The following is a 55,154-nucleotide window of genomic DNA, read 5'->3' as shown; positions in this document are numbered from 1 at the left end:
GCCAATCTGGCCAAGGCCGAAGGCGCCGTGGCCGCTGAAGAAGCGTTGCTGGCCAACCTCGACGCCACCGAACAGCTGCAACAAGCGGTGATCGGCCAGGCCCGCGCCGGCATCGATGCGGCCGGCGCGGAAACCGCGCGTTCGCGGGATGACAACGCGCGCTACAAACGGCTGGTGACCACCAATGCGGTGTCGGTGGAAAGCGCGCAGCGCGCCGACGCCACCTTCAAAACCGCACAGGCCCTGAGTGCCCGCGCCCAGGCCGAACTGCTTGCCGCGCAACGCCAACTCGCCGTCATCGAAACGCAAAAACAGCAAGCCCGCGCCGCCCTCCAGCAAGCCCGCGCCGAACGCGATCTGGCGCAATTGAACCTCGGTTACACCGAGCTTCGCGCGCCGATGGATGGGGTCATCGGCAATCGCCGTGCGCGGGTCGGCGCTTATGCGCAGGCCGGTTCGCAGCAACTGTCGGTGGTGCCGGCGAGCGGCTTGTGGGTCGACGCCAACTTCAAGGAAGACCAACTGGCGCGGATGAAGCCGGGCCAGCGTGTGAGCATTCGCGCCGATGTGCTTTCGGGTCAGGAATTCCACGGTCGTCTCGACAGCCTCGCACCGGCCACCGGTTCGCAGTTCAGTGTCTTGCCGCCGGAAAACGCCACCGGCAACTTCACCAAAATCGTCCAGCGTGTGCCGGTGCGCATCCTCCTCGATCCGGCCGACGGAGTGCTCGGTCATCTGCGTCCGGGGTTATCGGTGACCGCCGAAGTCGACACCCGCGCCCAACCTGAAACCAGCGCCGTGGCTGTTGCGCCATGAGCGCCACCCTCGCCGCCCCCGCGCAACCGTTCAACGCGGCGGACATGGCCACGGCGACCAAGGTGTTCGCCTTCGCAACCATGTGCATCGGCATGTTCATTGCGCTGCTCGACATCCAGATCGTCTCGGCATCGTTGCGTGATATCGGCGGTGGCTTGTCCGCTGGCACCGACGAAACCGCGTGGGTGCAGACCAGCTACCTGATTGCCGAAATCATCGTGATTCCGCTGTCGGGCTGGCTGTCGCGGGTGTTCTCGACGCGTTGGTTGTTCTGCGCGTCGGCGGTCGGTTTCACTCTCGCCAGCCTGCTCTGCGGCATCGCCTGGAATATCCAGAGCATGATCGCCTTTCGTGCACTGCAAGGTTTTCTTGGCGGCTCGATGATTCCGCTGGTATTCACCACGGCGTTCTTTTTCTTCACCGGTAAACAACGAGTGATTGCCGCGGCGACCATTGGTGCAGTGGCTTCACTGGCGCCGACCATGGGCCCGGTGATTGGTGGCTGGATCACCGATGTTTCCTCGTGGCACTGGCTGTTCTACATCAACTTGATCCCGGGGATTTTCGTCGCGGTGGCGGTGCCGATGCTGGTGAAGATCGACCAGCCGGAACTGTCGCTGCTCAAGGGCGCGGACTACCTGAGCATGGTCTTTCTCGCGCTGTTTCTCGGTTGTCTTGAGTACACCCTCGAAGAAGGGCCGCGCTGGAACTGGTTCAGCGACCAGACCATTCTGACCACCGCGTGGATCAGCGGCCTCGCTGGATTGGCGTTCATTGGCCGGACATTGCATGTGGCCAATCCGATCGTCGATCTGCGCGCATTGAAGGATCGCAATTTCGCCCTCGGCTGCTTCTTTTCGTTCGTGACCGGCATTGGTCTGTTCGCGACGATTTACCTGACGCCGCTGTTTCTCGGGCGGGTGCGCGGCTACAGCGCACTGGACATTGGTCTGGCGGTTTTCTCCACGGGCGTGTTCCAGATCATGGCGATTCCGCTGTATGCCTTTCTGGCCAATCGCGTGGATCTGCGCTGGATCATGATGGTCGGGTTGGGCTTGTTCGCGGTATCGATGTGGGAGTTCAGCCCGATCACCCACGACTGGGGCGCGGGGCAACTGATGCTGCCGCAGGCGCTGCGCGGGATTGCCCAGCAATTGGCGGTGCCACCGGCCGTAACGCTGACCTTGGGCGGGTTGGCGCCTGCGCGGTTGAAGCATGCGTCGGGGCTGTTCAACCTGATGCGTAATCTGGGCGGGGCGATTGGCATTGCCGCGTGCGCAACCATTCTCAATGACCGCACCAACCTGCACTTCACGCGGCTGGCCGAACATCTGAACAGCAGCAACGAAGCGATGAATCAGTGGCTGTCGCAGGTCGGCGGCAACCTCGCCACCCTGGGCCAGAACGGCGACATCGGCGTCACCGCCAGCCTGCGGCAGTTATGGCTGCTGACTTACCGTGAGGCGCAGACGCAAACCTACGGCGACACCTTCCTGATGATCGGCGTGTGCTTCGTCATCGCCACGGCGATGGTGCCCTTGATGCGCAAGGTCCAACCCCCCGCCGCGCCGAGTGCCGACGCCCATTGATAAACCCCTGCGATCTTTTGATCTGGCCTTGAACATCAAAATCAAAAGATCGCCCGGGGGCGCCTGGGTTCTGTAGGAGCTGACGAGTGCAACGAGGCTGCGATCTTTTGATCTGGCGTTGAAAGTCAAAATCAAAAGATCGCAGCCTGCGGCAGCTCCTACAGCTTGGGATTCAGGCTTGTGGGGTTTTGCGGAAGCCGACGGCCAGGCGGTTCCAGCTGTTGATGGTGCTGATGGCCACGGTCAGGTCGACCATTTCCTTGGGCGTGAATTGCGCGGCGACGACGTCGTAATCTTCGTCCGGGGCGTGAGTCAGGCTCAACTGGGTCAGCGACTCAGTCCACAGCAGCGCGGCGCGTTCGCGGTCGCTGAAGAACGGAGCTTCACGCCAGGCCGTCACGGCGAACAGGCGGCGCGGGGTTTCGCCGCCCTTGATCGCGTCAGCGGTGTGCATGTCGATGCAGAACGCGCAGCCGTTGATTTGCGAAGCGCGCAGTTTGACCAGTTCGATCAGGGTCTTTTCCAGCGGCAGTTTGGAGACTGCGGTTTCCAGCGCGATCATGGCTTTCAGGGCGTCAGGCGAAGCGGTGTAGAAATCGGTACGAGGTTTCATGCTGGCTTTCCGGGGCGAGTGAATGTGTGCCTACGGTAGTCCTGGGGGGCGGTTCGGCAAATAGCCAATATTCCAGAAGATCAGGAGGCCACTTGCTCACACCGTTGACCGCTCGTCAGCCAATCGGCACCAAGGCTTCAGCGTGCCAGACCAATATCAGGTAAATCCCCTTTTTGGAGACGTACCATGATAACGCGCAAACTCACCTCATTATTGCTTGCCGGTCTGCTGGCCACGGCCTCGGCTGCCAGCTTCGCCGCCAACGACGGCGCTGATGCGACCGGCACCAAATCCGGCGCCACCAGCGGCTCGACCATGCCACCGGACAACACCCCGGGCGCGCCATCAGGCGGTAACAGCTCCGGCGGTGCAGGTTCCGGCACCGGCACCAATGGCGGCGCCAGCGGCTCAGGTTCAGGGGCTGGCGGCGGCACTGGTTCGGCCGGCGGCGGGACGGGCGGTGCAGGCGGTGGCACTGGCGGCTGAACGAACAAGAGCCACCCGTGGTAAACGCAAAACCCCCTGTAGGAGCGAGCCTGCTCGCGATGGCGCAGTGTCAGTCACTGAGAATTTGGACGTGCTGACGCCATCGCGAGCAGGCTCGCTCCTACAGGAGTTGTGTTGGATGAGGGGTTAGCGGTCGGAGCGCATCAGCTCGGCGATGCCGCCATCCAGCGACAACACCGCCGCGCGGTTACGCCCGGCATTCTTCGCCTGATACAACGCCGCATCCGCACGCTGGATAAACACTTCCAGACTGTCGTTGCCATTCGGAATAAACGAATAACAGCCAAGGCTCACCGTCAAATAGCCGGTCGGCGAACCGCTATGAGTGATGTGTTTGTCGATCACGCTGCGCCGAATCTGCCCGGCAATCGCCAGCGCGCCGTTGATGTCGGTGTCCGGCAAGAGCACCGCAAATTCTTCACCACCATAACGCACCGCCAGATCAGCCTTGCGCTGGCAGCACGTCTTGACCACCTGCGCCACCTGCGTCAGGCAGTGATCGCCGGCGACATGCCCGTAGGCATCGTTGTAGCGCTTGAAGAAATCAATATCGAGCATGATCAGGCTGACCGGGCTGACCTGCCGCGCACCACGGGCAAATTCGATCTCCAGCGAACGTTCGAACAAACGCCGATTGGCCAGCCCGGTGAGGCTGTCATGCGTCGCAATCTGCTCCAGCGTCAATTGCGCCTTGCGCAGGTTCTTCTCGATCCGCTCACCGTCACGCACCTGATGAATGAACACCCAGCCGAACAGGCCGACACCGAGGATCAGCAGCGCGACGATCACGCTCGATTGAACCGCCCGCTCGTACCACCCCTTGAGAATCGTGTCACGCGAGGTCGCGGCGGCCACCACCAGCGGATACGCAGCCAGTTGCCGATAGCCATACAAGCGCGTGACGCCATCGACCACCGAATTGATCATCGCTGTGCCGGCGGGCGCGTCGGGCAGCAACTTGCGATAAATCCTGCCTTGGGCCAACGAGCTGCCGACCAGGCTTTCATCGAACGGCCGACGCGCCAGCAGCGTGCCGTCGGTCAAGCCGAGGAACATGATGCCGTTGTTATCGAGGCTGAAACTTTCGAAGAACCGGTCGAAATACGACATCTTGATCCCGGCCATCAGTACGCCCTGAAAGTTGCCCGCGCGGTCGTTGATGCGTTTGGAGATCGGGATGATCCACTCGCCGTTTTCGCGGCTGCGAATCGCCGGGCCGATGTGCGCCACGGTCGATACGTTCTGCTGATGGAATTTGAAGTACTCGCGATCGGCCACGCCGCTGCCATGGGGCAAGTCCGGGTAGGAGGTAATCACCCACTGGCCCTTGTTGTCGAACAGGAACATGCCGTGCAATTGCTCAAGTTGCTGCACACGCCGGGCGAAGGTTTTCTGCAATCGGGTCTTCTGCGCCGCGCCGTAACCATCGTCCTCGACCCAATCGACCAGGCTGGTCAACACCAGATCCGCCGCCAGGAACGTGTCCTCGGCCTGCTGCGCCATGGCCCGGGTCAGGTTGGCCGAGGCCATTTGCGCCACCGCCAGGTCCTGGCGCCGTGACTGCTCCAGTTGCAGATACAACAACCCGAACAGGCACAGACACACCGCCACGGTAAACAACACAGCCGCTTTGCGCAGCGGCAGCCGTTTAAGGGAGCCTCCGGGGGCCTGGTGCGGATCGTGAATGGGGATTGGCAAACGCATGTCCTGAGCAGGTACGACAAGGGCAAAGGCCCGAAACCCTTATGTTTTGTGAGCGTAGCCCACCAAGATGCACCGGGCAAACGCCAGCCGCCCGCGCCGTTGTATCGGCGCGCAGTGAATTAGGATGATTGTTTGACGAAAATATTTTCCAGCGCCGTATCAGCAGTCATAAACCGTATGAACGCAGACGCGAAGAAAAGCAGGCTTGTGGAGGAACATCTGCCCCGGCAACATTCTTGAAGAACGCAGGAAACCCTCCGAATCAAAAAGGCCGCCCTCTGCATGAAGTCACTGCTGTTGTTTGCCGCCATCGCGCTGTCGGGGGCGATGTTCGTGGGTTACTACGAAAAGATGGAAGACGCTGATCCCGAGAAGGTGTTCTTCATCAAAAAGCACCCGACCTTGCAGATAAAGTTCGTCAATATCTTCGCCAACGAAGCGGACGATAAAAAGCTCACCCGGCTCAGTGACGTGGAAAGACAGTACGTTATTGATTACTGCAACTATCGGCTGGGCATTTCGACCGAACTCAAGACTCAGCAAGATCTGGAACACTGCAAGCAACGCTAGCCTCATCGGGGCCGAAAAATCCTGTGGCGAGGGAGCTTGCTCCCGCTTGAGTGCGCAGCGCTCACAAAATCCTTGGGGCCGCTGCGCAGCCCAGCGGGAGCAAGCTCCCTCGCCTCAGGTTCAGTCCTCAGTCTTCAGCCGATCGACTATGGATCATCAGCGCGACGGCGGCACACGGATGTCGCCTGCCCGGCACTGGGTTTTCACGCCCTTGCCGCACGCGCCCAATTGCAGATCCTTGCCCATGCACACGCGCACTTCCGACAACTCGGGGCCGCTGCAGATCACCGCGATGCCATCTGCCGGAATCCCCGGGTTGGCTTTGCGGAACAGGTCGGCGATCTCCTGCGCTTCGAAGTAATACGAGCTGTTCAACGGTTGTAGCTCATCAGGGATTTTCACCGCTGCGACCGCTTTGTCCGCCTCATCCAGATAGCCCATCACGCCGAGGCCGCTGCACGTGCCGTGCTTGGACCATTCGTGATCGAGCAGTTTTTTGGTCGGGAACAGCGTCAGGCCCTTCGCGGTTTCCGCCGCCGACAGCGTGGTCAGCGGTGGGCATGATTCCGGCCAGCCGCCCTTGGCGTATTGCGGCCACAAGCCATGCAGCACGAAGCCGTAACCCTTGCCGGTGCACTGCGAATCGTCCTTGTGGGTCAAACAGAAGGTCGGCGACCAGGACAGCGCCAGCAGGTAGTAATCGAACACCCCCGCCACTGCTTCCGCCTGCACCTGGCTGGATTGCGACTGACGCGCCGAACTCATGCCGATGCTACCGGCCGTCAGCGCAATCACTGCCAAAATTGTAAACAGCTTTTTCATCTACCCGCTCCTTGGGACGCCTGCGTCCGTGGTTTTCCATCCTGGCCGGACTGGCCAGCGTTGATTTCGACACGCTTGTGTTGCAAGCGCATGACGCAAGGCAACGCCGTACGTCGTTGAAGGGTCTACGATTAACAGGCAGACATCAAACCAAGGGATCCGAAATGAGTAAAGCAGACGAACTCGCCGCCAAACTCAAACAAACCCGGCACATCCACGCGGATGCGGCGCTGGAGATCGATTGCTGGCCGGCGCAGGTCTACGACCTGTATCACCGCATCGAGGCGTGGCTGCAACCGGTGACTGAAGTCGGCCTGAAGATTCGGCGCAACCCGACCCACGTTTGCGAAACCTCGCCCGATGGCGAAAGCCACGATTACGCCATCGACCAACTGGTGATTGAAGCCAATCACCAAAGCCTGACATTTGATCCCATTGCCCGGTTTACCGAGGACGGCGCTGGACGTGTGCAAATCAGCCCGTCAGCCACAGACACCTACTTGCTGCGCACCGTGGATGAACACGGCGAAAGCCACTGGTGGATGCAGTCGATTGAAACCGGACAACAACTGGATGCGATCGCACTGACCGAGAACAACCTGTTGCTTGCTGTGCAGGAAGGTCTCGGGCTGTAAGCGCAATTACTGCCGTCGTGTGGAGCAAAAATCAACGATCACCGGCGATAGCAGGTCGATCATCTGCGGGTCGGCATGCTGGGCGGTAAACAGGCGAAATTGCGCATCCGGCAGCGCCGGTAAACCGTGTTCTGCGCCGAGTGCTGTCAAGCCTTGGCCAAGCTGACTCAACGGCATCGGTGCCACGGCGAATCCGGAAAATGCCGCCGCGCGCAATCCGCCAGTGCTTGAGCACAGCATGGCGGTACGCTGTGTGATACCGGCCTGGGCCAACCGGGTCAGCGCGGCTTCGCGATACGGACACGGCTCTGGAAACAGCGCCAACGGCAACGGTGTCGGCAGTTGCGTGAGCGGTTGTGCTGCCCACGCCCACACCAACGGCTCTTGCCAGAGCAAGCGTCCCGATTCGCCGGTTTCACATTGCGAACCAATGACCATTTCCAGATTCCCCAGGCTCATCTGGTTGAGCAGTGTCCCGGGAATGTTCACCTGCACATCGATCTCCATGCCGGGGTGCTGCGCCACGCAATCCTGCAACGCCCGCAACAATCGCGCCTCGATAAAATCCTCGGAAACGCCAATCCGCACCTTGGCCTGCAACGGCACGCGTGTGAGCTGCGCCCAGGCATCGCGATTCAGCGCCAGAATCGTCCGCGCGTAGGCCATCAGACGCTCGCCATCCGGTGTCAGCTGTTGCGATCGCGTGGTGCGCTTGAGCAGCGGCTTGCCCACCTGATCCTCCAGCCGACGCAAATGCCCGCTGACTGCCGATTGCGTCAGATGCAATTTTTCGGCGGCACGGCTGAAACCGTCTTCGTCGACGACGGTGACAAAAGTCTTGAGTAGCACAGCGTCAAACATAGTGAGATACGTGATCAATAGCTGATTTATTTATGATTTATAGTTAGAAGCGCTCTATGTTGCAATGCCTCGCATTCATCCCGCACATGCCGAGGCTCACGTGACCACCCTCCTTCACATCGAATGCTCACCGCGCAAACAACGTTCCGCTTCGCTGGAAGTGGCCCACAGCTTTATCGAGCGCCATCAGCAACATCACCCGCAAACGCACATCGAAACGCTGGACCTGTGGAGCGTGCCACTACCGGAGTTTGGCGAAGAAGCCATGAGCGCCAAATACGCCGGCCTCGCCGGCATACCCCGGACGCCGACCCAGCAATCAGCCTGGGAGGAACTCGAAGCGCTCGCCGCCTGCCTACACCGCGCCGACATTCTGGTGTTGTCGGTGCCGCTGTGGAATTACAGCATTCCGTACAAGCTCAAGCACTTCATCGACCTGGTGTCGCAGAAAGACATCCTCTTCAGCTTCGATCCCGAGCGGGGTCCGCAAGGTTTGCTGCAAGGCAAAACAGCCGTGGTCGCCTATGCCCGCGGCCTGGATTTTTCCGCGCAATCGACGACGCCGGCCGAACGTTTCGACTTTCAGAAACCTTACGTGGAAGCCTGGCTGGACTTTATCGGCATCACCGACATCCACGAAGTGATCGTCGAGAAGACCATTCTCGGCGACGACATGGACCGCGACTCGCGGCTTGTCGCCTCACAACAGGCGCGGGATCTGGCAGATCGCCTTGTGCGGGCTGGATGACACTGACGAAAGCCTTTCACTACACTGGGCCACCGTCCTTCCCGGAAGCCCGATCTCAATGACAACTCGAAAAAACACGATGATCTTCTGCGCGGCGCTGACATTGGCCACCGGCGCTCACGCCGAGCCGAGCCCTTCGCACCTCGACAGCATCCAGCAACAAGGCCAGCTGCGCGTCTGCACCACCGGCGACTACAAGCCCTACACCTTCAAACGCGACGACGGCGATTTCGAAGGTATCGACATCGCCATGGCGCGCTCACTGGCCGACAGCCTCGGCGTCAAGGTGCAATGGGTGCAAACCACCTGGAAATCCCTGATGCCGGACATGCAGGCCGGTCAATGCGACATCGGCATGGGTGGTATTTCGGTGACCCTGGAACGGCAGAAAAAAGCCTACTTCAGCAACACCCTCGACACCGACGGCAAGATCCCGCTGGTGCGCTGCGCCGATCAATCCAAGTACCAGACGGTCGAGCAGATCAACCAGCCAAACGTGCGCCTGGTCGAACCCGCCGGCGGCACCAACGAAGCCTTCGTCCACGCCTTCCTGCCCAAGGCGCAACTGGCCCTGCACGACAACGTGACGATCTTCCAGCAACTGCTCGACAACAAGGCCGACGTGATGATCACCGACGCCTCGGAAGCGCTGTATCAGCAGAAATTGAAACCGGGGTTGTGCGCGGTGAATCCGCATCAGTACATGCAGTATGGGGAGAAGGCTTACCTGCTGCCGCGCGATGACATTAGCTGGAAACTATACGTCGACCAGTGGCTGCACTTGAGCAAAGCCACCGGCAAATACCAGCAAACCCTGGGCGAATGGATTGCCGTACCTGCCGCCCAATAACCCTGTAGCTCCCCACGAAACCTGTGGTGAGGGGATTCATCCCCGATGGACTGCGCAGCAGTCCCGACTTTTTGACATTAGAAGCGGGGGCCGCTGCGCGACCCATCGGGGATAAATCCCCTCACCACAAGTTACGCGTCGCTAATCAATCGTCATGCAACATCCCGGAACTGTATTGGTTGAGGCTACTGCCAATACTGTTCCCGCCAAACTTCAACGTCGTCGCATTACTGCGCCCCTCTGGCGACTGACAATCCGCCGAAATACAACTCGTGGTCGTCAACCCGCCCGTCCCCGAACATGCACTCAATACCGACACAGCAGCAGCAATCAACAGCACTTTGACGACATTGGCGCTCATGGCACGGCTCCCCTCGGGATGAAAAAGCAAGACAACTCGACGTGATGCCAGCATCCTAGGCCCCCGCCACAAACGGCAACATGAAACTTCACCGATCGACAGCGCGGGTTCAGCTGCAAACGCTCGCGAGACAAGGACAGCCCCATGCATTTCCTTCCGCTCACCGACGCCAGCCCCACTGTCCAGGCACACGTCCGTACCTTGCGCAATCAGCCGGACGTGCGCAAATACATGTACACGTCGCATGAAATCAGTGAGCAGGAACATGCCAAATGGCTGACCTCTTTGCAGGGCAACCCACGTCAGCAAGTGTTTGTGGTGGTCAAGGATGAGCAAGCGCTTGGCGTGGTTTCTCTAAACGCGATCAACGCTTTGCAGAAGACGGCGGACTGGGCGTTTTATCTGGATATTGCGTTGCAGGGTAAGGGGCTGGGCAGTCTGGTCGAGTTCTGGATGCTCGATTACGCGTTCAATGTCGCCGGGCTGGACAAGCTGAACTGCGAAGTGCTGGCGATGAACTCGGCGGTGGTAAAGATGCACCAGAAGTTCGGGTTTGAGATTGAAGGCGTTCGTCGGCAGAACGTTGTGAAGGATGGGGTGCGGGTTGATGTGGTTTTGTTGGGCATCACTAAAGAAGAATGGCAGAACAAGCGCCCTGCCCTGGCGCCTGTAATCGAAAGGTTAAATGCCGTTTGAAGCCGGGAGGCCTGCACTATTGAAACGTGAACTGAGTCCTGCCGAACTTTACGAACTCAGAGCAACCTTGTCCTGGATCTTTGTCCACACCGGCGTGGACTTCCCCTACATCGCCAGCAAAGTCGAGGGCTACGACCCGGAGCAGATCAAAGACATTTTGTACGCGGAAGTCGCCGTCATCTGCGCCGGGAATCTAGAATGCGTACTGCCACCAAACTGGACAGGTTTCGACCCTGACGCGTTGAACCAAGACATCGAGCAAATGTTGCGCGCAAACCAGAACAGCTGGATTCGGCGACAACTTCACAAGATGCACGCCGCCTGGCTGCGGTATAGCTATCGGGAAGTCTGGGACGACATCACCGCTCACTGCGAAGGCTGGCGTTAATACAGCCCTCCGTGGCAACGGGGCATCAGCGCAGCGACATACAACGCTTTGAAACGAGAGAGATGATTGCCTCCCTGCCCGCTCATTCCTTTCCCGGTTTGGGTATCGCAAAACGGCTACCGGTCTTGACCTCGCGCAATGCCAGGCTGGACTGAATGGAGGCAATCCCCACCTGACGCCTGAGCACCTGCTCGATGAAGTCGCTGTAGCTATCGAGATCCTCCGCCAACACCTGCAACACATAATCGGCATCGCCAGTGATCTTGTGACAGGCCAACACTTGGGGCAATTGCGCAATCACCGCCTCGAAAGCGTCCGGTGCGTGGTCGGCATGGGTGGAAAAACGAATGTGCACGAACGCCATGATATCCAGCCCGAGCATCCGCCGATCAAGATTGGCCTGATAGCCCTTGATGACCCCGGCCTCCTCCATGCGCTTGCGCCGCCGCCAGCAGGGCGTAAGGCTCAACGACAGCCGCTCGCTGAGTTCAGCGTTGGAAATACTGGCGTCCTCCTGCAACAACTCGAGAATCGCCAGGTCGGTCTCATCGAGGCTGATGCGCTTGGATATTTTTTTCTGCATGACGCCATTCCTGATTAAAAACGCCCGATTAATCCACTAAACCACGAACACAAAGCAAAGAAAGCGCAGCCCAGCCGGAACAGAATATTTGCACTGGCTAACAATAACGGATGCGCAGAATGTTTACAGTTTTCAGTGATTCCCACCGTTTGCACCACGGCACCGAATTGAAAGACGGCGTGCTCAAACCGTCGTTCGAACAACCGAGTCGCGCCGACACCGTGCACAACCGCGTCAAACAGGTCGGCCTCGGACAGATCGTCGAGCCCCGCGCATTTGACCGCTCGTGCTACGTCAACGCGCACAGCGAGCGCTACGTCAGTTTTCTCGAAAATGCCTGGAGCGAATGGAGCGCAACCGGTCGCACACACGACGCCTTGCCACTGGTGTGGCCGGTGCGCGATCTGGCCGGCGAAGAGGTGCCGACGTTCATTGACGGCAAGCTGGGCTTCTACGCGATGGATGCCGGTTCGCCGATCACCGCGACGACCTGGCAGGCGGTGAAAACCAGCGCCGACATCGCTCTCACCGGCCTGGCCCTGCTCGATGAAGGCCACGACAGCGCCTTCGCCCTGTGCCGTCCGCCCGGCCATCACGCCGCGCGCGAATACATGGGCGGTTATTGCTACCTCAACAACGCCGCCATTGCCGCACAACAAGCCATCACCCAAGGCGCCAAACGTGTCGCGGTGCTCGACGTCGACTTCCACCACGGCAACGGCACGCAGAACATTTTTTACCAGCGCAGCGACGTCATGTTCGTCTCGTTGCACGGCGAACCGGCGGTGTCCTATCCGTACTTCTCGGGCTACAGCCACGAAGTCGGCGCGGGTGTCGGCGAGGGGTACAACCTCAACTATCCACTGCCGAAAAACACTACCTGGGAGAGCTACCGCAACGCCCTGCTCCACGCCTGCAAAAAGCTCCAGCAATTCGCGCCTGAAGTGCTGGTGATTTCCCTCGGTGTCGACACGTTCAAGGACGACCCCATCAGTCACTTCCTGCTGGAAAGCGATGACTTCATCGGCATTGGTGAACTGATCGCCAGCGTCGGCTGCCCGACCCTGTTCGTCATGGAGGGCGGCTACATGGTCGATGAAATCGGCATCAATGCCGTCAACGTGCTGCACGGTTTCGAGAGCAAACGCAGCTGAGCCAGCCCGCGCTCTACAACCTTTCAATGACTGGATCGGAGAATAAGAACATGACGCTTTTTATTGATGTCGATGACGCTGCACGCCTGTTCACCCAAGTCGGTATCCGCCGCGCCATCCGCGAAATGGCCGGCTACATCGAAGCGGATTACGCACGCTGGGCGCAGTTTGATAAATCGCCGCGCACGGCCAATCACTCGGCAGAAGGCGTGATCGAGCTGATGCCCACCGACGACGGCCAGCAGTACTCATTCAAATACGTCAACGGCCACCCGAACAACGGCCAGCAGAATTTGCTCACGGTCATGGCTTTCGGTCTGCTGGCCGATGTGCAGAGTGGCTATCCGACCCTGCTCAGCGAACTGACCTTGACTACCGCCGTACGCACCGCCGCAACCTCCGCGCTGGTGGCGCAATCGCTGGCTCGCCCGGGTGCGACCTCGATGGCCCTGATCGGCAACGGCGCCCAAAGTGAATTCCAGGCACTGGCCTTTCATGAAATGTTGGGTATCAGCGAAATCCGTATCTTCGATATTGATCGCGACGCTTGCCTGAAGTTGAAGCACAACCTCGCGGCGTTCCCGGACATCGAAGTGATTCTGGCCAGCTCGGTGAAGGACGCTGTCAAAGGCGCGGACATCGTCACCACGGTCACTGCTGACAAAGCCTACGCAACGATTCTGACGCCGGAGATGATCGAGCCCGGCATGCACATCAACGCGGTCGGCGGTGACTGCCCGGGTAAAACCGAGCTGCACGCCGAGATCCTGCGCAACGCCCGGGTCATCGTCGAGTTCGAGCCGCAAACGCGCATTGAAGGCGACATTCAGCAACTGGAAGCCGATTCCCCGGTGATCGAGTTTTTCCGGATTGTGCTGGGCGAAGTGGCCGGACGCGAAAACGATGCGCAGGTGACCGTGTTCGATTCGGTGGGCTTTGCCCTCGAGGACTTTTCCTCACTGCGCTATCTGAAAGACCTGGCTCATGCACAGCAAATCGGTCAGCGCATCCACCTGGTGCCGACGCCAGCGAACATCAAAAACCTCTTCCAATTGCTCGATCCGCAACCGGCCAAAACCTCGCGTCTGCGCACCGTCAATTGATCGCTAATCGCCGCCCTTTTTACGAGGCGGCCATTCATCTTCCAGGCATCGCTGTGATTAGCCGCTGCCTTTCTAACAAGAACGCTCGACACCTACTTTCTGCCAAAACTCAAAAACATAAAATCAAGAGGTTTTGCAATGAAATCGACCCCTTCCGGGCTGCTTGAACAGCCCGCGCTGCAGCGTACGCTCAGCAATCGTCACATCCAGTTAATGGCCATGGGCGGTGCCATCGGTACCGGCCTGTTCATGGGCTCCGGGAAGATCATCGCCCTCTCCGGGACGTCGATCATCCTCATCTACATGATCATCGGCCTGTTCGTGTTTTTCGTCATGCGCGCCATGGGCGAAATGCTCCTGTCCAACCTCAACTTCAAAACCTTTGCCGACTTCGCCGGTGCCTACCTCGGCCCGCGCGCAGCATTCTTCCTCGGCTGGTCGTACTGGCTGAGCTGGAGCGTCGCGGTGATCGGCGACGCCGTCGTGGTCGGCGGATTCTTCCAGTACTGGTTCCCCGACGTACCGGCGTGGATACCCGCCGTCGGCATGCTGGCGACGCTGTTCGCCCTCAACGTGCTGACAGTCAGGTTGTTCGGTGAAGTGGAATTCTGGTTCGCGATCATCAAGATCATTGCCGTCGTAACCCTGATCGGCGTCAGCACCGTGCTGATCGCCAGCTCCTTCGTCTCGCCCAGTGGCGTCACCGCGTCCCTGAGTCACCTGGTGGACAAACAGGCGGCGTTCCCCAACGGCTTGTTCGGCTTCTTCGCCGGATTTCAAATGGCGATTTTCTCCTTCGCCGGCACCGAACTGATCGGCACCGCCGCCGCCGAAACCCGCTCGCCGGAGAAGACCCTGCCCAAAGCGATCAACTCGATTCCGCTGCGGATCATCCTGTTCTACGTCCTGGCGCTGACCTGCATTATTGCAGTGACCTCGTGGCAACAGGTCTCCCCCGTCAAGAGCCCGTTTGTCGAACTGTTCCTTGTTGCCGGTTTCCCAGCAGCAGCCGGCATCGTCAACTTCGTCGTCCTGACCTCAGCGGCCTCATCGGCCAACAGCGGCGTGTTCTCATCGAGCCGCATGCTGTTCGGACTGGCCAACCAAGACAACGCGCCCGGCATATTCCGCCGACTGTCGAACAACAGCGTGCCGCTACTGAGCCTGGCGTTCACCACGCTGTTGATGCTGGTCGGTGTGCTGGTGCTGTTCATCGTGCCGGAAGTCATGACCGCGTTCACCATCGTCTCCACCGTGTCGGCGATTCTGGTGATCTTCACCTGGTCGACCATCCTTGCGTCTTACATCGCCTACCGGAAAAAACGTCCGGATCTGCATGCGAAGTCCGCTTACAAGATGCCGGGCGGTGTACCAATGGCTTGGTTCTCGTTGGCGTTTTTGGGGTTTGTGCTGGGGTTGCTGGCGTTGCGGCCTGATACGCGGATTGCGTTGATGGTGATGCCGGGGTGGTTTGTTTGGTTGGCGATTGCTTATCAGTTGACGCGGTTGAGGAAGCCTAAATCTGCGGTTGAGTCGGCGGGGCAGTTTGGCTAGAGCTGCAAGTGAAAGCCGTCACTTTTGGGTGACGGCTTTTGAGTCTTTTAACGAGCCTGATCAGAGGGAGGAGTCAGCTCCAACACCCGATTTCGCCCGCCCTCGGCCAACAGATAAGTCCCTCGGCCACTGGCGACGATCGACTGCGGCGCTTTGAGAAAGGACAGTATGGTTCGCTGAACCCCGTCATTGCCGATCAGCAGCAGGCGCGCACGATGGGTCGAATCTTCCGAGATCCAGAGCCCGCGCTGATCGCACATCAGGAAAGTCGGCTGATTCAGATTGGCGAAAACGATGGGATCGCTGCCGTCCTCGCTCAAATGGCGCACCACGCCTTTGTCTTTTTCCGTGTAGAGCATGCGACCGTCTGTGCAGCGGATGATCGACTCGGCCTCATCAAGCCCGTCACGCAGAACGACTAGGGATTGGTCGCTCCACGTATAGCGAAACAAACGTCCATTGGCATGACGATCTTCAATCGCATAGAGGTGATCGCCTTCGTTCCACAGACCCTGAACGTTGGAGCCGTGAAACAACTCGGTGACCTTACCCTGCAGTAGGAAATTAACGGCAGCAGCGCCCTCCTCCTGACTGAAGACCCAGCCACCCCGAGCAGAAATCATCCCGTCCGGTTTGGATAAACCGCTGACGACACTCTCGCGCTGACCGTCGCCGGCAATCCGCACAATACTGCCGCGACCGTCGCGAAGCTCCTGACTGACCATCAGCCCGCCGCCGTCCATCACCACCAGAGCGGCTGCTTTCGGCACATCACCGTGGATAACGCGATAGCTCCATTGGCCGGCAGCCTGTACCGGGTAGAAACTTTGCCACGCGAAGAAAGCCAAGGTTGCCACAAGCAACAGTATTAAAAGCCACAGAACTAGACGCAGTGTTTTGGAGAATTGACCACGACTTGCCGGAATAGCGGTTACGTTCGACATTAGTCCTCGCTGGTACGTCATCCTGACGGTTGGTTTTCATCGCCCGAGTATAGGATTGTTTTTTTGGGGTGTGGCTCGATCAGGCTTGATACGCTCGCGCTCATTGAGACAGGGAGTCAAACATGGAAAATCCAGCCCTCACGTCCACCACCCGCGCCAAGCGCGACTGGGCTTCAGCAACAGACAAAGAGCGCGCCGATGTCCACTGGTCGCTGTCTGACGCGTTTGTCGACAATGAGGTCAACTACGCATTCATCGCACGCCAAACCCAGGATTACGATCCGCAAGAGATCAGGCGAATCCTCTATGAAGAAGTCGCACCGGTGTGTCACACCAATCTTGAAACCGTCATTCCGATGATCTGGTCCGCGTTCAATCTGCAGCAATTGCAGGCTGACATAGCAGAAACATTGAAAGCCCGAGAAAGTAGCCGCTTCAGACGTCAGCTAGACAAACTGCTGATTCGCTGGCTGGAATTTCGATACAAATACATATGGCAAGAAATCTCCAGGCACTACCCAAAATAACCAGCCCCACCGAGGCGGCAGTCGAACCGCTTGCCAGGGTGGGACAGGATTTACGCCTTCACCTCAACGTTATCCAACGCCTGATTCACCGCCAACTCCCCCAACATCACCACCTGCGCAATGCCCAGCGCGGTTTTGCGCTGCGAGGAATCTAGCGCTGCGGCGAAGTTGATGAGCATTTCCGAGGCTGAACCGAGGGTTTCACTGGCGTTGGCCAAGAGGGATTCGGTGTCGTACTTCGGATTGGCGAGGTACATGCGCTCGGGTTCGTTGGTGCTGGCCATGATGTGGCCGGGCGGGAGGAGATAGTGATCGAGGGCGCGCTCGGCGGCTTCGTGGAGTTTTCTGGAGTCGAGGGATTCGTAGGGGGATGTGGGGTCGGTTTCTGGTGGGTTTGGCGTTACTTTGAACATAAATGGAGCCTCTAGCGCGATTACTAAAAGGAGCCATCACCCACGCTACCAAACGATGGGTGGCGGCCATACGCGGGTTGGTAGACCGGTCGCACTAGAACCCGGCGCCCACGAATGAGCCCCACGCATGACCACCATGAATTTCGAGTCGCGGGAAAGCGACTGAATCAGGTGATGCAATGCATCTAGACACGAATCGGGCTACCAAACCCGACCACTGGTTTTCAGTGATGTGGGGACGATAGAACCTGCGGGCTAGACGCACAAGCCGGCAGATTCTGTCTTACGTGTAGGGAGTGGCGCAAGGTGTTGTAGGGCTAAGCGCCCTCAAATAGTCCACATTAAACACCAGCGATTTAGTCGTTTAAATGAAAAAGGATACCCGACGTTGAAAACTATATTGTCGATACAAAGGCTAAAAAATTGACGCAAGGCCAATAAAAAGGTAAGCCCACCCATTACAGTAGGAGAGCTTTTGCAAGTTAGTTTGGGTTGCTAGTTTCGTAGCGATGCTTTTGGGATTGCGCAAATTCGTGTTGGTATTTGTCATGTTTTTCATAAAGTGAAAACAAATCATCAGCCAGCGCCCTCTCTACCTTTCTACCTCCAGTCGCGTGCTCTAACGCACGCCAACAAAGAAAAAGCAGAGTAGTTTGCTGAACGGCAAGCCGAGCGAAGTGAGCTCGCTCCATCAAACACCTTTCTTCTGGCTCCCGAGTGACTCTATCGTACATGAAATCCATGGCAGTTTGATCCGCATGAATTAGATGACTACTGATACCATAACTGTGTAACAATGAATCATAACTGGTCAGGTCAAGTGTTGGTTCCTTTACCTTCTCGAGAACCCTAACCATCTGGGAAAATGACCATTTCTGATTCAGTAGTTGTCGCTTTGATTTTGGCCATCTAGAGCGAAGTTCTGCCTCCCTATCTGCATCCAAAACCGCTCCATTGAATAACATCGCCGAATCAGCATCAATAGAGTTTCTACCAGCAGCCCTAGCTTTTTCGGCGCGCTGAATATCCTCAATTTCCTTTAAAAACACCGTGCACTCCGTAATTCTTTCACCACGCTCCGGCTGCAAAGCAATACTAACAAACAAGAAGCGTGTGGCACACTCGAGAGCCGATCGCATCACAATATCGCTATCCCAAAGCATATATCGTTGAAGCAGTATATTTACTGACTGGCATCTAGATGCATAATAGTGCATTTGAGCTCCAGTAAATCTGGCGTATTCTGGGTCGATCTCCCGGCAGTTTTCAATAGAACGTGCGAATTCATCTCGAATTTTTGAGTAGACCGAAATGGAGTCGTGGAGAAGATGCTGCATGTGCAGATACCTTTTATTGTGGAGAATGGACAGTCATGAGAAATGGAGACACACAGAACAATAGGGGATTTATCTTTTCACGCTCTAGGTCAAAAAATAAAAAAAGGCCCGCTTATCGGGCCTTTCAAATAAACAACCGTTAGAAACGCTTGGCTATTGTCGCAACTTGCTTTGCATCCTCTGCCTTTTTAGTTTCGTCACCATCGCGCCAATAAACCTCCCCACCAAAATAAGAAATATCTTGCTGAGGTTTTATGGTGATCACAATTACGCCAAGCCCAAAGTATGAATTATAGTCCATACTAGATAAAACCGACATTTTTAGCGAATCAGAAAGCTTTGACTCAGCAATTGAACGTTTCCACCGCGAATAATATTCCTCAACGCTAATTTCGAGTTGTTTGGCTTCTCGGGCTATCCCTACGACGAAACGATGCCCTACTTTAGTTGGAACAATGCTATCCAAACGCGCAACCTTGTCCGCATCAGCCTTCTTGTCAGTGACACCAAGAATTAGTTTCCCCATTTGCTTCGGGCCATTATTTGCGATAGCACAGATTGTTTTTAGAACTTTGGCAATCAGATTCTTATCAACCTTCCGTTCTGTACCGAGCGAGAGCATCCCTTGTTTCAACTCATAATTTGGAAGCTCAATTTCCGAGCGCTTGATAAGAGCGTCAATATCAGCAGTAGCATGATCGCCATAAATCGGCTCAAACTCGCCAGCAGCCACAAAGAAATTATCAATCAACATTTTAATAGTATTAACGTTAATTCTTCGCTCTTGAGGCGACGTTGATTTTTTACTAGTCTCAACGCGCTCGTTCAAATTGGTTATGATCTTCCTTATTCCGGCGTAGTCAGAAATCCTTTTTTTCTCTTTAAAAATCAACTCATGAAAAGCTATCATAATTACGGCAAAAAATGACGGAAACGCGTTAGTCGTCTTTGTTTTAAATACAATATTTCTCAACTTGTTAGCCGGGGCAACGTGACACACTTTCAATATTTCGTCCGCGCAATGTTTGAATTCTTTCGCAAAACGGTCTGCCCCATAAACTTCCATCGCATTCATTATTTGATTGCTTTCAGCAGTCTCAAAATTATATATTTTATCTAGAGAATCTTTGGATCTTTCGATCAGATCAGGCCCGACTATGCAAGCAGCAATGTCTGCGATACATTGTTCATCCATGCTATCTCGAAGATCTGTCGACTTCAAAATCCCTTGATTCACCCAAAACACTTCATCAGCCTGAATTTCATAACCATGCTTAGTTTTCGGTAAGTCAATACTAATAGCCGGCATTGCACGTAACACTAACGTATCAGAAGACTCATCCCCTCTTAAAGTACATGCAATCAAACGTACCATGTTCGAAAAATCGTTTTGCACCCCTGCTTGTCTTCGCTCTTGGTCACTTAGTCGGTGTCCATAAGTGTTGATACGATCAAAAACATCATTAATTTCAGCATCTGTAGCTTGACGCATTACCGATAAAGCCAAGGGGTAATCGAGTAGTGTGCTGACCTGTTTCTGCGTAATATATTCATCAGCAGTTTCGGCAGAAAAATTACCATCTACTGAATATGCAAGAGCGGTAGGAAAGAAGTTTAGATCAAAAAGTTCTCCCTCAAGCGTGGGAAATGAGGTCTCAATAAACGAAACGATAGCGTGCAGGCGCTGCAATCCGTCAATGATCTCGTAAGTTCCTGCTTCTTCTTCCCTTTCTGCTATCAAAATTGCTGGGATTGGATATTTTTTCAGAATGGATTCTACAAGCTTCTGTTTTTCCTCTAACGTCCATACTAATTTTCGTTGATAGCGTCTATTCACGTACAACTTATCTTCTCGATACCATGTATAAACAGATTGGATCGGAGTCTGTTGCGAAGCTAATTCTGCCATTGCCATCCATGCCTTTTTTGTATTCGAACAAAGGTAATATCAATATCCGATGCCGAGCATAGTGAAAAAAACAATCTTCGCCAAGCAAAAACCATCTTCGCCAAGCCGTGAATGCTAAACAGCATGCACTCAAGATTTGCAAAACCTATAGGATTTTTGCTTTCACTTCGGCCCCTTACTTTTTCGCAATGACGGCGCAAGGCGCAATAGAACAGGGAGCTAATGTATATCCCACCATTCATCCATTCGTGGTCATCAGAAGTACTCCTATCTCGAGTCACTCAAGCCTCTCCCTACCGATCCTGATAAACTCCCCCACCTTCGCCCCTCTGATCCAGATTCTCCTAATGCCTCTACAACCCGCCCCACTATCCCGCCGCTTCTCCGTCGCCCCGATGATGGATTGGACTGACCGCCATTGCCGCTTCTTCCTACGCCTCCTGTCGAAGAACGCCCTGCTCTACACCGAAATGGTCACCACCGGCGCGCTGCTCAACGGCGATCACGAACGCTTCCTCCGTCACAACGAAGCCGAGCACCCTCTCGCGCTGCAGTTGGGCGGTAGCGTTCCGTTGGATCTGGCCGCCTGCGCGCGCATGGCTCAGGAACACGGCTACGACGAGGTAAACCTGAACGTCGGCTGCCCAAGTGATCGTGTGCAAAACAACATGATCGGCGCGTGCCTGATGGGGCACCCGCAACTGGTGGCGGATTGTGTCAAGGCGATGCAAGACGCGGTGTCGATTCCGGTGACGGTGAAGCATCGCATCGGCATCAACGGCCGGGACAGTTACGCGGAGCTGTGTGATTTCGTCGGCACAGTCCGCGATGCCGGGTGCACCAGTTTCACCGTGCATGCGCGGATTGCGATTCTGGAGGGGTTGTCGCCGAAGGAGAATCGTGACATTCCGCCGTTGCGCTATGACGTGGCGGCGCAGCTGAAGGTGGATTTTCCGGCGTTGGAGATTGTGCTGAATGGCGGGATCAAGACGATGGAAGCCTGCCATGAGCATTTGCAGACTTTCGACGGGGTGATGTTGGGGCGTGAGGCTTATCACAATCCGTATGTGCTGGCGGAGGTGGATCAGCAGTTGTTCGGCAGTTCGGCGCCGGTGATCAGCCGGGCTGAGGCGTTGGCGCAGTTGCGTCCTTATATAGCCGAGCATTTGCAGGCCGGTGGCGCGATGCATCACATCACCCGGCATGTGCTGGGCCTGGGCACGGGGTTCCCGGGGGCGCGGAAATTTCGTCAGTTGTTGTCGGTGGATATTCACAAGGCCAAGGATCCGCTGGCGTTGCTGGATCAGGCGGCGGCGTTGCTTGAAGGCCGTTGATTGAAGTTTTGAGTGTGCGGGTGACGCATGAGCGTTGCCCGGAGTTTTGTTTTGCAGACAGGATGTCTTTTGGGTATGCCCGCGTTTAACTTTTCCGGTTTCAAGCGTTACACCTTTCTCGCTTTGTTTAGTGTTACCTCCAATGCTTATGCGCACTGCGATGGCTTTTGTATGGGCCGCACCGAGACGCCGTGGGAGGTGACGCAGTTTTCCGGCCTGTCGATCATGGTGCTGTTGCTGACGCCCTTCTCTGCCACCAACAACACCACTGAAAGCTTTAAACGTGTTTACTCCGCCGAGGAGCAGGAAGACGCGCGGCTTTATCTGGCCAGCGACGGCATGCTGCAGGCCGCGTATTTCACGTCGGCCTTGCAGCGCTATCGCCAGGAGTCGCCGGATTCGGCGTTAAACGATCTCGCCGTTGCGGCGTTGATCAGCGCTCAGTGATCAGGCGGCCGCCGCTGCTGTCCAGTTGACCCAACCAAACACCCACGTCGCCAGAATCAGCAAGCCGAACGCGATCCGATACCAGGCGAACGCGGCGTAGCTGTGGTTGGCAATAAACTTGAGCAAACCGCGCACGGCAATCATCGCGAAGATGAACGCCGTAACGAAGCCGAGGGCGAAGACTGGCAGGTCGTTCGGCTGGAACAGGTCGCGGTATTTGTAGCCGGAATACACTGCGGCGCCGACCATGGTTGGCATGGCGAGAAAGAACGAGAACTCGGTGGCGGCCTTGCGCGACAGACCGAAGAGCAAGCCGCCAATGATGGTCGAACCGGAGCGCGAGGTGCCAGGAATCATCGCCAGGCATTGTACGAAACCGATCTTCAGCGCGTCAGACCAGCGCATGTCGTCGACGTGATCGACGCTGATCACATGATTGCGCTGTTCGGCCCACAGCATGATGATGCCGCCAACCACCAAGGCTACGGCGACGGTGATCGGGTTAAACAGGTATTCGTGGATGGCGTCCGCGAACAGCACGCCCAAGACTACGGCGGGCAGAAAGGCGATCAGCAAGTTGAGGGTGAAGCGCTGCGCATTGCGCTCGGTGGGCAGGCCTTTGACGATGTTGATGATCTTCGGGCGGAACTCCCAGACGACGGCAAGAATGGCACCCAGTTGAATAATGATGTTGAACGCCATGGCGCGTTCGCCGCCGAATTCGAGCAAGTCGGCGACGATGATCTGGTGGCCAGTACTGGAGATCGGCAGGAACTCGGTCAGGCCTTCTACTGCGCCTAATATCAACACCTGGAAAAGGGTCCAGAAATCCATTAATCCTCCGTCAGAGCGCTCTGGATGAGCGACCGGCTAATAACACTCAGGGGTTGAGTATCTGAAGTTACACAATTGGTTTAGTTGGAGATCAACAGATCGCAGCCTTCGCCAGCTCCTACAGGGGAACGTATTGCAAATGTAGGAGCTGCCGCAGGCTGCGATCTGTTGATCTTGAAGAATAGTTCTTATGAATTGCCACACTCAAGCCATGTTAGTAATCGTCGGCCGACGAACTAAACGGAAAATATTTAGGCTTCAGATAGAAAAAAACTTGCCCCGCCGACAAAGTGTGATCAATATCACATTATTCAGAGATGGCCATACAATGGCAAAAGGACATAGACAAAGCCATCGCAATAGACTCAAAATAGTGGCACCATTGCATATCGCCACCATCTAAGCACTAGTTCACCACCCCGAGAAAATCAACTAAAAGCTTGAAAAGCTTATTTATTGTTAGAAAACTCGGGAGACACGTCTAAAATCCGCGTAAATGTTACCAATTGTCAGTCACAGATGAGAACCGGTGCTTTAACATCCCGATGTCAGCACTAATTCGAGTCAATGCATGATGCTCTCAGGGAACTTAGCGCCTAGAAGCCCGCGCCCCACAAATGCCGAACCCGGAGTTCTCACTCTGGGTCGCACCCGTGGCGTGGCTGAACATTTTAGAGCGCTGGTAGCCCAGCATGTGCGCACCGATATGCCACTAGAGGTCAACGACTACCTTAGTTCATATCAGCAAAATGAATATTGCAGATCATATCGTGCCATCTTCCTCGTCATCGATAGCCCGCAGGCTCTTGAGGAAAACCTCGCGTTGGTGGAAAACCTGCGAGCCAATAATTTGAAACCGATCATTTGCGCGGTCATCACCGGTCGCGGCGCCGTCAACAAGATCAAATACTATCTGGCCGGCGCGGATGTTTGTATCAAGCTCAATACCCTTTCCGATGATGGCGCTGACTTGCTGGCCGAATTCTTCAGCAGTGAAGAATGGCAGCGCGAGATCAATCTCACGCTGGACCCGACACGCATCTGTTTGATGGACAACGGCCAGAAACTCGACATCTCGTTTGCCGAGATGAAGATCCTGGAAGCGTTTGCGCAGACCCGTAATCACATTCTGAGCCATGATGAAATCGCTGGCATCATGGGCCTCAACACCCATTTCTACGACCCTCGCGCGCTGGAGAAATCGATCAGCCGCTTGCGTGGAAAAATCAAGGACATGTATGGTACAAACGCGATTCAGAGCATTCGCGGCTATGGCTATCGCCTGCTGCGGGGTCTGATATCGACTGCCTGACTCAAGGGCAGCCCCCTTTTGCATACGAACGAAGGATCGTCTGATGCAACCATATAGCTCTCGTTGTACTTCAAGCCTGTCTATAAAAAAGCGATTGAATGAGCGCGACACCATAACAATAAACTTAACAACATAGCAGCAGATCGAGTGGAACTTATCGAGGGCCATTTTCGGGCCCAGACCCTGCCTGTCGATTACTTCCAAGGAAGTCATTGCTCGCCTGCCGATTTACCTTTTAGCCAATTTTGGTACGCAGTTAAGGAGAGAGACATGGAAACTAGTACAACCCTCCCCAGAAAATATTTTGTCGTCGTGACTCACAGTACAACTTCTCAACGCGAACTGGAGAGCATCTTGTCCAGTGAGCGTTTCAATTCGTTTGGCACGTCCCAGGCGCAGATGTTTGTTGAAGGCGTTGCTTCGCAGTCTTCGGCGCCAATGGTGATGGAGTTCACCTATCCAAGCGTCAGTCGAAAGAACGTCGCGCGCAGTATCGAACATGATACTCAGCGAATATTGGCCACGCTTGAATCCGAATGGCTGGCCGCACAATCAGCCAACCCGTTCCAGAGCATTCCGGTCAGTACCAGCGATAGCAGCAACAGGCCACCCGTTGTTGAAGGTGATATGCCTTGCAGCGAGACGTGGCACCTCGACAATGTTCAAGGCGCATTGGTTAAAGACGACGTCGAGATCAGTCTTACCGGCCTGGAAACAGCATTGGTCAGGAAAATGCTCAACCATGAAGAGCGAGTTGTCAGCCGCGATGAACTGATCCTGAGCATCGGGCGAGAGCCGGAACAATATCGCGGCCTGGAAATGTGCCTGAGTCGCCTGCAGGACAAATTCAAGAGCGCCAGTAAGGGTGAGCGGCTGTTTCGTGCCGTGCGCAATCGCGGTTATTGCCTGATCCAGGAAATCGTCGCGTAACCCCGGTCGATACCTGCGAACACCAAAAACAGAAAAAGTGCGATTACAAAAACAACAAGAGCACTCTGTTTGGTTACACCCTCCCTGATCAGATTCAAACTCCCTGCCTCGACCCTTTCAACAGTAACAAAATCAACATCATTTATTCACCCCCTGCTCTACGACCTTTTCTAACACTGTTCTATTTAATTATTAGAAAGTTGGCATTGTGCCATCTTGTTAGAACTCGTCAGACACCATTTCAGGCAATAACTTAGTCTATTGACTGACGACAGTTCGACCTCTCGACGTTGTTACCTCCGGACACTTACAACAACAAAAACAATCCGTCTGCCTGACAACTCGGCTTTCAACTGTTGAAACCTGAATGGACGTCTTTTGGGGATATCGTATGGAACTTTCTCTTAGTATCAATCGAAACACGGGCCTCAAGGGACTGACCTTTTGGGGCCAATGGGCGCTGGCACAGGGCTTTGTTGTAACGCTGCTGTTCATCCTCGCGGAACAGCACACCGGGACCGTCGCGTTCTACTACCGTATGTGCGCAACACTGGCAGTATTGGCCTCGGTGCCGGCTTATACGTTTAGCGGTGTTTACCGCAAACGCGATAACTATCTGACCGGTCTCGGTCGGCTGTTCATGGGTTGGTCGATGACCATGGCGGCGCTGGCTTGCATTGCGTTTGTCTGCCAGGCCGATGAGCTGTTTTCGCGGCAGGTGATTCTCAGCTGGGCGGTGTACGGCTTCCTCGGTCAGGCGCTGCTGTATGCGCCGCTGCATGCGTTTTCGAAGTTCTATCAGCGTTCGCGTAAAAGTGAGCACAAGACCCTGATTGTCGGGACAGGCGAGCTGGCGCTGGGCTTGGCGAAGAAGCTCAGTCAACTGGAGAATCTGCCCCTGGTCGGTTTGGTCAGCAATGGCGATGTGTCTTCGCTGGACGCCGATGCACCGCGTGTTATTGGTGCTCAGGAACAGTTGCTGGAACTGATCGAGGCCCATGACATCCGCCGTTTGTATATCACTCTGCCGCTGTGCGAAGCAGCGAAGATCGAAGCGATGTACGTCGATTTGCTGGGTGCCAATGTCGATGTGGTCTGGGTGCCGGATTTGAACAGCCTGACCCTGCTCAATCACTCGGTGAAAGTCGTGGACGGCCTGCCGGCGATCTACTTGAACGAGAGCCCGCTGACCAGTCGCCCGACGGCGGCTTTGAGCAAAAGCCTGGTGGAGAAAACCGTAGCCTTGCTGGCGATCATCGCGTTGAGCCCGATCCTGTTGATCATCGCTCTGGCGGTGAAACTCAATTCGCCGGGCCCGGTGCTGTTCAAGCAGGATCGCCATGGCTGGAACGGCAAGGTGATCAAGGTCTGGAAATTCCGCTCGATGAGCATGCACGACGACCGCGATGTGAAGCAGGCGAGCCGCAACGACTCGCGCATTACTGCCGTTGGACGCTTCATTCGCCGCACGTCGCTGGACGAATTGCCGCAACTGTTCAACGTGCTGCAAGGGCATATGGCCCTGGTGGGGCCACGTCCGCACGCGGTCGCGCACAACCATTTCTACTCGGGAAAAATCCTTGCCTACATGGCGCGTCACCGGATTAAACCGGGGATCACCGGGCTGGCGCAGATCAGCGGTTGCCGTGGTGAAACGGACACGATCGACAAGATGCAAAAGCGTGTGGAGATTGACCTGCAGTACATCAACAGCTGGTCGTTGTGGCTGGATCTGAAGATCCTGGTGAAGACGCCGTTTACGTTGTTGTCGAAGGACATTTACTAAGGTTCAACGCTGCACACCGCATGGGGACGAAAGTCCCCTTTTTTGTGCCTGGGATTTGGGCTCGACGTACAAACCGGTGGGAGCTGGGCTTGCCAGCGATGGCGGTGGGTCAGGCGACATTGATGCTGGATGCGCCGGCCTCATCGCTGGCAAGCCAGCTCCCACAGGGATTTTGGCGTGGTGTGGATTTTGGTTCCTCCGCATAACTACTGTAGGAGTGAGCCTGCTCGCGATGGCGGTGGGTCAGGCCACATCAATGTTGGATGTGCCGGCCTCATCGCTGGCAAGCCAGCTCTCACAGGGATTTGGGCGTGGTGTGGATTCTGGCTTCACCGCATAACTACTGTAGGAGTGAGCCTGCTCGCGATGGCAGTGGGTCAGGCCACATCAATGTTGGATGTGCCGGCGCCTTCGCGAGCAAGCTCTGCTCCTACAAGGGGCTGGGGCTGGTCAGTGGGATGACCCACTGGACATTGTGGGAGCTGGCTTGCCAGCGATGGCGGTGGGTCAGGCAACAGGGATGTCGACTGTACGGACGCTATCGCGAGCAGGCTCACTCCTACAGGGGATTTGGGGTGGGTTCTGGATTTTTGGCGTGACAAATAGCCAATGTGTGAGCTGGCTTGCCAGCGATGGCGGTGGGTCAGGCGACATTGATGTTGGATGTGCCGGCGCCTTCGCGAGCAAGCTTTGCTCCTACAGGTTTGGGTGATGGTGGTTACTCGGTGATCTTGTCGAAATTACGGTAGAACATGTCCCCTTCCCGGCTGTCGGTCATCGAGTGCAGCTGGAAGCTGCGGCTGAGTCGGGCGCCGCCGTCACGGGTCAGCGGTGCCCAGACCAGGTTGGCGCGGCGCATGGTCGACATGCTCATCATTTCGTCGAACGGAATCGACAGGTAGAGACCCTTGTCGAAACTACCCTCGCCATACTCGGCACTGCTCGCCGTAGTGATCGTTGCCCACGCGCCAAAGCGCACACCGTTGAAAAACTCTCGCGAGATATCCAGCGTGCCGCCCCAATCCCCGGCCAGATACCGGCCCACGCTGACAGCCGCCAATGTGTCGAACGGCAGGTCCGTATACCCGGTGATATGCCCGGTCACCACCGAGTAATCGCGCAGCGCAAACCCTTGATCGAAATCACGCTGACGCACCCAGTTGATGTCCGCGCCCACCGACCAGCGTTCACCGGTCGGACGGAACAACACCTCCCCGCCCACACCGGCAAACATCGATTCCAGATACCCGCCATACACCATGCCATACAAGTCTTTATCCAACTGCTCGGCGTGGCTCACCTGAAACAACGGCATGGTCGTATTGGAGGTGGTCAGGTACTGACGCAAATCCGTGCGCACACGCGGCAAACCGCTCGGCGCGTCGTAGCTGAATTTGTCGAAGTTGTTCACCAGGTTGGCACTGAGCAAACCGTTCCACCAGGTGTTGCGATTGAAACGGTACTCGGCATCGGCATCGGCAGTGAACTGATAGAGCAAACCATCCGGGCCGCCAACGTTCTGCTTGAAGCCCAGCCCCACGCCATAACTGAAATGCTGCGGCGCTTCGGTGTAGAGGGTTTTCTCGTTGTGCGGCATCGCCGGGTTGATCTCGGTGGTGCGGTGCAGCGACTGCAACGGCTCCTCGTTATTGATCACTTCACGGAAGGTCTGACGCGGCACGCTGGTTTCTTCCAGAGGCAAGTCGTAGCGCTTATTGACCACGGTGAACCAGTCGATGTCATCGCTGACACTGTTGTCGAGAATCCGGCTCGCGCGGCCTACAGCCTTGGGCGAGTGGAAGTAACGCTGCTGTTCGCCATAGACGATCAGTTCGGAATCACGCTGAGTAATGCGCTCGACTTTGTAGCCGGCATTCTGCTGCAAGCGCTGCGACACATTGGCCCAATCGACCTGCGCCATCGAGGTGGTCGGCATCTTCGCCGGCAGCGGTTCGGGTGTCGGGTCGTAGGTCTTGGCCGGGGCCTTGCGGGTGGCGAAATTGGTGTGGAAGGTAATGCCGAACATCGCCGTATTTCCACGCTCCCACGCAGCGCTGACGTCGACCGAATCCGCCACTTTGAACACCGCACCGAGGTTGATCGGCGAGTCCTGCTTGATGATGTTGTCCTTCGGCTCGTGCTTGTAATCGTTGCCTTCGTATTCGAGTTTCAGGCTGAGACGATCCCAAGGCGTCTGGTAACTCACGCCGCCGAAGAACGAAGGCCGGCCACGAAAGTACGAACCCGAGTTGACGTCACCGGTGCCTTCGAGCGCGGGCCGGGTATCGAAGCGATCACTGACATAGCCCAACGGGTTGTCGATGTCGCCGCGATTACCCAGATAACCCCAGGCAATCCCGGCACTGAAGTCGAGATTGTCGTAGCGCTTGTTGGCGACGAAAAACTCACTGGAGAACAAACCGGTACCACCGATATCTCGGAAGCCCAGCGCCACGTCGGGCAGCCAGTGGCTTTCCTGCCACAGCCGGACTTTGACGTCGACCGCCTTATCCTTATAGCTTTGACTACCGCTCAGGGCCTCCGAGCCGTACGGCCGGTTGGTGATCGCGGTGTAGCGAAACGAGCCTTCGAGCCAGTCCAGCGGCTGCAACGACACGCTGTAGCGACTATACGGTTCGGTGCGGTTGGCATTGACACTCAACTCGCCGGCCGGGGCCATGCGCGCCGTTGGCGTCTGCAACAGCCCGGTGCCACCGAAGTCATTCTGGGTAATGCGCGGTTCGGCGTGAACCAGTCCACAAGGCAATAACAACACAGCTGCAAAACGTAACTTCAACGAACCACCTCGGCCAGCTGCGTGGCAATAAATTCGGCCAACTGCTGATTCAGTTCAGGTAGAGGCGGATCAAGATCATCATTTTTCACCGGCACCAGAATCTTGCTGCCGGCCACGGGAAAGTGCCCGCTCTCGCGATTCCAGTGGGCAATGCCGACACGCTGCGAGGCGCCGTTGGGCTGGATCAGCCACAGGTAATCGGCCTCGGCATCGCTCAGGATCGAACAGCCTTGCAGGTAGTCGCGGGCCTCTTGTAACGGCTGATACGGCAAGTGGCACGGCTCGGCGACGGCACCGAGAACTTGCACCTCATCAACCCGCGTCGGGTAGATCAGACGATCGCCATCGTCGAGACGAATGTTGCGCGCGAAACCCACTTCCAGCGCCACCGGATCAAGGTCGGCAACCTGCCGTCCGGTGACCGGCATCTGCCGCACTTCTGCGGCAAGACGCTGCGCCAACGCCGCACGACTCGGCCGGTCGAACAGCATCGCCATGCGCTGCAACACGTCGAGATCAAACAGCACGCCGACCTTGAGTCGCGTCTGCTCCTCGATCAGCGACTGGCGCAACAGAGCGCCCGCCAGCCAGTAACCTTCGGCATTCGGTACTGCTTCGCTGATCACATCGAGCAAGCGCCCGCCGGGTGGCAAGGTGACCGGCCCGGGATTGGCGACATCGCCCGACACGGTGACGGCCGCCTGGCTGACACTCGCGACCAGCATCAGGCCCGCCGATAACATTTTCAGGCGCATCACGGCAGGTGCCTGCGATCTGGGGTCAGTTGCACAACCTTGACGCGCAACTGCGAGGTCAGCTGCTGCTCGCTCTGCAAAATGAAACCGTCACGCGGGTCGACCCAGTAACGATTGGTTGCGCTCAGGCCAATGGCCGGGGCGTCAATCTGCTCATCGACACGCAGCACGGTGTATTCCTTGTCGAGAATCTGCAGGGTCTGTTCCGAGCGGCGAGAGAAGCGGCTGTTGACGATCACCCCGACTTCCTGGCCCTTGTAGAGGTCGATCCAGCGTCGCGTGGTGAAGCCGTCCGCGACGTGCTGCAGACCCTGTTTGAACGGCGAGTCATCGGCCAGGCGCGTGCCGTCGAGATCGCCCTCCAGGCCCAGGCCGATACTGCGTACAGCCAGACCATTGCGCAGCAACAGCACTTGTTTGCCGGACGCGACCCAGAACTGCAGGTCTTCGCGCTCACGCACCAGCGCCAGCACCCCGGAGCCGGACGGCGTGGTCAGTTTCAGTTGCGGGTAATTGACTCCGGCCACTTCGGCTGCACTTACGTCCACTTCATCCGGGCCGACGACTGCGGCCTTGAGGTTGTTCAAGGACGCGCTCATCAACGGGTTGCAACCACACAGCAACGAGGCCGCCATCAGGCACAGGCCAACTTTCAGAATGTTCAAAGTCGGCGACCTTATTTGCTGTTGTTACTGTATTCGCTCCAGTTCTTCGCAGCGGAAGCGCCCGTGCCGACAATCGATGCCGACGGCACCAATTGACTGATCAGGCGGTTCCAGCGAGTCACGTTGGCAGGCCCGACATACACCACGTCCTGCGGGCGGACTTCAAAGTGCGAGGCCAGCGCCATGGCGGTCGGCGATTCGGCTTCCAGCTGATAAATCTTGGCCGGCTCGACATCGAGGTTTTCCACGCCACGAATGACGTACACCGCATTGCCGTTGGAGGTGGTCTGGCTCAAGCCACCAACCGATCCGAGAACATCGGTGAGGTTCATGGTCGCGGTCTTGAAACTCAGCGCGCGCGGCTGGTTGACCTCGCCCATTACGTAGATGCGCTTGTTGTCGTTGTACGGCAGATAGAGTTGGTCGCCACCCTTGAGGTAGACGCCCTGCAACTCGGAATCCTGTTGATTGAGCGAATCAAGATTCAGCGGATAAGTGCGCCCGTTGCGCGTCAGCAACAGCCCGGACAAATCGGCGTTGTTGGTATCGATACCAGCCGAACCGAGCGCTTCGACCACGCTCAGCGGATTGGTGGAAATCGCTTGCGGGCCGGCCTTGGCCACGGCGCCGGTGACCACCACTTTCTGGCTGGCGAAACGCAACACGGCGACGTCCACTTGTGGCTCGGCGATGAATGCCGACAGTCGCTGTTCGATGTCCGAACGCAGTTGCTGGATCGTCCGGCCGGCGGCCTGGACTTCCTTGATGAACGGGTAGTACAGCGTGCCATCGGAGCGCACCAGTCGGCCGTTGGCATCGATCTGTTGTTGCGCGCCCGATGGCGCGGTCAGCTCGGGGTGATCCCACACCGTGATGTACAGGACATCGTTGTTGCCGATGCGGTACTCGGCAGGTGTCACCAACAGCTCCGCCGGTAACGACTCACGCTTTTGTGTGGCGCGGTTCATGGCGATCAGCTTGGGGGTGATCGGGATCAGTTCGACGCGGCTGCTTTCACTGGCGCCCTGGCGCGTGATGCTGCCGGTGCTGAGGTATTGACCGGGGGAAAACATGCAACCTTGCAAAGCGAGACTTGCCAACATTAAAAGATAAACACTACGAGTCATAATGGCACTACGCTATTCAAGGGCGAATCCAAAAACAAAGTCACCCGACTTGCGTCGGGCGACCCTGTACTGCACTAACAGAACTTCCTGTTAGTTATGCGTGCCGGTTGTACCGGTGGTACCCGTTGTACCGGTGGTACCGCCGTTGGCACTGCCACCGCTGTTAGACGCCGCGACTGCACTGGCGACCATTGCAGTACTGGCTGCCGGCGCTTGAGAAGCCGCCACATTGCCACCTACATTGGTCACCGCAGTAAGCGGTGCTTCAGCGGCGGCAGCCCAGTTGCTCAACATCGTCAACAGGGCAACTGCCATCACTTTTTTCATAACAACTCCTTTCTAACATTCAATCTGTTAAAAAACCGATCTGTGTTAGCGGTGGTAGCGTTCAAGTCCGCAAAAAGCGCGAACATGATCCGTTGTTCTTTCACAGTCTTACCCAACTGATAAAAGTCGAACGGCAGGTTTATATCTACGGACTTGCAAAAGGCATTGCCAGTGTAATTTCCCGACGTTATCTAACAACCTGACTGAAAATAACATTGGACTAAATGGCCATCATCGCAAGTAACCATTGGGATGGCTGGATTGCCAGCGCCAGGTGTCGGTGACCATATCCTGCAAACTGCGCGTGGCCTTCCAGCCCAGCTCTTTGGCAGCCTTGGAGGCATCGGCCCAGCTCTCGGCGATATCACCGGAGCGGCGCGGCATCATGCGATACGGCACCGGTTGGCCACACGCCTGCTCGAAGGCGTGCAGCACTTGCAACACGCTGTAGCCATCGCCAGTGCCGAGGTTCCAGGTGTGAATGCCGGTGCGTCCGGCGATCGACTGCAAGGCCTTCAAATGGCCGTCCGCCAGATCGACCACGTGGATGTAATCGCGCACACCGGTGCCATCGACCGTGGGGTAATCGTTGCCGAAGATCGACAGCTCTTGCAGGCTGCCCACGGCCACCTGGCTGATGTAAGGCACCAGATTGTTGGGGATACCGTTGGGGTCTTCGCCCATGTGGCCGCTGTCGTGGGCGCCGATCGGGTTGAAATAACGCAACAAGGCGATGCTCCAGCGCGGCTCGGCCTGACTCAGATCGCGCAAGACGTTTTCGACAATCAGCTTGGACTGGCCGTAAGGGTTGGTCGGCGTGCCCGTGGGGAAATCCTCGCGGATCGGCATTTGCTCAGGCTCGCCATAGACGGTGGCCGATGAACTGAATACCAGGCGAAACACCCCCGCCGCTGCCATTGCCTGGCACAGCGTGATGCTGCCGCTGACGTTGGTCTCGTAGTACTCAAGCGGCTTGCGCACGCTTTCGCCCACCGCCTTCAGGCCGGCAAAATGCAGCACCGCCTCGATGCTGTGCTCGCGAAAAATCCGGTCGAGCAGTGCCCGGTCGCAGACATCGCCGCGGATCATCCAGGCACTCTTGCCGCAGATGGTTTCAACGGCATGCAATGCCGCTTCGCTGCTGTTGCAAAGATTATCCAGTACGACAACTTCATAACCTGCTTCAAGCAGTGCAAGTGTGGTGTGCGAGCCGATATAGCCGGCGCCACCCGTTACCAGAATCTTCATGGCGAGGTCCGTCTTTGGATGAGTGACAAATAGCGTGTCAAGCCTCAATTGCTGAAGGTGTGTTGCACTCCACACAAACAAGGCGACAACAACAGAAAACAAATTCAGTTCAATGACTGGCGAAAAATATTTTTGCAAGTCACACTGTATTCGCCGCTACTTATTAGCACCGCTAGTGCACTCATCACTATCAACAGATACCGACTAAAAATAACTAATAACGCACTTGCCGACATCTCATAACATTGTCAGGTTTAACCACCACTGTTCATTGCCATTAACAACCTGAGTCAGGTATTAAAGCAGTCGTTCAATACCCATTGAAACTTGCACGCACTTAATGAGTGCGCGCATTCGTTGCCTGTGTTCCATGACTGTCCAGGATACTTTTATGATTCGTAAATGTTTGTTCCCCGCTGCCGGCTATGGCACGCGTTTCTTGCCGGCGACCAAAGCCATGCCCAAAGAAATGTTGCCGATCGTCAACAAGCCGTTGATCGAATACGCCGTTGAAGAAGCGCGGGACGCCGGCCTGCAACACATGGCCATCGTCACTGGCCGCGGCAAGCGCGCGCTGGAAGACCATTTCGACATCAGCTACGAACTCGAACACCAGATCCGAGGCACCGAGAAAGAGAAATTCCTCGCCGGCACCCGCGAGCTGATCGACACCTGCACCTTCTCCTACACCCGCCAGGTGGAAATGAAGGGCTTGGGCCACGCGATTCTCAGCGGCCGCCCGTTGATCGGCGATGAGCCGTTTGCCGTGGTGCTGGCCGATGACCTGTGCCTGAACCTGGAAGGTGACGGCGTCCTGACGCAGATGATCCAGCTGTACAAGAAATTCCGCTGCTCGATCGTCGCCATCCAGGAAGTCCCGGCCGACCAGACTCACAAGTACGGCGTCATCGCTGGCGAGCTGATCTCCGACGGTATCTACCGGGTCAACAACATGGTGGAAAAACCGGCCCCACAAGATGCGCCATCGAACCTGGCGATCATCGGTCGCTACATCCTCACGCCGGACATTTTCGACCTGATCGCCGACACCCAACCGGGCAAGGGCGGCGAAATCCAGATCACCGACGCGCTGATGAAACAGGCGCAGAACGGTTGCGTGCTGGCTTACAAGTTCAAAGGCATGCGCTTCGATTGCGGAGACGCCGAGGGTTACTTGCAGGCGACCAACTTCTGCTACGAAAACGTCTATCTCAAGGGCCGCTGAGACGGCTCCGCTCCTTACTCCACGAGGCCACCATGAACATTGCACAACATTCCGTAGAGATTGAACGCGAGGTGGGCAACCTCGGGGTGATCAGTTGGTTGTCGCGCCACCAGCCGTTGCCCAGCGCCAACGAATCCTGGTTGGGCACGATTTTGCTGGTGGAGCGCATCGGTGTGTTTCCCGCATCGGGAGATATCCGCCGGCCGATGCGCGACCCCTACCCCCTGCTCGCGCATTTGAAGGCAATTTACGCAGAGCAAGCCCTGGAAATCGATGACGGCGATGGGCTGAAAGTGATCTTCGGCGACTGGCGCTTTCGCGTGCGGATTTGCTGCAACGACCCGGCGATCATCATCAACGTGGAAACCCGTTGCGATACGCGCTTGATGCCAAAGAAGCTCACGGAATTGCTCGATCAGATCGACACGTTCACCGACGCCTGAACTGTCCCCTGTAGGAGCTGCCGAAGGCTGCGATCTTTTGATCTTGTTTTTAAAAGACAAGATCAAAAGATCGCAGCCTTCGGCAGCTCCTGCAGAGGCTAGTTATTGCAGCGTATGTGGGTGCCGGTGATCCAGGCGTAGAAGTAATCGGCAATGACCTTGCCGCCCGTGGCCGGCACGGGATGAATCTTGTCCGGGCCGATCATTGCAGCGGCATACCGCTTCACATCGGGACCGAAGGCGCATTGCAGATTGGTGTACCCCAGACGCTGCTCACGCGCCCAAGGCGCCAGCACCTGCGCATACGCCGACATCGGGTAAGCGCTGGAGCGCGTGGTGTCCTGACGCATGATCAGGTTGATGCTCGCCTGCGGTTGAATCTCGCGCAGCATGCCCACCAACCCCTGAACATTCTGCAAGTACTGCGCAGGTTTCACGCCGAAGCCCTGATCGTTGCCACCGAGCATGATCAGGTACACATCGGCCGGGATCTTCGACACGGCGGCTTTCCACTGAGTCTGCCACTGCGGATCCTTGTGATAAAAGTCTGCCGAGGCCGCACCGGAGGCTGCCAGTTTCGACACGCGCACGCCGTTCTGATCGTTGCTCATCCATAGGCCGAACAACGTGGGCGCGCCCTTCACCACTTCCAGTTTGAAGGACCAGTCTTTCGCAGCGGAGAGCCCCGTGAGCGCTACTTCCTGAACGCCTGAACCTTCAATTTTAAGGGGCTGCCAGTCTTGTGCGGGTGACCAGCGATAGCGGATTTCGCTGGGTTCGCCATTGCCCAGGTAAAGCAATTTCGCCTGGGTAACCGCTGTATCGATGCGCGGCGAAGGACTGGCATCCACCTGCAACCAAGCGCCGGGACGGCCTGTCACCGTGCGACTGTCCGGGCTCGCCTGCCCCAGATCGGAAACTTTCCAGCCACCGGCAAAATACTTCTCACTGCTGCGGGTGTATTTGAAGTGCGTACCGCCCAGCGCTGCGCCGTGATTGAACCCGACATACCCGGGCCCGGCAAAACCGACCTCCCCGGCCACGCGCTGCACCAGTTTGTTCAGATAGAAATCCTGCCCGGCGCTGTAGCTGTCGCCAATCACCGAGACCGACAACACCTTACCCGCCTTACCTTCACGCCACTGCGCAAAACGCTCACGCGCATCGCCCACCTCAACTACCGACGCTGCAACGGGTTGCGCGTCATCCACTGCCAACATGCAAAATCTCCTTCAGCCCGTAAGGGCCACTTCGCGAGCAGGCTCGCTCCCACAGGGATTGTGGTCATCCGCTGAATTCATTCACACCTGATAAACCTGTGGGAGCTGGCTTGCCAGCGATGGGGTCCGGTCAGACACAGATGCATTGCCTGACAAAACGCCATCGCTGGCAAGCCAGCTCCCACAGGGATTGTTTGACTACAGAGATGATTGGGTCTGCACCACCGGGACGATAGGCACCACCGGTTTCTTCTTCGGCGCGCGTTCGCCAAGGAACAGCACCGAGGTGAAATTGAACCGGCTGAAAATCATCGACAACACCACCGGCCCCAACAACCCGAAGCTCAACCCGCCCAACACCAGCAGGCTCTCATCCTTCACCCCCAAACGTCCCAGCACAAAGCGCGAGGTCGCCGCGAACAGCACGTGGAACAGGAAAATCGCATAGGAATACCCGCCCAGCCAAGTCAGCGCTTTCGAGCGCATATCACTCGACAGCAATGCGATGCACGACACACAGCCCACGGTCAGCCCAATCAGACTACGACGATCAACAATCAACTCGCGATCAATCGCCGCCACGTACAGCAACGTCAACGAGATCAGCACAAACACCAACGGCCCGATCACCTTGAACGTCTGCTTCAACCGGTCGACGTTTTCCTGGCCAATCATTCCCGCGACAAAAAACGGCAGCAGGTAAATCGCGCCATTGATCCCGAACGCATCGAACTTGAACGGCGGCAGCAGAAACAACAGCGCCGCAAACACGAACAAGCCATACAAGCGCGTCGCCGAACGCAGCATCCCGCGCCACTCCAGCAGCCCGACGAACATGAAAATGATGAACACCGCCTGCAGGAACCAGAAGTGGTTGATCGGCACCCAGAACGATAACAACGCGTCGATCACGCCGACGTCCTTGTTGACCCCCGGCCCCACCGCCTGCAGCACCGAAAACGGCACACCGACGCAAAACAGCGGCACGATCAAGCGTCGTACCTTGCCGCTGAAGAACGCGGAAAAGTCATTGCCGCGAATTTTGTAGATCGAATAGATGTACCCGGAGATGAAGGTGAACAGCGGCATGCGCACGTACACCATCGAATCGGCAATCACCCGGAACGGCGAACCGATGTCGATCTTCAACCCGCCGCCCAACGGCCCGATGACGTGATAGAGCACCAGCAGCAGGCACGCCAGGCCGCGCAGGGTTTCGATCTCCAGGGACTTTTTCTTGCTCGACATAAAGCACCTGCCTCAATTCAGAATTCTTGATTCAACCTGCACCGGTTTGTTCGCCCGCAGCATCAAACCGAGGCCGACGAACAACACCGGCACCACCATCGAAAAGTGCCGGGCGAAAGAGCCGAAGTCCGGTTCGAACAAACCCTGCACCAGCAGAAACGCCATCGGTATCGCGATCAGTTCCTTGGGTTTGGTCTGGATCGGCGCGCCTTTGTAATCGGTCGAGGTAATGACCTTGAACAGCAGCAGCGCGGTCATGATCATCAACGACACGAAGATCACCTGGCCCGGACCGGACAACAGAATCAGCTCCACCGGGAACGACAGCCGGAAGAAAATGATCATCGAATCCAGCGCCTGCGAGACGAAGTCGCTGCCGCTGAGCCACGACACAATCAACGATTTCGAGCCTTCCTCGCCCGCCGTGCGCAGTTCGTTGTTACTGGCGCGAATCGACGACACCGGGAAGCCCAGCGCCAGCTGGATCGCCGTGGCCACCGCCAGATAGAACAGGAACAGCATGAGGAAAAAGGTCGTGCGCGAGACGTACTTCTTCATCACGCAGACGCCCACCCACGACAGCGAAAACAGAATCCAGTACGGCCGGATCAGCACGCCGTAGATCACTGCCGATAAGAAGAACCCGCCGCGATATTTGCGCGTCAGCGAGCTGAGCAAAATGCTCAGCACCGCGACCGACACGATGATTTCCTTGGTCAGGTTCTCAAGAAAGAACGAGCGCACGATGCCCCACAGACACAGCGTGCCGAAGATCGCCAGCGGCATGCGCCGGAACACCACCACTGGAATCGCCGTGAGGAAAAAATTGCAGAACATGCCGTAAGCCCAGGCATTGGTCAGATTGATCCCGGTGGGCCGCAGCAGGAACGCCGAACACTCGTAGGACGAGCGATCCGGCGAGAACGGGTTCCAGAAGTTGCAGTTGTCGGCCCGCGCGTAGGACGACCACAAGGTCATCGCATCCGGGCCTGGATCGCGGGGGATCAGCAGCGGCATGGCCACCGACAGAAACAGCCCGGTGAAGAGGATCAGGAACGACAGCGAAGAGTCGAGTTTCTTGCCGCGAAACTCGATGCGCGGCAATTTCAGGCCCATGACAACGCAGCCTTTTTCGCTGTCGTCACACGGGTCAGCAAAGCAATCACACTGAGCTGCACAACGATTGCGAAGACGTTGCCCCACGCCGCGCCGTAGATCGAATAGTGTTTGATCAGCACATAGCTGACCGGCACCGACACCAACAGACAGATCGCCGCGCTGGCAAGCGATACACGGCTGCTTTTCGAGGCAATCAAACCGCCCCAGACGATGTCGCCAATCGCCCGCAAAGCGAAGGAAAAGATCAGCACGCCAAGAATCGCATTGTCCGGACGCGGAACGCTGGTGGCGACGTAATCGAGCACCACGTTGAAGAAAAGATAAATCGCCACTGCCACGGCTGCCGACACCACCAGCGAGCGCATGACCCACTTGTTGACGAACAACTGCTTGACCGTGAATGACTGTTGATCCGCCTGGAAACGCTTGGCCAGCACCGGAATGCCGACCACGGCTACTACCGCGTACGACAACGCTTGCAAGGTATTGGCCGCCGACCACGCGTAGACGTATTTACCGAGGCTGGCGTAGGGTTCCAGGTCGATGATCAGAAACCGTTCGGCATATTGACTCAGCGCGATCAGCCCGGTGCCGAGATAAAACGGCAAACCGGCCTTCCACACCGTGCCGGCGGCCAGTGTGCCCGTCGTCCGCCCCTTATGCACCCTCACCACGATCAGGTAACCGGCGACGATCACCAGCACATTGGCAATCACCCAGAGCCAAAGCACGCTGGCCACACCGGAAATCCAGCCGAGCATCATCCCGCCCACGGCCAACAGCGCCCAGAGACCGGTCTTGATGAAAAACAACACGGCGCCGGCTGTAGCTTTCTGTGCCGAAAACACAAACGAATTGATTTCGAACGACAGGTGTTCGGTGAGCAATACCAGCGTCACGCAAAGCACCACCGCCGCTGTCGCCTCGACCTGCTGGAACAGCGAGTAGATCAACACCGTCACCAGCGACAACGCCAGCCCCACGGACACATACAACAGCAGCACCTTATCGACAACCTTTCGCGAACTGCCGCCGACACTGATCAGCCGATTGATTTCAGAGCTGAAGCCCACGCTGTAGAACTTTGAGGCAATGAACGAAGCCGCCATCACCACGCCGTAAAAACCCAGGGCGTCGTAGCCCAGATAGCGGGTGATCGCCAACACCAGCAAAAACTTCGCGCCCAAGGCTCCGCCGCGAAGCAACAGCCTGAATATCATCGAACGATACCTTTGATGATGTCGTCCATGGCCACGGTTTTCGCTTCGATTTCACGGCAGGTATCGGTCAGGCGCTTGCCGAAATTCGACAGCGCATTCGGCGCGTAGACCGTGTCGATAATGGTGTCGACATTGATGTCGCCGCCATTGATCACCCAGTCCTCGACGCCCATGTCCTGATAGGCGCCAAAGCCTTTGCGCTCGTAGCTGATGTGGTAAGCGGGCACGCCGGACAGCAACGATTCGATGGCGCCGTGCAAGCGCACGGAAATCACCAGGTCCGGTTGATACTTGGCGATCGTGGCTTTCAACGACAGCAAGTCTTCGGTAATGCCCAGTTCGCGATAGAACGCGCCGTCATCATTTCCGCGCACAGCGCTCTGCACCGCGCAGACCACTTTGCTTTTTTGCTTCAAGCGCTGCAGCAGCAACTTCAAGTTGGCGACGTAGGCGACTTTCTTGTCTTTGCTCCACTCCGGTGGCTTGCGCAGCACCACGCAGACCGTGGCCGGCGATGCCGCGCAGCGAGTGAACTTCGGCTGCTGAAGGATTTTGCTCGCCAGCGATTGCACCGCCAGATCGGGCGCGCGGTAGACGTTTTCGCAAGCATCGAAAATCGCCGAGGAACGGTTGTCACGCACGAACACCGCATCGGCATTGGCGTAGTGCTCGACGATTTTGCTGCTCTCGCCGTGGAATGGCCCGATGCTTTGCGGCAGGTATACCGACGGCACCTTGCTGAGGATCGCGGTTTCCAGTTGCTTGGCGTGGCCGAGCTTGAGTTTGATGTGCTCGAAAGCGCTTTTCGAACGCATGTAGCCGCCACCGACGCCGACAATCAGGTCAGTTTTCTTCAACAGATCCGCCAGCCCGGCATAGGACTGGTTAAGAAACACTGCCTGCTTGACCCGGCCCAAACCCTTGGCCGCCATCACCGGCGCGTCGAAGCGCGGGTGCGGCAAGTAGCTGAAAGAATCCGGATCGGAGGCGACCACGCTGATCGCGGTGTCGTCACCAAAGTTGCGCTGCACCAGGGCAATGGCCAGATCGACGAGCAAGCCGTCACCGGAGTTGGACGCACTGTAGCCATGCAAAATCGTTACGTTCATATGCTTGAGTTCTACTTAAAAAGTGGGAGCGCTATACAGGTCGTAGGTCTGGCGAATCATCAACGCGGCGCTGAAGCGCTCGCGGACGATGCTGCGCCCTTCGCTGCCGAGGTCGAGCAACCGCGGCTTCTGGATTTGCGCCAGCACATCGGCCAGCGCCTGGTGATCACCGGACGGAAACACGTAGCCAGACACACCGTGTGTGACCAGCTCCGGCAGCGAGGTGCAATTGCTCGCGATCACCGGCAAGCCCATCGCCATGCCTTCCAGCGGCACCATGGCAAACCCTTCCCAGCGACTCGGCACGATCAGCGCATCGGCTTTTTGATACAGCGCCTGCACTTCGCCCGGGGTGACCCAAGGCAAATATTCGACGGCGTCCATCGGCGGGCACTCGACCGAGTCCTCGTTCACCGCGCTGCCGACCACCGTCAGTTTCAGATCATTGCGCTGCACCTTGGCGAAGGCCTTGAGCAACACGTCGAAGCCTTTCTGGTAATCGAGACGACCGACAAACAACAGATGAATCGGCTCGGGACTCGCGGCTTTCGGCGCGTCATCCTTGTGATGAATGCCGTTGTAGATCAGCTTCATCCGTTTGCGCTCGATGCCAAACCGCGCGGCTTTGTCGAGTTCGTACTGGCTGACGCAAATGATCACGTCGGTGACTTTCTGCAGCACTCGCTCGATCCACGCATAGACTTTCTGCTTGATCGGCGAGCTTTCCATCAGGAACGAAAACGCGTGCGGACAGTAGACGATTTTCGGCTTGCGCCACGGTCGCAACAGCACACACACGCAACGGCCGATCACCCCGGAAAAGGTGCTGTGCAAATGCACCACATCGGGTTTTTCCTTGAACAGCACTTGCCCCAGACGCCAGGCGAAACGCAGCAACGACGACACATTGCGCCCGGTGCGCGGGAACGTGCGGATCTGTTGCACTTGAATGCCATGCAGTTCTTTTGCCTGATCTTCCGGCACCAGATACACCAGCTCGTAGTTCGCCGCATCGCCTTCGGGGGAATCCGAGATCGTGCGGATCACGGTCGCGACACCACCTTTGATCGTCTCTGCCACGTGCAGTATTTTTTTCACAAATCACCCACTTCAAACAGGAAAAAACAGTCGCTGACAGTCAGGATTTGTCGGACGCGTATTCGTAGCTGTAGCCGTAGCCACCGTTGCCGTAGTAGCTCGCGGCACGCTTCTCGACGCCGTTGAACACCGCGCCTTTCAACTCGATTCCGTTCTGCGCGAAGCGGCGGATGGTCAGTTCGATCTCCTTGGCCGGGTTCACCCCGAAGCGCGTGACGATCAAGCTGATGCCCGCTTCACGGCCGACAATCGCTGCGTCGGTCACCGCCAGCAGCGGCGGCGTATCGATGATCACCAGGTCGTAGCGTTCGCTCAGCTCGGCGAGCAAGTCGCGGAAGTTGGCGTGCATCAACAGCTCGGAAGGATTGGGCGGCACCTGCCCGCGACTGATGAAGTGCAGGTTGTCGACTTCGACTTTGTTGATCGCCTGGTCGATGCTGCAGCGCTTGACCAGCAGGTCGGACAAACCGTTGGTGATCGGCGTGTTGAGGGTTTTGTGCAGATGCCCTTTACGCATGTCGGCGTCGATAAGCACCACGCGCTGGCCGCTCAGCGCCATGACCGCCGCGAGGTTGGACGAAACAAAAGTCTTGCCGACCTGCGGGCTTGGCCCGGAAATCATGATGCGGTTGTTGGTCGAATCCAGCCCGGCGAAATGCAGGCAGGTGCGCAGGCTACGGATCGATTCGATCGACAGATCGGTCGGGTTGCGCAGCGCCAGCAGGTAAGCCGGCTTATCCACGCCGTCGCGGGCACGCCCCTTTTTGTTGTCCTCTTCCTGCTGCAACGCGCTGTAAGGAATCGACGCGTAGACCGGCAAACCGAGTTGCTCGATGGCCTCCGGGCCTTCCAGGCCTCGGCTCAGCGATTTGCGCAGCAGCACCAGGGCCACGCCGACAAAGGCACCGAGGAACGTCGCGATCAGCACGATCAGAGCTTTTTTCGGTTTGACCGGGCTGGTCAGGTCGACGTCCGCGGTGTCGATCAGGCGCACGTTGCCGACCGCACCGGCGCGGATGATGTCCAGCTCCTGGGATTTGTTCAGCAGTTGCGTGTAGATCTGCGAAGCGACTTCGACATCGCGGGTCAGGTTAAGCAACTCCTGCTGCGTGGCCGGTAAATCACCGACCTTGCCTTCCAACGACTTCTGCTGTTGCACCAGTTCACCGAGTTGGCTCATCAATGCGCGATAGGCCGGGTGCTGTTTGGTGAACTTGCGATCCATCTCCGCCTGCTGCATTTTCAGCTCGGAGATCCGCGTTTCCAGCGCCACCGACTGACCGAGCACCGATTGCGTTTCCAGCGAGATGTTCACGGTCTTGCCGTGGGTCTGGTAGGCATTGAGCGCGTCGCTGGCCTTGGCCAGATCACGCTTGACCTGCGGCAACTGGCTTTGCAGGAAGGCCAGGCTCTGCGCGGCTTCGGCCGAAGTGCGGCGCACGTTCTGATCGACGTACAGCGACGCGATCTTGTTGAGAATCTTCACCGCTTCTGCGGCGTCGCTGCTGGCGAGCGCCAGCTTGATAATCCCCGATTCCTTGCCCTGCTCGGAAATATCCAGCGCGTCCTGATAGCCCTGAATGGTCACGATCCGTGGGTTGCGCACCACTTCGAAACGCGTGCCGGGGTTGGCCAACAACTGGCTGATTTGCCCTTCTACGCCGTCCTGCGCGAAAGCTTCACCGGCGACGCCGTCGGCCAGCAAATTGTCGTTGTCATCGAACAACTGAAAGCGGTGTTGCTCGCCAGCGACCAAGGTGAGTTTCTTGCCGAGCAGTTCTTTGGGCAGATTGAGCCGGGCGAACTCCAGACGCTCACCGCCCCAGGCATAGCTGCTCAGGCCGAAACGCGGCGCGGCGACGCTGGTGTCGGTTTCACCGCGATAACGCCGGGCGAGAAAGCCACCGATGACCGGGAAGGTGTTGGGCGTAACGTCGATGTCCAGGCGCAGGTCGTCGACGGTTTTACCGATGACGGCGCGGGACTTGATGATGCCGATTTCGGTCACCGACGGCGACTGCCCGCCGAGCATGCTGTTGAGGTCGGAGAAACCGAGCATGTCGTTCTTTTTCGGCTCCACCTGCACCAGCGCGTTTGCCAGATACACCGGCGTTGCCAAAACCGCATAGGCCACGCCGGTGACCATGAAGGCGCCGGTCAGGGCACCGATCAACCACTTCTGGTCGATCAGGCTGCCGAAGATGCCGAGCAGATCAATACTGTCTTGATCATTGTCGCGGGTGCCGATTACTGACGGTAACTGCATAAGTCTGTTCTTACCATTCATTGTTCTGAAGAATATTGATCAATGCCCGAGGCGCTGCGCCCATGAACTAACAGCATCTTCAATCAATGCATGAGCATGAATAAAAGCGGCCTTGCCTTGACGATACGGGTCTTGTATTTCGCGCTCGCTCTGCCACTTGCCGAGCAGAAACACTTTGCCTCGCGCATGAGAGGCAATCTTCAGTACTTGATTTACATGCTGTTTTTCCATGACCAGAATCAGGTCTGAGTCATTGACGATGTCCGATGTCAGTTGCCGTGCCTTGAAGGCTTCGGCACAGTGCCCATGGTCTTCGAGCACCTGCCGGGCCGAAGGCTCGACGCCCTCACCCACGCGTGCGGCAAGGCCTGCGGAGGTCACCGTGATCGCCGAGGAGCCCAGCGCGTTGCGCAGCAACAGTTCGGCCGTAGGACTTCGGCAAATATTGCCCACGCAAACAACGAGGATCTTTCTGAACAAGGTTTTACTTTCCTGTGTAATGTCAAACGGCCAACATCCCGAGGGCATTTGAATGAACCCTCAAGATCTTCCTGCACTCAGAAATAGATTCGCCCTGTTAGTACTGGAGCATTAAGTACCACAGCGTTTAAAAGCGCCCCAACCACAATTAGCGGACTAAAAATAACTGTGATTTTCAGATCTTTGTTTTCCGACAAAAAATAACATTCGTGCACTAAGTGCCATCACCTCACTCGAAAATTGAGCAACGAGATCATTCTTCGTAGTTGTCACTTCTCTTCGGGAGAGCAGACATGAAAATCAAACATCTCAAAAAAATCGGCGCGCTGGCGCTGATGATCGCGGGCGCTACCACTCAGGTTCATGCGAGCGAAACGTTTCCCAACCTTCCGGCCAAGAACATCGGCGTTCAGGTGAAGATTCAAAACTTCTCTGCCGCCGACGCCGCGCAAATCAAATCGGCAGGTTTTGGTTTTGTACGCTTCGGCGTGTGGAGCGACAGCCTGACGGCCAAGGCTTATCAGAAACAGGTCAGTGATGCGTTTGCGGCGGCTGGATCGGCTGGTCTGCCGGTGCTGTTAACCGTGCGCGCGATCAAGCCGTTGACGGCCTCACCGGACAACACCGCTGAGCTGGCGGGCGCTGGCGAGGCATTTGCCAAAGCCGTAACAGGACTGGAAACCTCCTACGGTTCGCAATTGGTGGCGATTGAACTGTGGAACGAACCGGATCTTGAGACCTACTGGCCGACACGAAATTTCGACACGACCTTCGTGCCGTTCATGAGCGCCGTGTGCAAGTCGTTGCAAGGCAAACCGCCAGCAACACCGGTGGTCGGTTACGGTTTCGCCCGGCCCCCGACCGCAGGCTCGGCCTCAACCGTGGCGCTAAACCGCATCGTCAGTGAATACCCGAAATGCCTGAGCGCCGTGTCCTATCACCCTTATGGCATGACCGCCACGCAGATCAGCAACGCGCAGGCGTTTATCCAGCAAAACTTTCATTTACCGGGCGTGATCAGTGAATGGGGGATCTCGGCGCTACCTTCCAACGGCGGTGCCGAAGGACAGGCGAGCAAGATCAACGCATTCATCGGCGACGTTAAAAAACTCAAGATCCCGCTGACCTCCATCTACGAATGGAAGAACAGCGACTCCGGCAGTAACGAGCGAGAGAAAAACTTTGGCTTGCTGACCTCGGACGGTCAGCCGAAACCGGCGCGAATGTCGATCGAAGCCTTGTTGAAGGCCGAGTAGGCCTGTGCGACCGACCTGTTCACAGGTCGGTTGCTTTGAACCTGTTGGCTGTTTTGGCATCGTATTCATCGATAGCGCGCCCCACCTTTCAAACAATCGTCCTCAGGTTGTTGCCACAGGGGCCATCGATACACATAAGTACCCTTGAGTGGCTGTCAGCGCTCGGGTAATGTCATCAGACCCATAGGACAGAGCACGCCCATGACTTCCAAGCTGGAACAACTCAAACAGTTCACCACCGTTGTTGCCGATACTGGCGACTTCGAAGCGATCGCCCGGGTCAAGCCGGTCGACGCCACCACCAACCCTTCCCTGCTGCTCAAGGCGGCGGCCATTCCGGCGTACGCCGAGCTGCTGAATGCCTGCGTCAGCGACTGCAAGGGCGATGTCGGCCTGGCCAGCGACCGTTTTGGCGTCGCCGTCGGCCAGGAAATCCTCAAGGTGATCCCGGGCCGCATCTCCACCGAAGTGGATGCGCGCCTGTCGTTTGATAAAGATGCCGTGCTCAAACGCGCGCATCGCCTGATCGAGCTGTACGACAAGGCCGGCATTGGCCGCGACCGCGTACTGATCAAGATCGCCTCGACCTGGGAAGGCATCCGCGCCGCCGAAGTGCTGGAGAAGGAAGGCATCCAGACCAACCTGACCCTGCTGTTCTCCTTCGCCCAGGCCGCTGCCTGCGCCGACGCCGGCGTATTCCTGATTTCGCCGTTCGTGGGCCGCATCTACGACTGGTACAAAAAGGCCAACGGCAACGACTACACCGGCGCCGATGATCCGGGAGTGCAGTCGGTGACACGCATCTACAACTACTACAAGGCCAATGACTACAAAACCGTGGTCATGGGCGCCAGCTTCCGTAACCTCAACCAGATCGAGCAACTGGCCGGCTGCGACCGCCTGACCATCAGCCCGGACCTGATCGACAAGTTGGCAGCGGACACCGGCAAACTGGAGCGCAAACTGGCCCCAGGTCACGCCGGTGAAGCCCGTCAGAGCCTCAATGAAGCGCAATTCCGCTGGTTGTCCAACGAAGACGCGATGGCCACCGAGAAACTGGCCGAGGGCATCCGTCAGTTTGCTCGCGACCAAGAGAAGCTTGAGGCGTTGTTGCAGGCCAAGCTGTGATTTGAGTTATTGAAATGCAAAAAGGGCGAACCCGCACAGGTTCGCCCTTTTTCATTTTGCCTGCACTGATAAATGTATCGACCGACTCGACGCTATCGCGGGCAAGCCCGCTCCCACAGGGTATGTGGAGAACCTGAGTTTCAGATTTCACGCGATCATTGTGGGAGCGGGCTTGCCCGCGATGAGGCCGGCCGGGACAACACCTCATGAGATCAGTGTCTTTCGAGGGCATTGACCAGGTCATGGAACGCTTCACGATTGGAATCGTTCAGGCCCATGAGGATCTTGTGCGCTTCAAGCACCTTGATCCGCACCACTTCTTCCGACTGGTCCTGATCCGGCAGGTCGTCCAGGCACTCCGGGCACGGCACCGGGTGGTTGACGATGTTGAACACCTGCTCGAAACCCATCGATTGCAACAGACGGGTGATGTCTTCGTGGGTGGTGACGACAGTCGGCAGCAGGCCGACCTTCTGCCGCGACAGGATCGACAGCTTGGCCAACAGGCCCAACGTCGTGCTGTCGATGCTGCGGGTTTCGGTCAAATCGATCACGATCGCGTTGAAATTCAGCGCGGTGAAGATTTTCTCAATAGTCGCATCCAACGCCGAACACAGGGTCAGGCGAACTTCACCGACGAACTTCAGGACGAAGGTGCCGTCCTGCTCGGCGAACTGGATTCTACCGGTACTCATTAAAGATTCCTGCTCAACACCAACAGGGCGATATCATCCGGCATCTCCCCTAGCGTGGCCAATCCGAACACTTGCCGCAGACCATCCAGGCTGCCGCCCGCCGACTTCACCCGTTGAGGCAAAGCGGCTTCTTTTTCTTTGAGCGTAGGTTCTGGCAAAAGATCCAGAATGCCATCGGACATCAGCGTCAGGCTGAACGTCGGCGGCAGCTCAAGCACGTGGTCTTCGTAGGTGGCTTCATTGAAGAGGCCCACCGGCAGACCGCGTCCTTCCAGATAACGAACACTGTCAGGCGTGTACAACACAGGCAACGGCAGATGGCCGCCGATGCTATAGGTCAACAAACCGGTCTCCTCGTCGATGACTCCACCGACCATTGTGACGTGTTTACCCAGCTTACAACTGATCAGCCCCCGGTTGATATGACCAAGGACCTCCGAAGGCTTGAATTCCGGCAAGGTGCCGTTGCGCTTGGATTCGAACAGCAAGCGCGTGGTCATGAACTTCAACAGCACCGTGACGAAGGCTGAAGAGGCGCCATGACCGGATACATCTGCCAGGTAGAACGCAACCCGGCGCTCGTCGACCCGGAAATAGTCGACAAAATCACCCGACAGGTACAACGACGGGATGATCTGGTGGGCAAACTTGAACTCGTCGATGCTCCACGGGCTTTCCGGCAGCATGTTCATCTGCACCTGGCGACCGGCGTTCTGGTCTTCCTGGAGCAGGTTCAGGCTGGCCTCAAGCTCGCGGTTGGCCTTTTCCAGCTTCTCGCGGTAGCGCTGGTTTTCCAGCAGCAGGCGCGCACGATCCAGGGCCCGGCGCACGGAGTGCTCGAGCACGGCCAGATCTTCGAGGGGCTTGATCAGGTAATCCGCCGCGCCGAGGCGCAGGGCCTCGACCGCGTCGTTCATCACGCCGGCACCCGAAACCACGATCACCGGCGTTTGCGGTGACAGCTCGGTGACCTGACGGATGAGTTCGAGACCGCCCATCTGCGGCATGCGCAGATCGCAGATGACCAAGTCGGGCTGTTCTTGCTCGAATACCTGAAGACCCTGTTGGCCGTTGCTGGCCTGCAGGACGCTGAAACCACTGTCTTCCAAATAGGCCGCGAGGCTCGCGCGCACTACTTCGTCATCATCGATTATCAGCAGCGTGGCACTGGTTTTTGGCATGTGGGCAAACGGCGCCAGAATTAGGTTGGCGTAGTTGGCGAGGCATTTGGCCCTGCGCAGACTACTGGATTCGCTTTCTAGCCTCTCTGCTGCACCGCTTTCGAGCATTGGCCGTGAACGCGGTTGCACCAGAGGTGCCCTTCTAAGGCGCAGACGGTACTCCCATCCGCGGGGTGTTTCAAGCTTGCGCCGATGGTCGCTTGACGACTTTACTTGTCAAATCACCGAGAGTTATAAGAACAGCTCAAACCGTAACCCAATGGAAGGACGACGCCATGAGTCAAACCGGTCGGGACTACAGCGAAAAGCGCGATTTCATCCGCATGCGGGTCGATGCCGATGTCGTGTTGATTCATCAAGGGGATGAGGTTTCAGCGGTGTGCATCGATCTCTCCAGCAGCGGCATGCAGGTCGAAGCGCCACGCCAGTTCGCGGTCGGTGATCGCTTGAGTGTGCGGATCGACTCCGATCACGCGGCGCTCAGCGGGCTTGAAGCCGAGACCGAAGTGGTCTGGGTCCGGTCACAGGATGGCGGCGGCCAGAAGCTCGGCCTGACCATCCTGGAGATGAAATAGCTGCACACAAAAAAGGCGACCCTGAGGTCGCCTTCCTTTTACCGGTCGAGATTAAAAATCGTCTTCGACCTGGCCATCCTTCACTTTGAACTCGCGGTTCTGCAAGTAAGCGTTGCGGATGAAGGTGTATTTGTCGCCGCTGATCAGCTTCTCGCTCGACAGCAGGCTGGCGCGGGTGTCGACGATGTTCAGGCCGAAGATCGAGTTACGCACCGGCACATCGTTGATGTAGCGGTACATACCGGTGTAGCTGTCGACATACTTGGAAGGTGCGTCACGCAGGGTGCTTGGCCCCATCAGTGGCAGCATCACGTATGGACCGCTGCCGACGCCCCAGTAGCCGAGGGTCTGGCCAAAGTCTTCGTCGCTGCGGTTCAGGCCCATTTGGGTGCCGACGTCGAAGAAGCCGAGCAGGCCGAACGTGGTGTTGAAGATCAGGCGTGCAGTGTCGACGCCAGCCGCAGCCGGTTTGGCCTGCAGGATGTTGTTGGCCAGGTTGGTGACATCACCGACGTTGCGGAACATGTTGTGGATGCCGTCCTCGAGGAACTGCGGCGTCACGAACTCATAGCCCTGCGCCAGCGGTTTCAGGGCGTAGGTGTCGACGAAGTCGTTGAACTGGAAGATCGGACGGTTGACGCTTTCCCAAGGGTCTTCTTCCGTTGCGGCCTGAGTGGCGAACGGAGCCAGCAACAAGCCGGCACATACACTTAGCTGAGCGAGCGGATTGCTCCAGCGCATAGAAAAACTCCTTGGATTTGTACTGTCGCAGGCGACGGGGCCCACGGTTCAAGGGCGACAGTATAAGCGCAAACGGCGTTTTGGGCAGTCCACCTGAATTTCGTCTGTAGGACGTTTCCCGCAGGCCTGTCATCCAACTGTCACTGACCGTCCCTAGCCTTGACGCTATTTCAGGGACGTTTCCATGTCACAGGCCGAAATCTTGCCCCTCGCCGTGCCCAGCCTGACTGCCGTGTTGTTCGGACTCAGCGGTTGCCTGGTGGATTTCGGCGCCCGTACACGACAGCTCTCCAGCGTCTTGCCTGAACATGCCGAAGCCACTCCCGGTGCACTGGAGAGTCTGCACAGTCTGCAACGCCAGCGAATTCCGTGTGCCTGGATGGATGAATTGCCTTCGGCCCTCGCCCTGCCGCTGTCGGCTGCCTTGCCGACGTGGGTGAAGCCATCGCAACATTCCGCAACAAACAATCCATGGCCTGCTCCCAACGCTTGCTGGCAAGCATTGATGGGGCTGAACGTCGATCGTCTGGACGGCTGCGTGCTGGTCAGCGGCGAGCCGCGATTGCTCCAGGCTGGCCTGAATGCCGGGCTGTGGACCATCGGCCTGGCGTCCTGCGGTTCGCTGTGCGGCCTGGCGCCGAGTGAATGGCAGGCCCTGGCGCAAAAACAACGCGAGCAATTGCGCGGCAAAGCCACCGTGCAACTGTTCGGGCTCGGCGTGCACTCGGTGATCGATCATCTTGGCGAGCTCGACACCTGCCTGGCAGACATCAGCCTGCGCCGGTTCAAAGGCGAAAAGCCCTGATCGGGATCATGCAGGTTTGACGCGAGTGGATTAATCTAAAGGTCAGCCATAGACCTTTGGCGCGCGGCTGCGGTCAATGCCAGTGCCTCTCGATAAAAGGAAAACACCATGCCCGCCCAAGAACTGCAGAAACAGCTCGATACCCTGCGCGAGCAGCTGGAGCAGAATCCACCGCTGTCGGAAGCTGAACGCGAAGACTTACGCGTGTTGATGGCGCAGATTGAATCGGAAATTCAACTGGAAAATGCCACTCAAGACGCCAGCATCGCCGATGGCGTCAACCTCGCCGTCGAACGCTTCGAAGTCGAACACCCGGCGATTGCCGGCACCCTGCGCAACATCGTCAATGCGCTGGGCAGCATGGGGATCTGATTCCCAAAATCAAAAGATCGCAGCCTGCGGCAGCTCCTACAGATGTTCAATGTAGGAGCTGCCGCAGGCTGCGATCTTTTGATCTTACTGACGCACCAACCGATGGTTCGGCAGCTGCACGTTTTCGGTGCTGCGATACGGGTTGATGTCCAGACCACCGCGACGCACGTAGCGTGCAAACACCGTGAGCTTCTCAGGTTTCAGCAGCCGCTGCAGATCAAGGAAAATCCGCTCCACACACTGCTCATGGAAGTCCGAATGCTGGCGGAAGCTGACGATGTATTCCAGCAAGCTCGCATGATCCAGCGCTGAACCACGATACTCCACCACCACCGTGCCCCAGTCCGGCTGACTGGTCACCGGGCAGTTGGATTTGAGCAGATGGCTGTGTACCGTCTCTTCGACAATCCGCGAGTCATCGCAACGCAACAGTTCCGGGCGCGGATGCTCATAGTTGCTGACGCTGATATCCAGATCATCGATGCACACGCCCGGCAAGGCCACAACGCCTTCCGCCTCAACATCCTTCAGGCTACGCACGCGCACGCCAACCGGTTTGCCGGCAGCGGCTGACAGGTCCTTGACCAGCGTTGCTTCCAGCGTCGCAACGTCGGCAAACGGCGTCTGGTTCAACGAATTCAAATAGAGCTTGAACGACTTCGATTCGATGATGTTCGGCGAATCAGCCGGGATGCTGAATTCAGCGATCGCCACCACCGGCTTGCCGGATGGCAACAGCCACGACAACTCGAAGCAGTTCCAGAAATCCACACCTTTATACGGCAGGGTCTCGGCGGTCAGGCCCAGCTCGGCCCATTTCGCGGTGCGCGGAATCGGGAACAGCAGGGACGGCGTGTACGTGGCGATGTATTCGCTGGATTTGCCCAGCGGCGAGTGTTCGGCTGCGGGATGCATGGCGGAAACCTGACTGAAGAATCAGCGGATTCTACCAGCCTTTGCGCGTGCCTTTGAGTGCTTACTGACTGACAGTCAATTTGCCGACCATGCCCGCCTGGTAATGGCCGGGAATATTGCAGGCGAATTCCAGGCTCGTTGCCTTGCTGAAGGTCCAGGTCAGTTCGGCAGTCTTGCCCGGCTCGACCAGCACGCTGTTCGGATCGTCATGCTTCATGCCATGGCCCATCGCTGCGTGATCCATGCCGGCCATGTCGTGGGACATTTCTTTCATGCCGGTAGGCGTGAGCATGCCGCTTTGCTGCATCTGCAACATTTCCTGCTGATGTTTGGCATGCATCGCCGCGTCACCGAGGTTGAATTCGTGCAGTAACTGGCCTTTATTCACCAGCACAAAGCGAACGGTCTCACCGGCCTTGACCTCAATTGCCTTGGGATCGAAAGACATGTCATTCAGCACCACTTCAACACTGCGCGTGGCTTGGGCTGCGGGCGCCGGCTGGCCGAAATCATAGGTATGGGCTGGCGCGGCCCACACTGGCGAACTCAGCGCCAACAAACACAAGGCCAGGGATTGGCGTAAAAACATGGTCGTTCTCCAACAAGATAAGGTTCAGCCTGTGGGAAACTCTAGCGGGCCTGAGCTGGCATCTACCTGACCGGCAGATTACAACTTTGTCAGGTTGGCGTTTGTCGCGTGCCCGCAAGGTATAACGCTTTCATTTCTGCACCCCGAATCCACTGAGTCGCCCATGAAACTGCTGATCGTCGAAGACCAAGCGAAAACCGGCCAATACTTGCACCAGGGTCTGACCGAGGCCGGCTTCAACACCGAATGGGTGGCCGATGGCGACAGCGGTCAACAACTGGCATTGAGCGGTGATTATGCGCTGCTGATCCTCGACGTGATGCTGCCCGGGCGCAACGGCTGGCAGATTCTGCAAACAGTGCGCAGTGCCGGGCTGGATACGCCGGTACTTTTTCTGACGGCCAAAGACGCCGTGGAAGACAGGGTTCATGGCCTTGAGCTGGGTGCCGACGATTATCTGGTGAAACCTTTCGCCTTCTCTGAACTGCTGGCGCGAGTGCGCAGCCTGTTGCGTCGCGGCAGCGCCACACCGCAGGAAACCAGTCTGCAACTGGCGGATCTGCGCCTGGACCTGATCCGCCGTCGGGTCGAACGCAGTGGCCAGCGCATCGACCTGACCGCCAAGGAATTCGCCTTGCTGGAGATGCTTTTGCGTCGCCAGGGCGAAGTGCTGCCGAAATCGCTGATCGCTTCGCAGGTCTGGGACATGAATTTCGACAGCGACACCAATGTCATCGAAGTGGCGATCCGCCGCTTGCGCCTGAAGATCGACGACGAATTCCCCAACAAACTGATCCACACCGTGCGCGGCATGGGTTACGTGCTTGAAGAGCGTTGTGCCTGATGCGCCGCTTGTCCCTGAGTTCACGTCTGGCGTTATTGTTTGCTGCTTGCACCGCCGTGGTTTCGCTGTTCGCCGGCGTGTTGTTCAACCGCGCCAGCGAGGCGCACTTCATTGAGCTCGACCAGCAACAACTGGATGCCAAACTGATCGGCCTGCGCCGCGCCCTGCAAAATGTGCAGCCCGCGGAAAGTGCCGCACGGCTGGCCGATGAGCTCAGCCGTCAGGCCGACTTGTCGCTGAGGATCACCGGCGGTGACGGCCAACCCTGGTATGACAGCTCGACGCTGATCCCCAAGGATTTACCGCCACCACCCGGTCTGTCGACAATCAGCAGCGCCGGCACGGATTATCGGGTGCTCAACGCCCCGCTCTACCCGGA

The 55,154-nt window shown here is 57.3% G+C and carries 57 protein-coding genes (2 of these 57 cut by a window edge); 27 read left to right on the top strand and 30 right to left on the bottom strand.

From position 1 onward, the window contains the following. Window positions 1-816, top strand: partial view of an HlyD family secretion protein gene (locus ACQ4MY_RS25355; protein ID WP_440096848.1) — the 3' portion only. 294 nt of this gene lie to the left of the window's left edge; 816 of the gene's 1,110 nt are visible here — the last part of the coding sequence; the start codon falls outside the window, past its left edge; the stop codon is at window positions 814-816. After that, complete coding sequence (locus tag ACQ4MY_RS25350) at window positions 813-2,405, top strand: DHA2 family efflux MFS transporter permease subunit (protein WP_440096847.1); 1,593 nt, start codon at window positions 813-815, stop codon at window positions 2,403-2,405. Before ACQ4MY_RS25355 ends, ACQ4MY_RS25350 begins: the two co-directional genes overlap by 4 nt. A gap of 172 nt (window positions 2,406-2,577) precedes the next feature. Here ACQ4MY_RS25350 and ACQ4MY_RS25345 read toward each other — a convergent pair whose 3' ends face one another. After that, entirely contained in the window at window positions 2,578-3,018 is a 441-nt protein-coding gene (locus tag ACQ4MY_RS25345) for a carboxymuconolactone decarboxylase family protein (RefSeq protein ID WP_008087552.1), read from the bottom strand. Window positions 3,019-3,204: 186 nt separating this feature from the next. On the opposite strand from ACQ4MY_RS25345, the gene ACQ4MY_RS25340 reads away from it, so the two are divergent. Continuing rightward, window positions 3,205-3,504 carry a hypothetical protein gene (locus tag ACQ4MY_RS25340; RefSeq protein ID WP_440096846.1) on the top strand — a complete coding sequence of 100 codons (300 nt, stop codon included), beginning with the start codon at window positions 3,205-3,207 and terminating at the stop codon, window positions 3,502-3,504. A gap of 147 nt (window positions 3,505-3,651) precedes the next feature. Here the strand turns inward: ACQ4MY_RS25340 and ACQ4MY_RS25335 are convergent, their stop codons facing one another. Then, complete coding sequence (locus ACQ4MY_RS25335; RefSeq protein WP_440096845.1) at window positions 3,652-5,223, bottom strand: sensor domain-containing diguanylate cyclase; 1,572 nt, start codon at window positions 5,221-5,223, stop codon at window positions 3,652-3,654. Window positions 5,224-5,511: 288 nt separating this feature from the next. Between ACQ4MY_RS25335 and ACQ4MY_RS25330 the strand changes: the two genes are divergently transcribed. Then, on the top strand, window positions 5,512-5,799 hold the full coding sequence (locus ACQ4MY_RS25330; protein ID WP_440096844.1) for a hypothetical protein: 288 nt from the start codon (window positions 5,512-5,514) through the stop codon (window positions 5,797-5,799). 156 nt (window positions 5,800-5,955) lie between these two features. Here the strand turns inward: ACQ4MY_RS25330 and ACQ4MY_RS25325 are convergent, their stop codons facing one another. After that, complete coding sequence (locus ACQ4MY_RS25325; RefSeq protein ID WP_440096843.1) at window positions 5,956-6,621, bottom strand: ribonuclease T2; 666 nt, start codon at window positions 6,619-6,621, stop codon at window positions 5,956-5,958. A gap of 164 nt (window positions 6,622-6,785) precedes the next feature. Between ACQ4MY_RS25325 and ACQ4MY_RS25320 the strand changes: the two genes are divergently transcribed. Next, complete coding sequence (locus tag ACQ4MY_RS25320; RefSeq protein ID WP_008087559.1) at window positions 6,786-7,256, top strand: hypothetical protein; 471 nt, start codon at window positions 6,786-6,788, stop codon at window positions 7,254-7,256. A 6-nt stretch (window positions 7,257-7,262) separates the two neighbouring features. Here ACQ4MY_RS25320 and ACQ4MY_RS25315 read toward each other — a convergent pair whose 3' ends face one another. Beyond that, window positions 7,263-8,117, bottom strand: coding sequence for a LysR family transcriptional regulator (locus ACQ4MY_RS25315; protein ID WP_440096842.1), 855 nt, complete (start codon window positions 8,115-8,117; stop codon window positions 7,263-7,265). A 100-nt stretch (window positions 8,118-8,217) separates the two neighbouring features. Between ACQ4MY_RS25315 and ACQ4MY_RS25310 the strand changes: the two genes are divergently transcribed. Together ACQ4MY_RS25310 and ACQ4MY_RS25305 are read left to right on the top strand one after the other, a co-directional pair. Next, window positions 8,218-8,865 carry an FMN-dependent NADH-azoreductase gene (locus ACQ4MY_RS25310; protein WP_008087563.1) on the top strand — a complete coding sequence of 216 codons (648 nt, stop codon included), beginning with the start codon at window positions 8,218-8,220 and terminating at the stop codon, window positions 8,863-8,865. 58 nt (window positions 8,866-8,923) lie between these two features. After that, window positions 8,924-9,715: a transporter substrate-binding domain-containing protein gene (locus ACQ4MY_RS25305; RefSeq protein ID WP_440096841.1), complete on the top strand. Its 792-nt coding sequence runs from the start codon at window positions 8,924-8,926 to the stop codon at window positions 9,713-9,715. A 145-nt stretch (window positions 9,716-9,860) separates the two neighbouring features. Here ACQ4MY_RS25305 and ACQ4MY_RS25300 read toward each other — a convergent pair whose 3' ends face one another. Further along, a complete protein-coding gene (locus ACQ4MY_RS25300; RefSeq protein WP_440096840.1) occupies window positions 9,861-10,076 on the bottom strand; it encodes a hypothetical protein in 216 nt (71 codons plus the stop codon). Window positions 10,077-10,220: 144 nt separating this feature from the next. Between ACQ4MY_RS25300 and pseH the strand changes: the two genes are divergently transcribed. After that, a complete protein-coding gene (gene pseH, locus ACQ4MY_RS25295) occupies window positions 10,221-10,772 on the top strand; it encodes a UDP-4-amino-4,6-dideoxy-N-acetyl-beta-L-altrosamine N-acetyltransferase (RefSeq protein WP_440096839.1) in 552 nt (183 codons plus the stop codon). Then, a complete protein-coding gene (locus ACQ4MY_RS25290; protein ID WP_440096838.1) occupies window positions 10,762-11,160 on the top strand; it encodes a DUF7079 family protein in 399 nt (132 codons plus the stop codon). The genes pseH and ACQ4MY_RS25290 overlap by 11 nt, the downstream gene beginning before the upstream one ends. A gap of 82 nt (window positions 11,161-11,242) precedes the next feature. Here ACQ4MY_RS25290 and ACQ4MY_RS25285 read toward each other — a convergent pair whose 3' ends face one another. Continuing rightward, window positions 11,243-11,743 (bottom strand): Lrp/AsnC family transcriptional regulator, encoded by a 501-nt coding sequence (locus tag ACQ4MY_RS25285; protein WP_158828967.1) that lies wholly within the window; start codon window positions 11,741-11,743, stop codon window positions 11,243-11,245. Between the two features lie 119 nt (window positions 11,744-11,862). Between ACQ4MY_RS25285 and ACQ4MY_RS25280 the strand changes: the two genes are divergently transcribed. From ACQ4MY_RS25280 to ACQ4MY_RS25270, 3 genes are all read left to right on the top strand, one after another. Then, window positions 11,863-12,897, top strand: a complete 1,035-nt coding sequence (locus ACQ4MY_RS25280) for a histone deacetylase family protein (protein WP_440096837.1) — start codon at window positions 11,863-11,865, stop codon at window positions 12,895-12,897. Between the two features lie 50 nt (window positions 12,898-12,947). Beyond that, window positions 12,948-14,000: an ornithine cyclodeaminase gene (locus ACQ4MY_RS25275; RefSeq protein WP_440096836.1), complete on the top strand. Its 1,053-nt coding sequence runs from the start codon at window positions 12,948-12,950 to the stop codon at window positions 13,998-14,000. A gap of 138 nt (window positions 14,001-14,138) precedes the next feature. Beyond that, on the top strand, window positions 14,139-15,554 hold the full coding sequence (locus ACQ4MY_RS25270) for an amino acid permease (protein WP_440096834.1): 1,416 nt from the start codon (window positions 14,139-14,141) through the stop codon (window positions 15,552-15,554). Window positions 15,555-15,601: 47 nt separating this feature from the next. Here the strand turns inward: ACQ4MY_RS25270 and ACQ4MY_RS25265 are convergent, their stop codons facing one another. Further along, entirely contained in the window at window positions 15,602-16,498 is an 897-nt protein-coding gene (locus ACQ4MY_RS25265) for a hypothetical protein (protein WP_440096833.1), read from the bottom strand. 122 nt (window positions 16,499-16,620) lie between these two features. Here ACQ4MY_RS25265 and ACQ4MY_RS25260 point away from each other — a divergent pair, with 122 nt between their 5' ends. Then, on the top strand, window positions 16,621-17,025 hold the full coding sequence (locus tag ACQ4MY_RS25260) for a DUF7079 family protein (protein WP_158828959.1): 405 nt from the start codon (window positions 16,621-16,623) through the stop codon (window positions 17,023-17,025). Between the two features lie 50 nt (window positions 17,026-17,075). Here the strand turns inward: ACQ4MY_RS25260 and ACQ4MY_RS25255 are convergent, their stop codons facing one another. The 3 genes from ACQ4MY_RS25255 to ACQ4MY_RS25245 form a co-directional block, all read right to left on the bottom strand. Then, window positions 17,076-17,438, bottom strand: a complete 363-nt coding sequence (locus tag ACQ4MY_RS25255; RefSeq protein WP_440096832.1) for a DUF6124 family protein — start codon at window positions 17,436-17,438, stop codon at window positions 17,076-17,078. A 482-nt stretch (window positions 17,439-17,920) separates the two neighbouring features. Beyond that, complete coding sequence (locus ACQ4MY_RS25250) at window positions 17,921-18,775, bottom strand: hypothetical protein (RefSeq protein WP_440096831.1); 855 nt, start codon at window positions 18,773-18,775, stop codon at window positions 17,921-17,923. A gap of 139 nt (window positions 18,776-18,914) precedes the next feature. Then, window positions 18,915-20,690: a GmrSD restriction endonuclease domain-containing protein gene (locus ACQ4MY_RS25245; RefSeq protein WP_440096829.1), complete on the bottom strand. Its 1,776-nt coding sequence runs from the start codon at window positions 20,688-20,690 to the stop codon at window positions 18,915-18,917. Window positions 20,691-21,031: 341 nt separating this feature from the next. Between ACQ4MY_RS25245 and dusA the strand changes: the two genes are divergently transcribed. Both dusA and ACQ4MY_RS25235 read left to right on the top strand, forming a co-directional pair. Next, window positions 21,032-22,018, top strand: a complete 987-nt coding sequence (gene dusA, locus ACQ4MY_RS25240) for a tRNA dihydrouridine(20/20a) synthase DusA (RefSeq protein WP_440096828.1) — start codon at window positions 21,032-21,034, stop codon at window positions 22,016-22,018. A gap of 27 nt (window positions 22,019-22,045) precedes the next feature. Further along, window positions 22,046-22,465: a DUF2388 domain-containing protein gene (locus ACQ4MY_RS25235; RefSeq protein ID WP_256677581.1), complete on the top strand. Its 420-nt coding sequence runs from the start codon at window positions 22,046-22,048 to the stop codon at window positions 22,463-22,465. Here the strand turns inward: ACQ4MY_RS25235 and ACQ4MY_RS25230 are convergent, their stop codons facing one another. Beyond that, window positions 22,466-23,299: an undecaprenyl-diphosphate phosphatase gene (locus tag ACQ4MY_RS25230; protein ID WP_440096827.1), complete on the bottom strand. Its 834-nt coding sequence runs from the start codon at window positions 23,297-23,299 to the stop codon at window positions 22,466-22,468. A gap of 571 nt (window positions 23,300-23,870) precedes the next feature. Between ACQ4MY_RS25230 and ACQ4MY_RS25225 the strand changes: the two genes are divergently transcribed. The 3 genes from ACQ4MY_RS25225 to ACQ4MY_RS25215 all read left to right on the top strand — a co-directional run bounded on the left by ACQ4MY_RS25225 (window position 23,871) and on the right by ACQ4MY_RS25215 (window position 27,327). Continuing rightward, window positions 23,871-24,611 carry a winged helix-turn-helix domain-containing protein gene (locus ACQ4MY_RS25225; RefSeq protein WP_440096826.1) on the top strand — a complete coding sequence of 247 codons (741 nt, stop codon included), beginning with the start codon at window positions 23,871-23,873 and terminating at the stop codon, window positions 24,609-24,611. Window positions 24,612-24,881: 270 nt separating this feature from the next. Continuing rightward, window positions 24,882-25,541 (top strand): winged helix-turn-helix domain-containing protein, encoded by a 660-nt coding sequence (locus ACQ4MY_RS25220; protein ID WP_440096825.1) that lies wholly within the window; start codon window positions 24,882-24,884, stop codon window positions 25,539-25,541. A gap of 391 nt (window positions 25,542-25,932) precedes the next feature. Further along, on the top strand, window positions 25,933-27,327 hold the full coding sequence (locus ACQ4MY_RS25215; RefSeq protein WP_440096824.1) for an undecaprenyl-phosphate glucose phosphotransferase: 1,395 nt from the start codon (window positions 25,933-25,935) through the stop codon (window positions 27,325-27,327). A gap of 718 nt (window positions 27,328-28,045) precedes the next feature. Here the strand turns inward: ACQ4MY_RS25215 and ACQ4MY_RS25210 are convergent. From ACQ4MY_RS25210 to galE, 6 genes are all read right to left on the bottom strand, one after another. Then, window positions 28,046-30,124 carry a YjbH domain-containing protein gene (locus tag ACQ4MY_RS25210; RefSeq protein WP_008087685.1) on the bottom strand — a complete coding sequence of 693 codons (2,079 nt, stop codon included), beginning with the start codon at window positions 30,122-30,124 and terminating at the stop codon, window positions 28,046-28,048. Next, complete coding sequence (locus tag ACQ4MY_RS25205; protein WP_008087687.1) at window positions 30,121-30,879, bottom strand: capsule biosynthesis GfcC family protein; 759 nt, start codon at window positions 30,877-30,879, stop codon at window positions 30,121-30,123. The genes ACQ4MY_RS25210 and ACQ4MY_RS25205 overlap by 4 nt, the downstream gene beginning before the upstream one ends. Then, on the bottom strand, window positions 30,879-31,544 hold the full coding sequence (locus tag ACQ4MY_RS25200) for a YjbF family lipoprotein (RefSeq protein ID WP_008087688.1): 666 nt from the start codon (window positions 31,542-31,544) through the stop codon (window positions 30,879-30,881). The genes ACQ4MY_RS25205 and ACQ4MY_RS25200 overlap by 1 nt, the downstream gene beginning before the upstream one ends. An 11-nt stretch (window positions 31,545-31,555) precedes the next feature. Next, on the bottom strand, window positions 31,556-32,617 hold the full coding sequence (locus ACQ4MY_RS25195) for a polysaccharide biosynthesis/export family protein (protein WP_052635322.1): 1,062 nt from the start codon (window positions 32,615-32,617) through the stop codon (window positions 31,556-31,558). Window positions 32,618-32,761: 144 nt separating this feature from the next. Then, window positions 32,762-32,998, bottom strand: a complete 237-nt coding sequence (locus tag ACQ4MY_RS25190) for a hypothetical protein (protein ID WP_007910552.1) — start codon at window positions 32,996-32,998, stop codon at window positions 32,762-32,764. Between the two features lie 231 nt (window positions 32,999-33,229). After that, window positions 33,230-34,246 (bottom strand): UDP-glucose 4-epimerase GalE, encoded by a 1,017-nt coding sequence (galE, locus tag ACQ4MY_RS25185; protein ID WP_008087692.1) that lies wholly within the window; start codon window positions 34,244-34,246, stop codon window positions 33,230-33,232. Between the two features lie 391 nt (window positions 34,247-34,637). On the opposite strand from galE, the gene galU reads away from it, so the two are divergent. Continuing rightward, on the top strand, window positions 34,638-35,471 hold the full coding sequence (galU, locus tag ACQ4MY_RS25180) for a UTP--glucose-1-phosphate uridylyltransferase GalU (RefSeq protein WP_008087693.1): 834 nt from the start codon (window positions 34,638-34,640) through the stop codon (window positions 35,469-35,471). Between the two features lie 32 nt (window positions 35,472-35,503). Then, window positions 35,504-35,914 (top strand): mannose-1-phosphate guanylyltransferase, encoded by a 411-nt coding sequence (locus ACQ4MY_RS25175; protein ID WP_440096822.1) that lies wholly within the window; start codon window positions 35,504-35,506, stop codon window positions 35,912-35,914. A gap of 98 nt (window positions 35,915-36,012) precedes the next feature. Here ACQ4MY_RS25175 and ACQ4MY_RS25170 read toward each other — a convergent pair whose 3' ends face one another. The 8 genes from ACQ4MY_RS25170 to ACQ4MY_RS25135 form a co-directional block, all read right to left on the bottom strand. Beyond that, window positions 36,013-37,134, bottom strand: coding sequence for an SGNH/GDSL hydrolase family protein (locus ACQ4MY_RS25170; protein ID WP_008087697.1), 1,122 nt, complete (start codon window positions 37,132-37,134; stop codon window positions 36,013-36,015). A gap of 198 nt (window positions 37,135-37,332) precedes the next feature. Further along, window positions 37,333-38,382, bottom strand: a complete 1,050-nt coding sequence (locus ACQ4MY_RS25165) for an acyltransferase family protein (RefSeq protein ID WP_440096821.1) — start codon at window positions 38,380-38,382, stop codon at window positions 37,333-37,335. A 12-nt stretch (window positions 38,383-38,394) separates the two neighbouring features. Further along, window positions 38,395-39,498: a hypothetical protein gene (locus ACQ4MY_RS25160; RefSeq protein ID WP_008087701.1), complete on the bottom strand. Its 1,104-nt coding sequence runs from the start codon at window positions 39,496-39,498 to the stop codon at window positions 38,395-38,397. After that, window positions 39,489-40,721, bottom strand: a complete 1,233-nt coding sequence (locus tag ACQ4MY_RS25155; protein WP_440096819.1) for a phosphoribosylaminoimidazole carboxylase — start codon at window positions 40,719-40,721, stop codon at window positions 39,489-39,491. Before ACQ4MY_RS25155 ends, ACQ4MY_RS25160 begins: the two co-directional genes overlap by 10 nt. After that, window positions 40,718-41,830, bottom strand: coding sequence for a polysaccharide pyruvyl transferase family protein (locus tag ACQ4MY_RS25150; protein WP_440096818.1), 1,113 nt, complete (start codon window positions 41,828-41,830; stop codon window positions 40,718-40,720). Before ACQ4MY_RS25150 ends, ACQ4MY_RS25155 begins: the two co-directional genes overlap by 4 nt. Window positions 41,831-41,845: 15 nt before the next feature. Further along, the gene (locus ACQ4MY_RS25145; RefSeq protein WP_440096817.1) at window positions 41,846-42,928 is read right to left on the bottom strand and encodes a glycosyltransferase family 4 protein; all 1,083 of its coding nucleotides are present in this window, start codon (window positions 42,926-42,928) and stop codon (window positions 41,846-41,848) included. 40 nt (window positions 42,929-42,968) lie between these two features. Further along, on the bottom strand, window positions 42,969-45,194 hold the full coding sequence (locus ACQ4MY_RS25140; RefSeq protein ID WP_440096816.1) for a polysaccharide biosynthesis tyrosine autokinase: 2,226 nt from the start codon (window positions 45,192-45,194) through the stop codon (window positions 42,969-42,971). Between the two features lie 39 nt (window positions 45,195-45,233). Continuing rightward, window positions 45,234-45,674: a low molecular weight protein-tyrosine-phosphatase gene (locus tag ACQ4MY_RS25135; protein WP_440096815.1), complete on the bottom strand. Its 441-nt coding sequence runs from the start codon at window positions 45,672-45,674 to the stop codon at window positions 45,234-45,236. Window positions 45,675-45,967: 293 nt separating this feature from the next. Here ACQ4MY_RS25135 and ACQ4MY_RS25130 point away from each other — a divergent pair, with 293 nt between their 5' ends. Together ACQ4MY_RS25130 and tal are read left to right on the top strand one after the other, a co-directional pair. Continuing rightward, window positions 45,968-46,930, top strand: a complete 963-nt coding sequence (locus tag ACQ4MY_RS25130; RefSeq protein ID WP_158828860.1) for a cellulase family glycosylhydrolase — start codon at window positions 45,968-45,970, stop codon at window positions 46,928-46,930. A gap of 201 nt (window positions 46,931-47,131) precedes the next feature. Beyond that, window positions 47,132-48,058, top strand: coding sequence for a transaldolase (gene tal, locus ACQ4MY_RS25125; RefSeq protein ID WP_008087712.1), 927 nt, complete (start codon window positions 47,132-47,134; stop codon window positions 48,056-48,058). Window positions 48,059-48,270: 212 nt separating this feature from the next. Here tal and rssC read toward each other — a convergent pair whose 3' ends face one another. Further along, on the bottom strand, window positions 48,271-48,753 hold the full coding sequence (gene rssC / locus ACQ4MY_RS25120) for an anti-sigma factor antagonist RssC (protein ID WP_003226553.1): 483 nt from the start codon (window positions 48,751-48,753) through the stop codon (window positions 48,271-48,273). Next, window positions 48,753-49,934, bottom strand: coding sequence for a two-component system response regulator RssB (gene rssB / locus ACQ4MY_RS25115; RefSeq protein ID WP_045123320.1), 1,182 nt, complete (start codon window positions 49,932-49,934; stop codon window positions 48,753-48,755). Before rssB ends, rssC begins: the two co-directional genes overlap by 1 nt. Window positions 49,935-50,209: 275 nt before the next feature. Here rssB and ACQ4MY_RS25110 point away from each other — a divergent pair, with 275 nt between their 5' ends. Then, window positions 50,210-50,509: a PilZ domain-containing protein gene (locus ACQ4MY_RS25110; RefSeq protein WP_008087716.1), complete on the top strand. Its 300-nt coding sequence runs from the start codon at window positions 50,210-50,212 to the stop codon at window positions 50,507-50,509. Window positions 50,510-50,560: 51 nt separating this feature from the next. On the opposite strand, the gene ACQ4MY_RS25105 is transcribed toward ACQ4MY_RS25110, so the two are convergent. After that, the gene (locus ACQ4MY_RS25105; RefSeq protein ID WP_158828858.1) at window positions 50,561-51,250 is read right to left on the bottom strand and encodes an MlaA family lipoprotein; all 690 of its coding nucleotides are present in this window, start codon (window positions 51,248-51,250) and stop codon (window positions 50,561-50,563) included. Window positions 51,251-51,434: 184 nt separating this feature from the next. On the opposite strand from ACQ4MY_RS25105, the gene ACQ4MY_RS25100 reads away from it, so the two are divergent. Continuing rightward, entirely contained in the window at window positions 51,435-52,055 is a 621-nt protein-coding gene (locus tag ACQ4MY_RS25100; RefSeq protein WP_440096813.1) for an HAD family phosphatase, read from the top strand. 108 nt (window positions 52,056-52,163) lie between these two features. Next, window positions 52,164-52,427, top strand: a complete 264-nt coding sequence (locus ACQ4MY_RS25095; RefSeq protein ID WP_440096812.1) for a DUF4404 family protein — start codon at window positions 52,164-52,166, stop codon at window positions 52,425-52,427. A gap of 84 nt (window positions 52,428-52,511) precedes the next feature. Here ACQ4MY_RS25095 and queF read toward each other — a convergent pair whose 3' ends face one another. Together queF and copI are read right to left on the bottom strand one after the other, a co-directional pair. Further along, window positions 52,512-53,342 (bottom strand): NADPH-dependent 7-cyano-7-deazaguanine reductase QueF, encoded by an 831-nt coding sequence (gene queF, locus ACQ4MY_RS25090; protein ID WP_440096811.1) that lies wholly within the window; start codon window positions 53,340-53,342, stop codon window positions 52,512-52,514. Between the two features lie 61 nt (window positions 53,343-53,403). Then, window positions 53,404-53,931, bottom strand: a complete 528-nt coding sequence (gene copI, locus ACQ4MY_RS25085) for a copper-resistant cuproprotein CopI (RefSeq protein ID WP_008087724.1) — start codon at window positions 53,929-53,931, stop codon at window positions 53,404-53,406. A 163-nt stretch (window positions 53,932-54,094) separates the two neighbouring features. Here copI and ACQ4MY_RS25080 point away from each other — a divergent pair, with 163 nt between their 5' ends. Then, a complete protein-coding gene (locus tag ACQ4MY_RS25080; protein ID WP_008087726.1) occupies window positions 54,095-54,775 on the top strand; it encodes a heavy metal response regulator transcription factor in 681 nt (226 codons plus the stop codon). Further along, a protein-coding gene (locus ACQ4MY_RS25075; protein WP_440096809.1) for a heavy metal sensor histidine kinase crosses the window boundary here: on the top strand, window positions 54,775-55,154 show its 5' portion. Its footprint extends 967 nt past the window's final position; 380 of the gene's 1,347 nt are visible here — the first part of the coding sequence; the start codon lies at window positions 54,775-54,777; its stop codon lies off the right edge, out of view. Before ACQ4MY_RS25080 ends, ACQ4MY_RS25075 begins: the two co-directional genes overlap by 1 nt.

The organism is Pseudomonas sp. SM4, assembly GCF_051913165.1.
Classification (GTDB): domain Bacteria; phylum Pseudomonadota; class Gammaproteobacteria; order Pseudomonadales; family Pseudomonadaceae; genus Aquipseudomonas.
The sequence above is the reverse complement of the archived record's forward strand: the minus strand, read 5'-3'. Positions and strand labels throughout refer to the sequence as shown.

Bases quoted from the DNA above. Each gene is read 5' to 3' on its own strand.
- queF (WP_440096811.1), bottom strand. From the start codon at position 53,342: ATGCATCCCGCAGCCGAACACTCGCCGCTGGGCAAATCCAGCGAATAC.
- ACQ4MY_RS25250 (WP_440096831.1), bottom strand. From the start codon at position 18,775: ATGCAGCATCTTCTCCACGACTCCATTTCGGTCTACTCAAAAATTCGA.
- ACQ4MY_RS25265 (WP_440096833.1), bottom strand. From the start codon at position 16,498: ATGTCGAACGTAACCGCTATTCCGGCAAGTCGTGGTCAATTCTCCAAA.
- ACQ4MY_RS25225 (WP_440096826.1), top strand. From the start codon at position 23,871: ATGATGCTCTCAGGGAACTTAGCGCCTAGAAGCCCGCGCCCCACAAAT.
- ACQ4MY_RS25080 (WP_008087726.1), top strand. From the start codon at position 54,095: ATGAAACTGCTGATCGTCGAAGACCAAGCGAAAACCGGCCAATACTTG.
- tal (WP_008087712.1), top strand. From the start codon at position 47,132: ATGACTTCCAAGCTGGAACAACTCAAACAGTTCACCACCGTTGTTGCC.
- ACQ4MY_RS25110 (WP_008087716.1), top strand. From the start codon at position 50,210: ATGAGTCAAACCGGTCGGGACTACAGCGAAAAGCGCGATTTCATCCGC.
- ACQ4MY_RS25165 (WP_440096821.1), bottom strand. From the start codon at position 38,382: ATGTCGAGCAAGAAAAAGTCCCTGGAGATCGAAACCCTGCGCGGCCTG.
- ACQ4MY_RS25315 (WP_440096842.1), bottom strand. From the start codon at position 8,117: ATGTTTGACGCTGTGCTACTCAAGACTTTTGTCACCGTCGTCGACGAA.
- ACQ4MY_RS25105 (WP_158828858.1), bottom strand. From the start codon at position 51,250: ATGCGCTGGAGCAATCCGCTCGCTCAGCTAAGTGTATGTGCCGGCTTG.
- ACQ4MY_RS25160 (WP_008087701.1), bottom strand. From the start codon at position 39,498: ATGGGCCTGAAATTGCCGCGCATCGAGTTTCGCGGCAAGAAACTCGAC.
- ACQ4MY_RS25350 (WP_440096847.1), top strand. From the start codon at position 813: ATGAGCGCCACCCTCGCCGCCCCCGCGCAACCGTTCAACGCGGCGGAC.
- ACQ4MY_RS25150 (WP_440096818.1), bottom strand. From the start codon at position 41,830: ATGAACGTAACGATTTTGCATGGCTACAGTGCGTCCAACTCCGGTGAC.
- ACQ4MY_RS25095 (WP_440096812.1), top strand. From the start codon at position 52,164: ATGCCCGCCCAAGAACTGCAGAAACAGCTCGATACCCTGCGCGAGCAG.
- ACQ4MY_RS25215 (WP_440096824.1), top strand. From the start codon at position 25,933: ATGGAACTTTCTCTTAGTATCAATCGAAACACGGGCCTCAAGGGACTG.
- ACQ4MY_RS25205 (WP_008087687.1), bottom strand. From the start codon at position 30,879: ATGCGCCTGAAAATGTTATCGGCGGGCCTGATGCTGGTCGCGAGTGTC.
- ACQ4MY_RS25305 (WP_440096841.1), top strand. From the start codon at position 8,924: ATGACAACTCGAAAAAACACGATGATCTTCTGCGCGGCGCTGACATTG.
- ACQ4MY_RS25330 (WP_440096844.1), top strand. From the start codon at position 5,512: ATGAAGTCACTGCTGTTGTTTGCCGCCATCGCGCTGTCGGGGGCGATG.
- ACQ4MY_RS25190 (WP_007910552.1), bottom strand. From the start codon at position 32,998: ATGAAAAAAGTGATGGCAGTTGCCCTGTTGACGATGTTGAGCAACTGG.
- rssB (WP_045123320.1), bottom strand. From the start codon at position 49,934: ATGCCAAAAACCAGTGCCACGCTGCTGATAATCGATGATGACGAAGTA.
- copI (WP_008087724.1), bottom strand. From the start codon at position 53,931: ATGTTTTTACGCCAATCCCTGGCCTTGTGTTTGTTGGCGCTGAGTTCG.
- ACQ4MY_RS25345 (WP_008087552.1), bottom strand. From the start codon at position 3,018: ATGAAACCTCGTACCGATTTCTACACCGCTTCGCCTGACGCCCTGAAA.
- rssC (WP_003226553.1), bottom strand. From the start codon at position 48,753: ATGAGTACCGGTAGAATCCAGTTCGCCGAGCAGGACGGCACCTTCGTC.
- pseH (WP_440096839.1), top strand. From the start codon at position 10,221: ATGCATTTCCTTCCGCTCACCGACGCCAGCCCCACTGTCCAGGCACAC.
- galE (WP_008087692.1), bottom strand. From the start codon at position 34,246: ATGAAGATTCTGGTAACGGGTGGCGCCGGCTATATCGGCTCGCACACC.
- ACQ4MY_RS25175 (WP_440096822.1), top strand. From the start codon at position 35,504: ATGAACATTGCACAACATTCCGTAGAGATTGAACGCGAGGTGGGCAAC.
- ACQ4MY_RS25325 (WP_440096843.1), bottom strand. From the start codon at position 6,621: ATGAAAAAGCTGTTTACAATTTTGGCAGTGATTGCGCTGACGGCCGGT.
- ACQ4MY_RS25170 (WP_008087697.1), bottom strand. From the start codon at position 37,134: ATGTTGGCAGTGGATGACGCGCAACCCGTTGCAGCGTCGGTAGTTGAG.
- ACQ4MY_RS25285 (WP_158828967.1), bottom strand. From the start codon at position 11,743: ATGCAGAAAAAAATATCCAAGCGCATCAGCCTCGATGAGACCGACCTG.
- dusA (WP_440096828.1), top strand. From the start codon at position 21,032: ATGCCTCTACAACCCGCCCCACTATCCCGCCGCTTCTCCGTCGCCCCG.
- ACQ4MY_RS25195 (WP_052635322.1), bottom strand. From the start codon at position 32,617: ATGTTTTCCCCCGGTCAATACCTCAGCACCGGCAGCATCACGCGCCAG.
- ACQ4MY_RS25245 (WP_440096829.1), bottom strand. From the start codon at position 20,690: ATGGCAATGGCAGAATTAGCTTCGCAACAGACTCCGATCCAATCTGTT.
- ACQ4MY_RS25280 (WP_440096837.1), top strand. From the start codon at position 11,863: ATGTTTACAGTTTTCAGTGATTCCCACCGTTTGCACCACGGCACCGAA.
- ACQ4MY_RS25100 (WP_440096813.1), top strand. From the start codon at position 51,435: ATGTCACAGGCCGAAATCTTGCCCCTCGCCGTGCCCAGCCTGACTGCC.
- ACQ4MY_RS25275 (WP_440096836.1), top strand. From the start codon at position 12,948: ATGACGCTTTTTATTGATGTCGATGACGCTGCACGCCTGTTCACCCAA.
- ACQ4MY_RS25140 (WP_440096816.1), bottom strand. From the start codon at position 45,194: ATGCAGTTACCGTCAGTAATCGGCACCCGCGACAATGATCAAGACAGT.
- galU (WP_008087693.1), top strand. From the start codon at position 34,638: ATGATTCGTAAATGTTTGTTCCCCGCTGCCGGCTATGGCACGCGTTTC.
- ACQ4MY_RS25255 (WP_440096832.1), bottom strand. From the start codon at position 17,438: ATGTTCAAAGTAACGCCAAACCCACCAGAAACCGACCCCACATCCCCC.
- ACQ4MY_RS25340 (WP_440096846.1), top strand. From the start codon at position 3,205: ATGATAACGCGCAAACTCACCTCATTATTGCTTGCCGGTCTGCTGGCC.
- ACQ4MY_RS25155 (WP_440096819.1), bottom strand. From the start codon at position 40,721: ATGATATTCAGGCTGTTGCTTCGCGGCGGAGCCTTGGGCGCGAAGTTT.
- ACQ4MY_RS25235 (WP_256677581.1), top strand. From the start codon at position 22,046: ATGAGCGTTGCCCGGAGTTTTGTTTTGCAGACAGGATGTCTTTTGGGT.
- ACQ4MY_RS25130 (WP_158828860.1), top strand. From the start codon at position 45,968: ATGAAAATCAAACATCTCAAAAAAATCGGCGCGCTGGCGCTGATGATC.
- ACQ4MY_RS25230 (WP_440096827.1), bottom strand. From the start codon at position 23,299: ATGGATTTCTGGACCCTTTTCCAGGTGTTGATATTAGGCGCAGTAGAA.
- ACQ4MY_RS25270 (WP_440096834.1), top strand. From the start codon at position 14,139: ATGAAATCGACCCCTTCCGGGCTGCTTGAACAGCCCGCGCTGCAGCGT.
- ACQ4MY_RS25260 (WP_158828959.1), top strand. From the start codon at position 16,621: ATGGAAAATCCAGCCCTCACGTCCACCACCCGCGCCAAGCGCGACTGG.
- ACQ4MY_RS25300 (WP_440096840.1), bottom strand. From the start codon at position 10,076: ATGAGCGCCAATGTCGTCAAAGTGCTGTTGATTGCTGCTGCTGTGTCG.
- ACQ4MY_RS25290 (WP_440096838.1), top strand. From the start codon at position 10,762: ATGCCGTTTGAAGCCGGGAGGCCTGCACTATTGAAACGTGAACTGAGT.
- ACQ4MY_RS25320 (WP_008087559.1), top strand. From the start codon at position 6,786: ATGAGTAAAGCAGACGAACTCGCCGCCAAACTCAAACAAACCCGGCAC.
- ACQ4MY_RS25220 (WP_440096825.1), top strand. From the start codon at position 24,882: ATGGAAACTAGTACAACCCTCCCCAGAAAATATTTTGTCGTCGTGACT.